Source organism: uncultured Clostridium sp., assembly GCF_947072515.1.
Lineage (GTDB): Bacteria > Bacillota > Clostridia > Clostridiales > Clostridiaceae > Clostridium.
This window is the reverse complement of the sequence record NZ_CAMTIG010000001.1, coordinates 57672-115342: the sequence shown is the minus strand read 5'-3', so window position 1 is coordinate 115342 and position 57671 is coordinate 57672. Positions and strand designations below refer to the sequence as shown.

The window sequence follows — 57671 nt, the reverse complement described above, 5'->3', positions numbered from 1 at the left end:
TAAGTTGTAGTGAAGAGGAAGTAATTAAAGGAATTGAAAAATTAAAAGAAGATATTAAGAATTTAAATAAAGAAAATAAAAATCTTTTAGAAGAAAACAACAATTATAGAGTAAAAGAAATAGTTGAAGAATGTCATAGCATTAAAGATATTAAAGTTTTTAAAAAAATATATATAAATGAAGATGTTAAAAAAATAAGTAAGCTTATTGAAAAAATATCATCATTAGAAAAAACAGTATCATTAGTAGCGGTATCAAATGGAGAAAGAGTGAATATGATATTTGCATCATCTAAAGATAATGATATAGATATGGGAGCCTTACTTAAAGATTCAATAACTCTTATTGATGGAAGAGGCGGCGGAAGTAAGTTTTTAGCACAAGGTGGAGGAAAAGATAATAATAATATTCAAAATGCATTAGATTATGCAGAAAGAAAGTTAAAAGAATCTATATAAAAAGAAGGAGCTCTAAAACAGCTCCTTTTTAAATGTCTTTAATCTCTATCATTTTTCTATTTTTAAAATATACAGGTGTTAGCGATAGTTCTTTACAAAGGGCTAAAGCAATATTAAAGTTAGTAGAAATAGCATCTTTAGTATGAGCATCAGATCCTAAAGTTACATATTTACCACCACATTCTGCATAAAATTTATAAATTTCAAAAGTGGAAGGATAAACTTCTTTTAAGTTTAATCTTCTTGTATTTATTTCAAGGGCTTGATTTCTTTTAATTAAAATTGAAAAGATTTTTTTTAGATATTTTCCATGTTCTATAATAGAAAAATTATTATCACTAAAATTACAATATCTACAAGGGTAATCTATATGACCTAAAGAATCGAAGTTAGAAAACTCTTGAATATATTTTATAGCTTCTTCAAAGTATGTGTTAAAATATTCATCTCTAGATAGTCCTTTAGTTGAATAAGTTAAATAGATATCCTCATCTTTTACTGAATGAACAGAACCAATTATAAAATCAAATGGGTAATTAGAACTGATTTTTTGGTTTTCTAATAAAATACTAGAGCTTAAACCGATTTCTACACCAAGTAAAAGAGAATCATTTCGATAAGGTGAATATAGGGTGAAAAATTTATCTAAATCTACTCTAAATTCATTTTTTTTATAATAATTTAAATCAAGATGATCAGTTAAAATAACGCCTATATTAAGAGCATCTTTTGTTTGAATGATAGAAGAAATTTTCATTTCGCTATCAGAAGAAAGTTCAGTATGCATGTGAGTATCAAAAATCATAAGTTGTCTCCTTCAAATAAAAATTGTTTTTTATATTATAGCATAGTATTATATGAATATAATTATATAAGTAGATAGTTTAAAAGATACTGGAGGAACATTATGAAAGAACTTTTTAAGGTTAAAGATTTAAAATTTTATGAAGAGGATTTTATAGATGATATAGAAGAATATGAAGATATTATTGCTATAATCCAAGATTTTCAAGAAGGATTAGATTATGAAAAAATAGAAACAGCAGATGATAATGAATGTTGTAATAAGAGTAGAGGTAATTATTATATTCAAATTCATGGGTATATAAATGGAGAAGATGAATTTATAACAAATGAAGAAAAAGAAAAATATAAGAATGTTTTAGCAAATGATAAATTAGATTTATTTGTAATTAGAGTATTTAAATGTGTAGATTGTGGTAAATGGTTAATAGATATATTAGAGTAAATTAAAAAAGAATATATAAGTATTAGATAGGGATTGTTTTTAACAATCCCTTAATTTTTTATCTTTTTTAACTAGAGAAAGATACACATAAGTGAATGAAATTAAAAATAAAAAATAACTTTACAGAAAAATATAGTATGAGTATAATTATTAAAAAAATATTAATAATATTGATTTTTTGGAAACTATTGAAGTATTATAGATGTAGAGGTTGTGTGTAAAAATGAAAAAAGATGTAAAAAAGGGGAATTTTAAAAGGAAAACTATAGAAAAAACAAAAAAACTTAACTTGAAGAAAATTAATGGTTTAGCTTTTTGGCAAAAAAATAAGAAAATTATAATACCTACTGCATTAGTTTTATGTTTAATTTTAGGATATTTAATAGGAATGCCTAAAGATAATAAAAATGAAGTTATAAATAAATTGAAAGTAGGATTAGAAAATAGTAATATAAAAACTTTAAATAGTATTATTAAAGTAAATGGAAAAGAAGCTAGAGGAAATGAATTAGAACCATTAACTAAATATTTTAGTGGTAGAAGTGATAAAGTTTTAGAGTTTGTAAATTTAGTAGAGAATAATGGAGCAACTAAGATAATGGAAATCAGAAGTGAAAAAAATATTTTTGGAAAAAGATATTACATTGATTTGAAAACTTTTGATTTATTAGTTAATGCAAATTTAAAAGATGTACAAATAACCTTAAATAATAAAAAAATTGAAGCAGGAAAAACGATAGAGAATATAATTCCAGGTCAATATAACTTAGAAGCTTCTGTAAATAGTAAGTATGGAATTATAAAAGAAACAGGAGAAATAATTGTTTTAAATAACACTAATATAAATTTAGATTTAAAGGGAGAAAAAGTAACTGTAAATTCAGAGTTTGAAGATGCAGAAGTACTAGTAAATGGAGTTTCATCTAAAAAGAAAGTAAAAGACTTTAAGGATATAGGACCAATGCCTATGGATGGAAGTATAAGCTTAAGTTTAGAAAAGGAATTTCCATGGGGAAAGATACAGGGAGAGAAAGTTATAGTAAAAGATTCATCTATTATAAATTTAAAGATTAATATGGCTAACGATAAATTATGGACAGAAGTTGATTCATCATTAAATAATTTTTATGAGAGTGTTTTTAATGCTTTGAATAATGAAAATGGAGAAGAAATTAAGGAGTCAACTGAAGAAGCAAAAAATAAGATATATTCAATCTTAGAGAAAAAGTATTTATTTTTAAAAAATACTTATAAATTAGAGTCGTTAACAATAGATAAAGAAAAAAGTAATTTTAGTTATAAAGATGGAAAATATATAGGAACTGTAGTTTGTGATGTAGATTATACAATAAGTAAAGATATATTTGGCATAATAGGGGTTTCGAATGACAAAGAAAATAAAAAGTTTTTTACTAATGTAGTTTACCAAAATGGAAAGTGGATAGTTAATAATGTAGAGAACTTTTCATTATAAGAAAATCATAGGGGGAAGTATAAAATGATAAAAAAGAAAATAGGAGCATTAATATTAGCGGGGTGTCTCGCCACACCATTTTTAGGGGAAGTAGTTGCATTTGCAGATACAAATAAAGAAAATCAGATAGAACAAAATAAAAATAAAATAAATGAGCTAGAAAAAGATAAGGAAAAAATAGACGGAGAGAAAGAACAAGAGTTAGAAAAGCTTTCAGAAATAATGAAAGAAATTGAAAGTAAAACTAAGAATTTAGATAAATATCAAAGTGAAGTAGATAAATATCAAAAAGAGATTGATAAAATAAATGGTGAAATTTCAGCACTAGAAAACAAGATAACTGATCTTGGGAATAAAATAGCTCAAACAGAAGAAAAAATAACTAATAATGAAGAAGAAAAAAAAGTAAGAGAAGAAATTTTAGGACAGAGGTTAAGTAACTATTATAAAATAGATATGAATGCGCAGTTCTTACATATGTTGTTTTCAAGTAATTCTGTAGGAGAATTTTTTTCTACATTATTTAATATTGAAAAAATTATAAAAACAGATCAGACATTAATTACAGAAATAAAAGAATTAACTGTACAATTAGGAGAAGAAAAAAAATCTTTAGAAGCAAATAGAAAAGAAATTGAAGAAAGTAAAGTTGATGTCGAAAAGAGTAGAGAGGAACAGCAAAGTTTACAAGACAAAGCATTAGTAGAACGAGACAAATGGCAAAAAGAAGTTGGAAATTTAGAAAGTATTGAAAATGAAAAGAGAGAAGTATTATCAAAGTTAGAAAATCAAAAAGATAGTATAGATAGTAAGATTGGAGATTTAATGGACTTTAATGCAGATCTTCAAAAACAAATTGATACTATATTTGATACAAATATAAATAAAAACAGTAATAATTCAAATAACAATAGCAATTCAAGTAGTAATAACAACTCGAGTAATAATGGAAGCACAGGACAGCAGTCATCAGGCGGATATGTAAGACCAAGTTCATATAGCATTTCAAGTCAATATGGACCAAGAGTTCATCCTGTAACAGGAAATCCAAATGGATTCCATACAGGAACAGACTTTGCAGCACCACAAGGAGCAACAACGGTAGCAGCTAAAAGTGGGACAGTTGTTTATTCAGGCTGGATGAGTGGATATGGTAATACAATTGTTATTGATCATGGTAGTGGAGTTCAAACACTTTATGCTCACTCAACTAAATTATTAGTTTCTAATGGACAACAAGTATCTACGGGACAAGCAATAGCATTAGTAGGTTCAACAGGAATGAGTACAGGTCCTCATCTTCATTTTGAAGTAAGAATAAATGGAAGACATACGAATCCAATGAATTATATAAGCTAAAATATAGAAAATTAAATAATAAAAATAAAGAGAGAAACTGGAGAATAGAAACCAGTTTCTTCTTTATAATATCTAAAAATATAACTATGGTAAATTAAATTACTTGAATTATAAGTAAAAAATGTGGTAATTTTAATTTGCAAATAAATAAATGCAAAAATAAATTCAAATTATAAATAATACTATTGACTAAAGTTGTTTTTAGAAATTATACTTAATTACTAAGATGTTATAAAATATGGTAAACTAAAGGAGAAATGAAATTATGATACATTTAGATAAAAAGACACTTTTAAAAGATTCAGAAGAATACGAAGCTTATACAGAAAATGAAGCTAAGTTAACAGATAAAGAAAAAAGAGAATTGGGGATAGAGGTATGTTCAGGATGTTGTAAAAATAAATAGAGAAAATTATAGGAGGAATAAGTTTGGGTAAGCCGAGTATATTTAGTAAAGATTATGAAAAAAAGATGAAACGTAGAAGATTAAAGATAATAGGCATAATTTGTGCAATATTAATTATTTTTCTAGGAATATTTTATCAAGTTAAGCTAAAAGACATGGATTTTAACCAAATAGTATATAATCTTCAAGCTTGGGTTAATAGTGGAAATACAACAGGAGGAAATGAAACCAAATCAGAACCTGAAACAAATAATCAGGAAGTAGAGAAAGAAAAACCTGCTGAAAAGGTAAGTGAGAGTAAGGAAGAGAAAGTTTCATTTAATCTATTAAATAATGAAAAAGTAGATTTTCAAGTAAATGACGATAATGGAAATAAAAATTTTAAATCTATAATAGGTGATACTTATCAATATGATGTTTCACCAAATGGAAAGGAAGCTGTTATAGTTGATAAAAATCAAAATATGTTTCTATTAAATGTAGATGGAAATGTAAAAAATATAACTAAAGAGCAGTATGTTTCTAAAAGAGGAGAAAAATATCCAAAGGATGTCATGATACAAAAGGAAAAAGATACAGGAAAAGATTATATTTGGGGAATGAATCCAAAATTTATAGATGATAATACTATAGTTTATAAAAGTAATTTACCGTATTTTGGAACAGCAGCACAAAATCAATATTTATGGATATTAAATTTAAATACAAATACTTCATTTGCAGTTTTTAAATCAGCTTCACCGAATGTGGAGATTTTGGAAATAAATAAAGAAAAAAATGGAATAAATGTAAAAGTTGGAAATGAAGAATATATTCTTAATAATGAGGGAATGCTTTCTAAAGAATAAATAAGATTTAAAGTAAGAATTAAAGTTTGATAACAAGCATTAAACTATGGTATAATAGCCTAGTTAATAAATGTGAAAAAGAACTATTTTAGGAGGAATAATGAAATGGAAGCTAAAATGGAAAAAATAGAAGCTAACGTTGTAAAATTTGAAGTGAGAGTAGAGGCAGAAAAATTTACTGCTGCTTTAAATAAAGCATTCAACAAAAACAAAAATAAATTTAACATACCAGGATTTAGAAAAGGAAAAGTTTCACTAGCTATGGTTAAAAAATTCTACGGATTAGAAGTTTTATTTGATGACGCTGTAAATGTTGTAATCAATGAAACATATCCAACTGTACTAGATGAAAATAACATAAGACCTGTAGATTTCCCATCAATCGATGTATTAGAAGTTGGTGAAGGAAAAGATTTAGTATATACTGCTACTGTAACTGTATATCCAGAAATTACTTTAGGAGAATACAAAGGGTTAGATGTTAAAAAACCTTCATATGAAGTATCAGAAGAAGAAATAGATAATCAAATTAAAGCTATGCAAGAAAAAAGTGCTAGAGTTGTAGAAAAAACTGAAGGAACTGTAGTAACTGGTGATGTAGCTGTAATCGACTTTAAAGGATTTATCGGAGATGAAGCTTTTGAAGGTGGAGAAGGAACAGATTATCCATTAGAAATAGGTTCAGGTTCATTCATAGGGAACTTTGAAGAACAATTAGTTGGAATGGCAAAAGGTGATAGCAAAGATGTAGTTGTTACTTTCCCAGAAAACTATGGAAAAGAAGATTTAAATGGAAAAGAAGCTAAATTTGAAGTAACTGTTAAAGAAATTAAAGTTAAAGAATTACCAGAAGTAGATGATGAGTTTGCTTCAGAAGTATCAGAATTTGATAGCTTAGAAGCTTTAAAAGCTGATATGAGAGAAAAATTAGCTACAGCTAATGAAGAAAAAGCAAACAGAGAATTCGAAGATGCTTTAGTTTCAGCTGTTATAGAAAACTCAACAATGGAAATTCCATCAGTAATGGTTGAAAAAGAAATTGATTCAATGGTAGCAGATTTAGAAAATAGATTAAAATATCAAGGATTAACTCTTGAACAATATATGGAATTCACTGGAAATGATGAAGCTAAAATGAGATCATACATGAAAGAAAATGCTGAAAAGAAAGTTAAAGGTGAATTAGTAATAAATGCTATTGCTAAAGCAGAAGACCTTAAAATTTCTGATGAAGAAGTTAATGAAAAAGCTTTAGAATTAGCAAAAATGTATACTGGTGAAGATAAAGCTGAAGAGATGGCTAAAATGTTAGCTACAACTCAAAGAGCTATGATAGAAAAAGAAATGATAGTTGTAAAAGCTATAAAATTATTAGAAGACAACTGTAAATAATAATAAAAAATAAAATATGTAACAGAATTAATTGCCAGAGAATGATATTTTCTGGCAATTATTTAAAATAAAATTAGCAAAATAAAAGACTATAGATTAAGATATAGCAAATTTGTTAATAATAATAAAAGTTACATTTTAAGGAGGGGAAAACGTATGAGTTTAGTGCCAATGGTCGTAGAACAAACAAATAGAGGCGAAAGAAGCTATGATATTTTTTCAAGATTATTAAAAGATAGAATAATAATGATAAATGGAGAAATAAATGATATTACTTCAAATTTAGTAGTTGCACAATTACTATTTTTAGAAAGTGAAGATCCAGATAAGGATATATATATATATATAAATAGTCCAGGAGGTTCAATAACTTCAGGGATGGCTATATATGATACAATGAATTATATAAAATCAGATGTATCTACTATATGTATAGGAATGGCAGCATCAATGGGAGCATTCTTGCTTTCAGCAGGTCAAAAGGGAAAAAGATTTGCACTTCCAAATGCAGAAATAATGATACACCAGCCTTTAGGAGGATTCCAAGGGCAGGCAACTGATATAGATATTCATGCTAAAAGAATAATAAGAATAAAAGAAAAATTAAATAAAATTTTAAGCGAAAATACAGGGAAACCTTTAGAACAAATAAATGTCGATGTTGAAAGAGACTATTTCTTAGAAGCTGATGAAGCAATGGAATATGGTCTAATAGACAAAGTAATTCAAAAAAACGAAATTGAAAAATAGTATGCTTTAGTGAGGTGGAAATATGGCTAAGTATGAAGATAAAAAACAGCTAAAGTGTTCTTTTTGTGGTAAAAGTCAAGAGCAAGTTAAGAGGCTAATAGCTGGACCAGGAGTATATATTTGTGATGAATGTATAGATTTATGTTCAGAGATAATAAAAGAAGAAATTATTGAAGATAAGCCAGAAGTTGTATTAGATAAGTTACCAAAACCAGCAGAAATCAAAAACCATTTAGATGATTATGTTGTGGGACAAAATACAGCTAAAAAATCCTTATCTGTAGCAGTTTATAATCACTATAAAAGAATAAATTCAAAGCAAGGAATTGAAGGAGAAGTAGAACTTCAAAAAAGTAACGTTTTACTACTAGGACCAACAGGTTCAGGAAAAACTCTTTTAGCTCAAACATTAGCAAAAATACTTAATGTACCTTTTGCAATGGCAGATGCTACAACATTAACAGAAGCTGGATATGTTGGAGAAGATGTAGAGAATATTCTTTTAAAACTTATACAAAATGCTGATTATGATATAGAAAAAGCAGAGAGAGGAATTATCTACATAGATGAGATTGATAAAATTACAAGAAAATCAGAAAATCCATCTATAACTAGAGATGTTTCAGGTGAAGGAGTTCAACAAGCATTATTAAAAATACTTGAAGGAACAGTAGCATCTGTACCACCACAAGGTGGAAGAAAACATCCACATCAAGAACTTCTTCAAATTAATACTACAAATATATTATTTATTTGTGGTGGAGCTTTCGATGGAATTGATAAGATTATCGAAAAAAGAACAGAAAAAAGTGGAATTGGATTTGGAGCTAGTGTTCAATCTAAAAAAGAAAAAGACTTAGGTGTTTTACTACAAGATATAATGCCTGGAGATCTTTTAAAATTTGGATTAATTCCAGAGTTTGTAGGAAGACTTCCTATAATAGTAACTCTTGAAAATTTAGATGAAGAAGCTTTAGTTAAGATTCTATCAGAACCAAAAAATGCTTTAGTAAAACAATACAAAAAGCTATTTGAATTAGATAATGTAAACTTAACTTTTAGAGAAGATTCTTTAAGAGCTATAGCAGAAGAAGCTATTAAGAGAAAAACAGGAGCTAGAGGATTAAGAGCTATCATTGAAGAAGTAATGATGGATATTATGTTTAATGCACCTTCTGATGAGTCTATTACAGAAGTTATCATAAATGATAAATGTATAACTAGTAAGATGGAACCAGAAATAGTTAGAGATAATAATAATCTTTTAGAAACTGCTAAAATAGAAGAATAATAGTAAGCCTATCTTTGAAAAAAAAGATAGGCTTTTTGCTTAAAAAGAACTAATACTATAAACGTTGAAAAATACTATACTTATGATATACTAAGTTAGTATAGTATAAAATATAGAATGGAGGAAGGATAAAATGGAGAATAATAAAGTGCTTCCTTTAATTCCTCTTAGAGGATTAACTATTTTTCCTAATATGGTTATTCATTTTGAGGTTGGTAGAGAAAAATCAAAAGAAGCTGTCGAGATAGCTATGAAGAATGATGGAGAAATTTTCTTAGCACCTCAAAAAAATATAGAAACTGATGAACCAAAAAGAAGTGATATAAGCAAAATAGGAACAGTAGCTAGTATAAAGCAAATCGTAAAATTACCAAATGATATTTTTAAGGTTCTTGTTGAAGGAAAAGAAAAAGGGAAAATATCAAAATTTAAAAATAAGAAAAATTATTTAGAAGTTGAAATAGAGCGAATTAAAGATGAAGAATCAGATGATGTTGAAATTGATGCAATTTTAAGAAACTTAAAGAAATCATTTTTAACATATATGAATACTATAGGTGATAATAATCCTGATATGGTAAAAGGAATAGAGTTAGATAACAATCCAGCGAGACTTACTGATATTATTTCAGGAATTGCTGTAAGTAAAGAAGAAGATAGAGTTAAACTTCTTCAAACTTTAGATCTTAAAAAGAGAATGAATCTTTTATCAGTATTATTAGAAGAAGAAATTGCAATTTTAAAAGTACAAAAAAAGATTGCACAAAAGGTAAAAAGTAAAATTGATAAAAGTCAAAAAGAATACTTTTTAAGAGAACAGATTAAAGCTATACAAGAAGAGCTTGGAGATGACGAAGAAGAAGAGCACATAAAGCTTGAGCAAGAAATTAATTCTAGAGAATTACCTGCTGAAGTAAAAGAAAAAGCGTTACAAGAAGTAAAAAGATTAAAAACATTAGGTGCAAGTAGCTCGGAAAGTAATGTAATTACAACATATATAGAATGGCTTTTAAATATTCCTTGGGAAGAAAAGACTGAAGAAAGTATAGATATACCAAAATCAGAGGAAATAATAAATAGAGATCATTTTGGATTAGAGGATGTAAAAGATAGAATAATTGAGTTCTTAGCTGTTAAAAAGATTAGTGGAGACATGAAAGGACCAATTCTTTGTTTAGTAGGACCTCCAGGAGTAGGAAAAACATCCATAGTTAAATCAATTGCAGAATCAATGAATAGAAACTATTCAAGAATAGCACTAGGTGGAATGAGAGATGAATCTGAAATCAGAGGACACAGAAAAACTTATGTAGGAGCAATGCCAGGAAGAATAGCATATGCTTTGAAGAGTGCAAAATCTATGAATCCTGTAATTCTTTTAGATGAAATAGATAAAATAAGTTCAAGCTATAAAGGAGAGCCTTCAGATGCACTTTTAGAAGTTCTAGACTCAGAGCAAAATAATACATTTAGAGATAATTATTTAGAAGTTCCAATGGACTTATCTAAAGTATTATTTGTGGCAACAGCAAATAGTTTAGATACAATTCCAAGACCTCTTTTAGATAGAATGGAAATAATAGAAGTGTCAGGTTATACTTATGAAGAGAAGTTTAATATTGCAAAAAAATATTTACTTCCTAAAAATTTAAAAGATCATAATGTTGATTCAAAAACTATAAAAATATCAGATAAAGCATTAAGATTACTTATAGATGGATATACTAGAGAATCTGGTGTTAGAGGATTAAATAGAGTTATTGGGTCGTTAGTTAGAAAATCATTAACACAAATGATAAAAGAGGATAAAAAATCTATTTCAATAAGTGATAAAAAGGCTGAGGAATTACTAGGGAAAAGAATTTTCTCACCGGATGAAATGGATAAAGAAAATAAAATTGGTGTAGTAACTGGAATGGCATGGACGGCTTATGGTGGTGATACATTACCAGTAGAAGCAATGGTGATGGATGGAACAGGAAAACTTCAACTAACAGGAAAGCTTGGAGAAGTTATGCAAGAATCTGCAAAAGCTGCATTTACATATGTTAGAGCTAATGCGAAAGAATATGGAATAAATGGAGATTTTTATAAGAATAAAGATATTCATATTCATGTTCCAGAAGGTGCAGTTCCAAAAGATGGACCATCAGCAGGAGTAACTATGATAACGGCTTTAATATCAGCATTGTCTAAGAAGAAAGTAAGACATAATGTCGCAATGACTGGTGAAATAACCTTAACAGGAAGAGTACTTCCAATTGGAGGATTAAAAGAAAAAGCCTTAGCTGCATCAAGGTTTGGAATAGATACTATAATAATTCCTAAAGATAATGAGAAAGATATAGAAAAGATACCTCTTTCAATTAGAGAAAAATTAAAAATAGTAACTGCAAACCATATTGATACAGTATTAAAAAATGCAATAATTGGAGTGAATAAATAATGAGAATAAAACAATCTGAATTTATAATATCAGCTGTTAAGAAACCACAATATCCAATAGATGAAAGAGTAGAAATTGCTTTTGTTGGACGTTCTAATGTTGGTAAAAGTTCAATAATAAATGCCCTTACTAATAGAAAAAAATTAGCAAAAGTAAGTCAAACGCCTGGTAAAACTAAACTTATAAATTTCTTTTTAATAAATAATGATTTTTATCTTGTTGATTTACCTGGATATGGATATGCAAAAGTATCTAAGGCAGAAAAAGAAAGTTGGGGACAGACGATTGAAGACTATTTAGCTGGAAGAGAAGAGCTAAAGAGGGTTGTTCTTTTAGTTGATTCAAGACATAAGCCAACAGGAGATGATATAATGATGCATGAATGGATATTGCATTATGGATATGATGTTGTTGTTGTAGCTACAAAGAGTGATAAACTTTCTAATAATGAACTTAGAAAAAGTGAAAAGATTATAAGAGAAACTTTAAAGTTAGAAAAAGAAGATAAATTATACTTTTTCTCATCATTAAATAAAAAAGGAAAAGAAGTACTTATAGACAATCTTTTCCTAGAATATGCAACGGACTTAGATTAATAGAAAAGAAAGACTGAAAAATAAAAATTTTTTCAGTCTTTTTTTTATTTTTGTGTCAAAAATTAATATAGGTCATACAATATAGTATAAACAAAGAAAAACAAGAAAATAAAAAAATAAAGGAGGAATTTGTTTATGGAAATTAATGATATCTTAAATGGATTTGATGGATCAAGCTGTGATGATAATAAATCTTCATCATGTGGAAGCAAACATCATCATAACAATTGTAACAATAATAATGGAATTTGGTTAATTCTAATATTATTACTAGCTTGTGGAAATAACAGAGGTGGATGTGGAAATAATAATTGTGGAAGTTGCTGTAATTGTTGTTGCTGTGATCCTCCAAAGTTTAAGAAAACAACTCAAACATTTTATACACCAGTAGATCCTTGTATGATGAATAACTACGGTGGAAATAGTTGTGGTGGAAATGGAATGTGGTTAATTCTAATATTATTATTAGCTTGTGGTGGAAATGGATTTGGAAACTGTGGTTCAAGCTGTTAATAAAAATATAAACTATTTAATTTAAAAATAAAGGAGGAAATTAGTATGTCAAAAAGTAGAAAAAGCTGCGGATGCGGATGTGGATGTAATAGTACAGTTGTAATGCCATATAATGGATATGGAAACGGATGTGGAAATGGAGAAAATGGAATGTTATGGATTATAATTCTATTAGCTTTCTGTGGTGGTGGAAATGGATTTGGAAACTGTGGAAATGGATGCGACGATGGTTGTGGCGATAATAATGGTATGTGGTTAATTCTAATATTATTATTAGCTTGTGGCGGATGTGGAAATGGATTTGGTGGAAATGGATTCATGATCTAATCTTAGTTTAGGTAAGCTAAATTAATCTAAACAAATTAATCAATTTTATAAAAATTGGTAGTTGTTGGAGGGCTATTTATAGCCCTCCAAAAAAATGCGCAAAAATAATAGCAAAAAACAATTTGGTACATATAATATAAAGAATAAATATAAATGGGAGAGGTTTATGGGAAGTAAGAAGAAACACAGAAATAGAAATGATGAAATGTTTTACAATGAGAATATGAATAATAATCCATTCGGAATAGATCCCAATGCACTCATGTCTATGCTTGGTAATATTGATCAAAATAAATTAAATAATATTATGAGTAGTTTAAATCAAAATGGCATAAATATGGATAATTTGAACTTTGATAGTAACAATAATGATGGAAATAGAAATAACAATTTTTCTGAAAATAATGAGTTTGATGAAAATAACAATCAAATGAATAATAATCAAATGAATAATATGTTTAATGGGATGGGGAATATAAATCCATTAGTATTATTGAATAATTTAATGAATCAGCAACAAGGTAATAATGTAGAAGAAAATAATATGAATGAAAAAAGCTTTAAAGATATGGATAATAAAATTAAAAATAATACTAATGAGGAAAATAATACTAGAAAAAGAAGAGATATAAATCCTGATGATCCAAACATAGAAATGCTGTTAGCTCTTAAAAAAATCGTAAATGATGAAGAGAGATCAAATTTTATAGATAAGACGATTTACTTATATTTAAATGGGGCATATGAAGGTGTGAAAAAAAATGAATAAAAAAATTTTTTTGGTTAATAATAATAATGTAAAAGAGATATATCTTTTATAACTATACTATTAAGTATAGTTAACCCCCCCATCCCCCTTTTAGGCCGCAAATGCGGCCTTTTTATTTTTGAGAGAAAAATCTCATTTCAGAGATTTTAAGTGTATTATAGTAATCTTTTATTAATTTTACCTCTACATCAAATGGAGAGATTGAACTGTCTTTTTTATTTTGTTTTGTAAAAGAAAGAATATAAGTGCATTCTATTATATTTCCTTTATCGTCTAAAGTTGAATCAAAAAAGAAACTATCTTTAAATATATATTTAAAGGTATCCTTATCCAACTTCCAAAGTTGAGATAAATCATTAGAAGCGATGTTATCTGTAAAGACTTCAGGGTGACTATCTATTTCTACTTCAAGATTAATGTAATCAATTAATGAAATTATAGCGTCAAGCCCAGGAACTATAGTATTATGTCTAGTTGAATCAATAATCTCATTGTTAATTAGCATATGAGATTTAAGATTTTCTTTTTTCTCAGAATAATTTAAAGTTATAAACTGTGGAGTTTTAACCATATTAGAATCAATAACACCACAAATATTATTGTTATCACTTAAAGTAAGTTTGAATTTTTGATCATAAGAAAAAACATAGTTTATTGTTGAGTTATTTTTAATTCCTTGTACAAGAATTTCAGGTTTATTATCTCTAGAAATATTTATAAATCTAATTTTAAATATATTTCCTTTATCAGAAGAACACATTTCTTCATCAGGTAATAATGAACTTAGTAAAATAGTTGAATCTGTAGTAGTGATTTTTATATCGTATAGATTATCTTTATTCAAAATCTCTATAGTTTCCTTTTCTCCATCACCAGTAATATCAATTAAATGTTTTTTATTTAAATCTACATTTGTATAAATTAGACTATTTTCTTTTTCTTTATAAAAAAACAAAATAAGTAGAGTAAAAGAGAAAATTAATACTAATAATATAATTAGAGATTTTAGATTTTTAAATTTAGAAAATATCATTTATATCCCTCCTCAATTAAGTATATGTAGGTGAATAAAATAAATGATTATCTAGTTAGGAGAAAAATAAAATGTACAGATTAAAAATTAAATTTAATTACATATGTTTAATTATGGTATTTATTTGTGTAGTAGTCAGTTGTGGTAAAAAGGAGAATTCAGGAAAAGAAATTGAGGTATATTTTAATGAAAAAACTGTACAAAAAATAGATGTTATAAAGCGAGTTGTAAAAACCTATGAGGATGTATCTGGCAAAAAAATAAAATTAATTGGGGTTTCTGATGAAAATGAAATAAAGAAGAATATAAAGGAAAAGTCAGAAGCAAAATTAGTTGTTTTAGATGGGTATTCATTTTATGATTTTATAGAAAATGATTTACTAAGGGATTTAACATATCTATATAAAGAAAAGCGAACAAGAGAGAAATTTTCTATAATAACTAATGTGTATCCTAGACAAAATGGACGATATTGGGGAATATCATTAATGCCTTTTTCTTTAGATTTAATTTTAAATGTAGATTATTTAGAAAAACTTGGAGTAAGAATTGAGAAAGATAATATGGCTGAAGCAATAATGCAATTAAAGGAAAAGGGTATAAAGATAGCTACATGGATTGAAAGTGAATATTCAAAAGAATTATTGCTAAGTGCATTAGTAGCAAATGATACTGTAATTTATGATCTGAGTGAAAGAGAGATTACAGGAGCTATAGAAAAGAAAATTACAAGTATTAAAGATGGGCAAAGAATATTTGATGAGATGCATAAGTACTATCAAATGGGAAGCTTTAGAGAAGAAAATTTTGTTGAAGGCGATGAAAATATTTTAAAGCAATTTAATGAGGGGAAAATTCCAGCAATATTAACAACTACACTAGCAGCAAATAAGCTAAGTTCAGAAATAAAAACAACATTAATAAATAGATTACCAATAGAAAATAAATATATAAATGCACCTGTTGGAATAGATATAATATTTACATCTACAATAGGAACAAATACTGGGAAGGTAGATGATTTTTTAAGGTTTTTAGTGCAACGTGGAATAGAAAGCTTGAATGATTATAATGGTGTAACAGGTAATAAATATATAGATAGTGGAAGAGTAGGAATACAAGGGAAAATGGCTAGTTCAATAAATGCTGCAGATCAAATAAATAAATTATATTTTAATATAATTTCAAATAAAAATATTTGGATTATAAATGAGGAACTTGTGAATATTATGAATGGTCATTATGACGGACATGAATGGGAAAGAGTATTAAAAAAAGCAACGCTTACATAGCGTTGCTTTTAATTTCTGCAGTCTTTACATACACCATAGAAATATAATTGATTTGAAAGAACTTCATAATCAGATAATTGTTTTGCCTGATCATTTATATTCTTGAAAGCTTCATTTGATAAATCTTCAACTTTACCACATTTTATACATTGAATATGAGGATGAGTATCACATTTACCATCGTATCTAAAGTTTCCTTCACCAACATTTATTTCTTTAACTAATCCAACTTCGGCTAAAGTTTTTAATGCTTTATATACTGTAGCTAAACTCATAGTTGGATATTCAGGTTGTATTGCCTTATAAATAACTTCTGCAGAAGGATGCTCACAAGTACTCATCAAATACTTATATACAGCAAGTCTTTGAGGAGTAAGTTTTAATTTTTTCTCTTTAAAAATTGTTGAGATGTTTTCCATATCTTTTCGCTCCTTATCTAATATGATATAATTATATAGTCTTTTTAAAGAAAAATCAATAGTTATTTACTAATTATGATGTTTAATTAATAAAAGTTATTAGATAAAAGTACAATAAATTCCTTTTAAAGTGGGAAATTATAAAAAATAAAATTAAATATTGATATTGCAAGATAAATATGTTAAAATATAAACAAAGTTGTTAAAAAAATAACAATTCCATGTTTATTTATTTTTAGTTTATTTTTAGGTTGAGAACAGTTTACTGTTCTTTTTTTTTTGAAATATATGTGAAGAATTAATTAAAAGGAAACAAATTGGAAAAAGTTAGTTGAAACAAAATTGTTAAAATGGTAAAATCAAAGTGTAGCAAACAGGATAAACTAGGAGGAAAATAACATGGCAAAGTATAAAGTTGGAGATAAATTAATAATAGTGAATGATCCTACTAAGGAAAAAGAAAGATTAAAAGATCTTACAAAATTAGATTTAGAGGATGATTTCGCTCAAATTTCTTGGGGTATAAGAATAGTTAAAGTTGAGTATGATAAACCAAATGTAACTTTAACTTATAGAAATATAAAGGGTGAGTTAAATAAAGTTTTTGCTGAATGCAAAGATATTGAAAACTTTGATCAAGAGAAAGTTTTAGAAAAAGCTTTATTAAAAGCATTCCAAAATGAAATTATTGATATTTCAGTAGGGAAAAATACAGGACTTTTTAAATAATAGAACAGATTACCGTATGCAAAATAGCATACGGTAATTCTTTTATTATTCAAATTTTATAAGGGGAGGAATAAAATGGATAATTTTTTAGCAAGACAAGGAATATATGATAAAGAAAAAAAAGTAATAGGATATGAACTACTTTATAGAACATCAAATAATAATAAATATGACTATACTATAGAAGCTTGTAAAGCTACTATGCAAACTATAAAAATATTTAAGGCAATGGGAAGTAAAAAACTTACTGAAGATAAAAGAGCATTTATAAATTTCCCAGAAGGTTCAATTATTGCTAAAGAATATGAAGGCTTAAAAAGGGAAGCAGTTGTAATTGAGATATTAGAAGATGTAAGGCCGACAGATAAAGTTTTGAGTAGATTAGGGGAATTAAAAAAAGAAGGATATATTTTAGCATTAGATGATGTTAGCCATGAGATTGAATATGAGAAATTCTTGAATTTTATAGATATCTATAAAATTGACTTTATAAAGACATCTAAAGAAGAAAGAATGGAGATATTAGGAAAAATAAAGATGATAAATGGGAAGGCGAAGTTTTTAGCAGAGAAAATTGAAAATATTGAAGAATATAATGAAGGAATTGAAGAAGGATATGAATATTTTCAGGGGTATTATTTAAGCAAACCATTTATAATAAGTTAAAATAATTGAAAATATATAAAAAAATAAATAAATTTTGGAAAAAAGGGTTTATTTTCAAAATTTATTATTGTATAATGATGGTAAATAAATGGATTCGTTTACAAGGTGGGGGAAGAGATATGAGAAATTGTCCGTTTTGGTCTAATATAGAAACAAATGAGAAATGTTTTGAAGAATGTGTTATGCACAAAAAAATAAATCTTGGGGAAGAATGTGTATTTGTAGATTACTTAGATAATAATGAAGGGTTGACACATTTATCTTTAGAAAGATTATTAGAGCAAGTAGCAATAGAAGTAGAATAAAGAGGGGGCATTATACTAATGGTATAGTGCTTTTTTTTATGTGTAAAAATATATTTTATTTTAGATGACAAATGAAGAGTATTGTAGATTTTTATAATAATTATTAAAATAGAGTAGTTATTTATAAAGAAGTATGTCTATAATTATTAATGAGAAGGTGATAAATTGAACTTAGATAGTAATCAAGAGTTAGCTGTGAAAGGAATGGAAAAAAATATATTGGTAGTTGCAGCACCGGGATCAGGTAAAACTACTGTTATCATAAATAAAATAAATTTTTTAACTGAACAGTTAAAAGTGCTAAATAAAAATATTATTGTTATAACTTTTACAAAAGCAGCAGCTTTAAATATGAAAAAAAGATATATAAATAGATTTAAAACAAAGGGAGCACCTTTTTTTGGAACTTTTCATGGGCTGTTTTATAAAATGCTTTTAAGAGAGGGTGTTAAAATAAATATAGTTGAAGAATATAAAACAAATAGAATTATACAAGCTATTTTAAAGAAATATTCTGATGAAGTAAATGATGATAAGATAAAAGAAATAAAAAATAATATTTCCATATTTAAAACGAGTAGAGAAGATATAAATAGTTTTAATCCTTCAGTAACTAAGAATATATTTATAGAATGTTTAGAGGCATACGAGATATTTAAAAAGGAAAATAATTTATTAGATTTTGATGATTTAGCAATAAAAGCATTAGAACTATTAGAGAATAATAGGGAGCTTTTAAGTGGATATAGAGGATTGTTTAAATATATATTAGTAGATGAGTTTCAAGATTGTGATAAATTACAAATTGAATTTTTAAAACTTATGAATGAGGGAGAAGAAAATAAACTATTCACTGTAGGAGATGAAGATCAGTGTATTTATTCATTTAGAGGATCAAAGCCAGAATATATGGTTATATTTGATAGGATTTTTAAGGGTGGAAAGAAATATTTTTTGGAAACTAATTATAGAAGCAATAAAAATATTGTTCATGGAGCTAGAGAATTAATATCTCATAACAAGAGTAGAAATATAAAGAATATGAATTCATTTAAAGAAAAAGATGGAGAAATTCAGTGCCTATTTCCAGCAGATGAAAAGGAACAAGGAGATATTGTAGTAAGAAAAATAAAGGAAAATGTTTGGAATAAAGATTATAGGTTTGATCAAAATATAATTCTTTATAGAACTAATGCAGAAGTCATGAGTTTTATTGATGCATTAACGAGAAGTCGTATTCCTTTTAATATATTAGATAAAGAATTTAATTTTTATGATCACTTTATTTGTAAAGATATTATAGCTTATTTAACATTAGCATTAGATATAAGAAGTAAGGAAAATTTTCTTAGAGTGATAAATAAACCATTTAGATATGTGAGTAAGGCTAATATAGAATATATAAAAAATTATAAAGGTGATTTAAATCCCTTTGATGCATTGATAAATAAAACAGATATACATGCATTTCAAAAAAGCAAGTTAGAAGATTTAAAAAAAGATATAAATTATCTTTCAAAAATTTCACTAGGAAGTGCAATTCAATTTATTATAAGTGATTTGGATTATATAGACTATTTACAGGAATATGCTAAAAAGTTTGGGCAGAGTATAGATGATTTAGAAGAGATATTAGAAGAACTTAAAATACTAGCAAGTGATTTTAATAATATTTTAGGATTTTTTAGTCATATAGAAGAAGTAAAGGAAGAAATAAAAAATTCTAAAGATGATAAAGATGAAGATAGAGTACTTTTAAGTACTATACATAGAGTAAAGGGAATGGAATTTGAAAATGTGTTTTTAGTAAATTGTATAGAAGAATCAATGCCACATAGTTCTGCAAAGGAAGAAGGGATAGAGGAAGAAAGAAGAATATTCTATGTTGGAATGACAAGAGCTATAGAAAATTTAACTATTTTATCACCTAGAACTAGAGGTGGGAAAATGAGAGAAACTTCAAGATTTTTAAAAGAAACAAATTTTCAAATAAAAGAAATGGAGAATAAAGGTTTTAAAGTAGGAGCGAGAGTTATTCATAAAGGAAGAGGAGAAAAAGGGATAATAAGAAAGTTAGATGGGGATAGAATAACAATTCTTCTTATGGATAGCGGAGAAAAAACCTTTAAATTAAGTATTCTTCTAGAGAAAAATTTATTAAGCTTAGAAAATTAGAAAATATTAAGAAAAGAAGCGAACTAAGTTTGGTTGAAGAGGAAAAGAATATAATATATAATTTTAGTAAGACTTATATTCAAAAATGAATATAAGTCTTATTTTATAATTAATGAAATATAAGGAGAGTTAAAATGATAGATTTTTTTAAAGAAGCAAATAAATTTAAAGAAGAACTTATAGATATAAGAAGAGATTTTCATATGCATCCAGAATTAGGATTTGAAGTATTCAGAACTTTAGGGAAAATAAAGGAGTTTTTAGATAGGGAAGGAATTGAATATAAAGAATGTGGGATAAGTGGACTTTGTGGAATAATAAAAGGCGAGTTAGATGATAATGGTAAGGTAATAGGAATAAGGGCGGATATGGATGCATTACCAATAGAAGAAAAAAAGGTATGTGAATATTCTTCTAAAGAAAAAGGGAAAATGCATGCTTGTGGACATGATGCACATGCAACTATTCTTTTAGGGGTAGCTAAAGTTTTAAATAAAAACAAAGATAAATTTGGTGGTACTATAAAGTTAATTTTTGAACCAGCAGAGGAAACAACAGGTGGAGCTCCACACATGATAAAAGATGGAATATTAGAAAATCCAAGGGTAGACAAAGTAATTGGACTTCATGTAGAAGAAAAATTAGAAGTAGGAAAAATAATGATAAAAAATGGTATGGTAAATGCAGCATCAAATCCATATAAAATAAAAGTAAAAGGACATGGAGGACATGGGGCAAGACCGAGTACTACAGTAGATCCTATAGTAATTGGAGCAAATATAGTTACAACATTACAAACTATAGTTAGTAGAGAAATATCAGCTTTAAATCCTTGTGTTATAACAGTTGGAAGTTTTCATGCTGGAACTGCACAAAATATAATTCCAGAAGAGGCACAAATTGAAGGCATTATAAGAACAACTACACCTGAAGATAGAAAGTTTGTAACAGAAAGAGTTGTAGAAGTTGCAGAAGGAATTGCTAAAACAGGGAGAGGAGAAGCTGCAGTTTTAATAGAAGAGAGTTATCCTTGTCTTATAAATGAAGATTCATGTGTTTCATTAATAAGAAATGCAAGTAGTGAAATAATTGGCGAAAATAATGTTTTAGAACAACCTAATCCAAGTATGGGAGTAGAGAGTTTTGCATATTTTGCAATGGAGAGAGATTCAGCATTCTACTTCTTAGGAACAGGTAGTAAAAAGAATGATAGTTTTAGACCAGCACATAGTGGCATGTTTGACATAGATGAAGATGCGCTTCCAATTGGAGTAGCTATTCAAAGCAAAGCGGCATTTAACTATTTGACAAGAGCGTAAATAAAGATTAATCTATTTAAATGAAGAAATTTCACGAAAGAAGTAAAAATAGGAGTTGATTAAAAAGGTGAGAATCGAAATAGGATCAAATGAAGCAGGACAAAGATTAGATAAATTTTTAAGAAAATTATTAAAAGATGTACCATTAAGTGCTATCTTTAAGGCACTTAGAAAAGGGGATATTAGAGTAAACGGAAAAAAGCAAAAAGAGAAATACGCATTAGAACTTAATGATGTAGTAGAAATAAAATACATACAAAGTAAAAAAGCAACAGAAACTAAAGAAAACTTCATAAAGGTAGATCCAAAAAGTATGAAAATATCTTATGAAGATGAAAATATGGTAATTGTAGAAAAATGGCCTGGAGTGCTAGTTCATCCAGATAGCAATAAAAAAATACCAACTCTTACTGATTATGTACTATCTTACTTAAATGAAAAGGGAGCTTATCTTCCAGAAAAGGAGATAACATTTACACCAGCTCCATGTAATAGACTTGATAGAAACACATCAGGAATGGTTATATTCGGAAAAAACTTTGAAGGTTTAAAAGAATTAAATGAAATAATAAGAGAAGGTAAAGTGAAAAAATACTATAATACTATAGTAAAAGGAAAAATAAAAGATGGTCTTTATAAAGGATATATATTAAAAAATGAAGAAGTAAATATATCTAAAATATTTGATAAAAAAGTGCCAGATTCAAAAGAAATAAGTATGGAAGTAAAAACAGTTCAAACAAATGGAGCTTTTTCATTCCTAGAAATAGATTTAATAACAGGAAGAAGTCATCAAATAAGAGCTCATTTATCTCATTTAGGATGTCCAATAATAGGAGATGAAAAATATGGAGATAAAAAATTAAATTCCTTTTTTAGAAGTAAATTTGGTTTAGAATTTCAATTCCTTTATGCATATAAATTAAATTTCAAGAAAATTGATGGAAAGTTAGATTATTTAACAGATAAAATTGTAGTAGAAACATTACCACCAATCTTCAAGAAAATTAAAAAGGATGTATTTAAGTTTAATATTTAGCTAGGAGTATAGAAATGAAAGAACAATCATCTGTTACAAAGGGGTTTATGATTCTCTCTATAGCGGGAATAGTATCTAAGATACTATCAGCATTTTATGTTCCTTTCTTAACAGCAATAATTGGAAAAGAAGGACTTGGAATATACAATAAAGGATACGATGTATTCATGTTTGTATATGCTGTAACTACTATGGGATGTCAACCGGCAGTTGCGAAAGTTATATCAGAATTAAGAGCAACAGGTCATGAAAGAGATGCAGAAAAAGCATTGAAGATTTCGAGGAAGACATTTGGATTATATGGAGGAATAGGGTCAATTCTTTTAATGGTATTAGCATATCCATTAGCAAAATATACAAGCAATGGACCAGCCGTTTTTGCAATATTATTTTTAGCACCAAGTGTATTCTTTACTGCAGTATTAGCAGCTTATAGAGGATATTTTCAAGGAAGAAATATGATGCATGGCATAGCCATATCACAAGTGCTAGAACAGATATTAAACGTAGTCTTAAGTTTAGGATGCGCTTATTTATTTATGAAATTATTTTCAGGGAAATGGCAAGTATCATTAGGTGCTGCTGGAGGAACCATAGGAACATCTGTGGGAGCTTTAATAGCAGTAATATACCTTTTAAATATATATAGAAAGAAAAAGCTAAAGAAAACAAAAGAAATAACTGAAATTGGGTTAAAAAGTATTTCGGAAAGTGCAATTAAAAGAAAAATATTTGCATATGCATTACCAATTACATTAATAGCAGGAATTCAAAACTTTGGTGGAATGATAGATATGTTTAATGTAAATGATAGGCTCTTACATGCAGGATTTAATATTGCACAGGCAAATACACTGTATGGACTTTTTGGAATGTATAGGACACTGTTAGGATTACCTTTAATAGTTATAACAGCTTTAACCACAATTATATTGCCAAGTATAGCTAAGAATTATGCATTGAAAAATAGAAAAGCTATCATAAGACAAATTAATTTTGGATTTAAGATAACATTTGCAATAACAATTCCAGCAGCTGTAGGATTAAGTTTTCTAAGTAATGAAATATATATGATATTATATAGATCAGATGTAGGTGCAGAGTTAATGATTGTAGGTTCATTTATACTTATATTTATGTCACTTGCACAAGTACAATCATCTATATTACAAGGGATGAGTAAGTTTAGACCTTTAATAATAGCATTTGCAATAGGTGTTGTTTTTAAAGTTTTAGGAAATTATATTTTTGTAGGAATTCCAAGTATTAATATATTTGGAGTATTAATAGGAAATTTCTTTTATTTTGCAGTACCAAGTTTAATATGTTATCAAACTATAAGAAGTACTGTGAAATATAAAATTCCAATTTTAAAACCATGCTTAAAACCTATAATAGGAGCAATTGGAATGGGGATATTCTTATACGTTGGAAGAATACCATTTGCAAGTATAGCTCATGGGATGAGTTCAAGATGGTTAATTTGGACATTTACATTAATATATACCGTTATACTAATAGGAATTGGATCTTTAATATATGGGATAATTATGATTTTTATAGGCGGTTTAAGAAAATCGGATATAGAATCTATATCACCTAGACTATATAGAAAGATTCCAGGAGTTTTAAGAAGTAAGATGAGATAGAAGAAGTCACAAAAGTGACTTCTTTTTTTGTAGGAAAATATATAAATTTATCTTTTTTAAAAGTCTTTAGAAAATGGATTTCTAATAAAGTTTTAGAAAGTGAAAATTTTTCTAGATAGTTTAAAGGTTTTAGATTTATTATTTTAACAGTTAGAAAAATATGTGGTTAAGAATAATAATTGAAGTAAAATTTGCCTTTAAATAAAAAAAATGTATAAAATAAAGGGTTTTTACGTTAAATGAAAAAGTAACTTCCATTTTTATGTAATCAATTGGTATTGCAAGGATAAGTTCAGTTTTTTTTATAAAAAAAGTAATAAAATAATTAAAAATAGGCTATTATTTTAATAAGATTATTAAGATTTAGAGGTTTTTAGATATGCTTAATAAGCCTACGAAATTTTTTTGAAAAACTAAATTCCGTTTGCTTCCTTTTTTGCAAAAGTAAATTCCGGTGATATTTACTTTAATTTTGATAATTTATTTTTTTAAAAGTGATGGCTTTAGATAAACTTCATCTGCTGGAATATGTTTTAGAGAGAGCTTATCTAGCAGAGATTTATCTAATGTTAACTGGGCTAGTTTAAATGGTGTGTTTCCATTCAAACTAGCCCTTGCTACGCTGTTAATATTATTCATCATAAACGTAATATCTTCTTGTGATAGCTCTTCAAATGACACACCTTTAGGTAACAGATATCTTATGAATTCATGATTTTTTTCAACGTACGGTTTCTGATAAGAAGCCATAGGATTACAATAAAATATCTTTGTTCGTTGATTGCCTGTATCATCAAACTCTAAAGATTTAGGAAATTTAAATTCTGATCCATTATCGGTTAGAATTACTGGAAGGCTATTAGTAAACACTTCTTTACCTAAAAGTAAATATAGGGTATCAATAGCTTCTTTAACACACTTTTGACTACAATGATTAATGAGAAAAGCTAGCATTAGTGAGCAATTCCTAAAGATGAAAGTTAAAAGGACTTTTCCACTTCGTGTGCCGTAAACTGTATCCATCTCGACTACTGGTATATTCGGATTGTCTTCAATAAATTTAGTGAAATCTTCAAATGTTCTTCCAATTCTATAGCCTGGATTTTTTATTATTGTAGATATTTTTTTCTTTCTAGGTTTATACTTTACTTTTCTAGGTAAATCAATATTTCTAGCGGTAAAGACATTCTTATGAAAATAATTATAAAGTGTCCTTTCAGAACAAGTAATTTCTTCTTTATGATGTATAGAAATATGGTATAATGACTGTCCTTTTAAAACAAGTGGAGATATTAATTCATCCATCTTCTTTATTTGATTATGAGTAACATTTATGCCTTCTCTTGATGATTTTAGAGTATCAAGATACTTTTCATTTGCAAGCTTAGCCTTATAATAACGTTTCTCTTCGTTACACGTAGTAACGGTATCACAAGCATTACAAACATATGGATAACGATTAAGGTGAGTGCATTTCTTAGTTGTATATTCATTACATTTTCTATAACAATTTATAAAAATACATTTTTTACAAAGTTTATTACAGGCATCTTTACATAAATGCTTTTTAGAGCATTCTTTTCGGTTTTTGCATGGAAGTAAATCTTTTTCCTTTTTTACACTTTCTTTAATAAACTTATTTCTTTTAATTTCTTTAGAAATTGTAGTAGGATCTTTTTTTAGAGTTTTAGCAATTTCTTTTAAAGCATAATTTTGATCTAAACTATATTCTATTAAAATTCGATCCTCCATCGTAAGATGTTTTCCCTTTTTTACATTTAAATTTGACATAACTATTCCTCCAATATATTAAAAATAAATATTATTGATAATTATGTCCTATACTTTGCAAAAGTAAGTTCCGCTTAATAAAAAAAACGGAAGTTACTATTTCAATTTACATAAAGGGTTTTTAGCAGATTGACAAGAATATAAATAAAGACTAATCTATAAAAATAAGGAAAATTATGAAAATTATACAGGGACTTAATATAAAAAATAGAAGTTTTGTTAAGTTTAATAGTTATTTTAGGAGTAAATTATGAAAGAAGGATCATCAGTTACGAAAGGGTTTATGATACTTTCTATAGCAGGAATAGTGTCAAAATTATTATCAGCATTATATGTACCATTGCTTACACGAATTATTGGCGATGTAGGAATGGGGATATATGGTAAGGGATATGATGTATTTATGTTCGTATATGCAGTAACTACAATGGGATGTCAGCCAGCGGTAGCAAAAGTAATTTCAGAGTTAAAAGCTTTAGGAAATGAAGATGATGCAGAAAGAACATTGAAAATATCAAAGAGAATATTTGGAGTGGCAGGAGGAATAGGAAGTATATTACTTATGATATTAGCTTATCCAATAGCTAAACGAATAAATATAGAATCAGCAACATTTGCAATAATGTTTCTTGGACCAAGTGTGTTTTTAACAGCTATTTTGGCAGCATATAGAGGATATTTTCAAGGAAAAAATATGATGCATGGAATTGCAATATCTCAAGTTGTAGAACAGATTTTAAATGTATTAGTAAGTCTTCTTTGTGCATATTTATTTATGAATATCAGTTTACCTTTAGGTGCAGCAGGTGGAACGATAGGAACTACAGTTGGTGCAGTAGTAGCAGTAATATATTTAATTTATCTATATGAGAAAAAAATTAAAAGAAAGAAAAGAAAAATAAGAAAAGAAGTGGTAGCTGAAGGAAAAGGAAGAAGAATAAGTAATGAAGGAATAAAAAGAAAAATATATGCATATGCATTACCTATAACTCTTATAGCAGGAATTCAAAATTTTGGTGGAATGGTGGACATGTTTAATGTTAATAGTAGACTTTTGCATGCAGGATTTAGTTTAGATAATGCAAATGCTTTATATGGATTATTTATTCAATATAGAACTTTGCTTGGACTACCATTGATAATAATAACATCACTTACAGTAATAATATTACCTAATATAGCTAAGGAGTTTGCACTTAAGAATAGAAAAGCTATAATAAAACAAATTAATTTTGGGTTTAAGTTAACATTTATGATAACTATACCTGCAGCTGTAGGTATGAGTTTTCTAAGCAGTGAAATATATAGATTACTTTTTGGAACGGTAAAGGGCTCATATATTATGATGATGGGTTCATTTATTCTTATTTTTATGTCACTAGCACAAGTACAATCATCTATATTACAGGGAATGAGTAAGTTTAGACCATTAATTATGGCATTTACAATAGGGGTTATATTTAAAGTTTTAGGGAACTATATTTTTGTTGGAATTCCTAAAATAAATATTATAGGAGTTTTAATTGGAAACTTTTTTTATTTTGCAATACCAACAGCTATATGTTATAAAATCATAAGAAGAACTGTGAGGTATAAAATACCGATATTAAAACCGTGTATAAAGCCAATAATTGGAGCTATAGGAATGGGGATATTCTTATATTTTGGAAGAATACCACTTGTAAGTTTATCTAACGGTATAAGCTCAAAATGGCTTGTATGGGGATTTATTTTAATATATACAATTATATTGGTTATAATTGGATCTGTAATATATGGAGTTATTATGATTTTTATAGGAGGTATAAGAAAAGCTGATATAGAAGCTATCTCTCCTAAAATTTATAGAAAGATTCCAGGAAGTTTAAAAAGAAAAATACGATAGAATATTTAAAGAGAAAGAAAGCATTGCAGTGAAAATTTTAGTGCAAACTAAAATATATTGACTGCAATGCTTTTTTTATAAAATTAATTTGTTCCTAATTTGGAGGACAAAGCAAATGTAGCAAAAATTAAAAAGACTAAAGAAAGTGTTTTAATAGTTGTAAGTGGCAATAAAAAATAACGAATTAAAAGATTAAATAATAAGTAAATTAAAATTGCTACAAGAATGAATATTATTATATTAATAACTGAAAGATTTAAGTTTAAACATCTATTTATTTCATAAAGATTTAAAAGCAAGCAAAGAGCTGAACTAAAAAATAAAGTAATACTAAATCCATAAATATTTATAGATGGAATAGATGTAAAAATAAATAAAGAAATCAATTCAAAAACTGCTATAACAATTGAGTTTCTTAAAATTATGCCTTGCTTACTAAGACCGTTTAAAATTCCAAACATAGTAGTGGAACAAAAGAAAAGTGGAGCTGATAAAGAAGCCATTTTAATAAAATTGCCTAAATCATCTCTAGCATAAAAAATTTCTCCAAGTTTTCCGGGAACTAAATTACATATAACAGTAGTAGCAAGTCCAAGAATAAAAGCAAGCTTTAAGACTTTACGAATTCTAACTATAGCATCGTAGCTACGTCCTTGATTTAAAGTTTGAGATAAATCAGGAATTATTAATGTATTTATAGTTCCGACAACAATTAATGGAATACCTATAAGCGTCATTGCCATACCAGTATATTTACCAATAAGAGCTAAAGCTTGGTTATAATCAAATCCTGCATGAATTAATCGCTGTGGAACAATCCAAGTTGACACAGTAGAAAAAATTCCATTTAAAAATCCATTTAGACACAGAGGAAATGAAATTATAAGTACGTTAAATAGAAGCTGAAGTCTTCCCTCAGTTTTTACCTTAGGTCGATAAGGGATATTCTTAGTGCATTTTTTATAATATAAATATAAAAAGATTAGACTCTGTAATTCACCAATAGCTAATGATACATAAGCAAGAGTAACTAATAAAGTTAAGTTATTTGTTTTAAAAGTATATAGAAGTAAAAATATAGTTACAAGTCTCATAGCTTTTTCAAATATATCTATTAGTGCTGGAACTTTTATTTGCGAAGTTCCTAAAAAATAACCTTTTAAAATATTTGAAAGAGAAATGAATATCATAGCAGGGCAAGCGACCCTAATAGCGTTTATGGTTCTGATATCATGTATTCCGAATTTAGCTATTATAGGGGCAAAGAAAAATACAAAAAGACCAATGCAGATGGCCCAAATAATATTAAAAATTGAAACAGTCTTTATAGTTTTATTTAAATTTCCATATTCATTTGAGTAATGATAAACTGCAGAAATTTTTGAAATTGCTGCTACAATTCCAGAGGTCATAAGACATATAAATAAATGATATACAGGCATAACAAGATTATATAATCCCATACCTTCTGCTCCTAATATTTTTGATAGGTATATAGAAAAAATAAATCCTAAAATTCCTGTTGCTATATTAGAAGATGTAAGTAAGAAAGAATTTTTAAAAAAATTATCCTTTTCCAAAATAAAATCACCCCTTTTAATCACTGTAAATAATATTCAAAAAAAATAAGAAATATACTGTAAAATAAAACTTTATTTTAAATAATTAGAATTAAGTATATTTAGGAATATTTAAGGTAGAGGGTTAAATATAAATTAAAGAGGAATGGTAAGGGGGGAATTAATGAAGAAATTTTTGAAATATTCTTTAGCAAGTGTACTTATAGTAGCCTTTGCTTTAGGAATTTATATTTATACTAGTGGATATAGAATAGAAGTACAGGAAAAAGGAATAAAGAGTGATATATTTTTAAAGGGATTTGAAAATGCAGTTGCTTTAGAAACTGATAATGAAGGGAATTATTTTATATGTTATGAGAATGAAATAATAAAAATAAATAAAGAAAATATGACAGAAAAAATATATACTAATAACGGATTACAAATTGAAGATGTAGTTTATTTAGAAAATAATTTATTTTTATTATCAAAAGAAGACCTATTAAAAATAAATTTGAAGGATGGAAGTATTGATAGAATTATAAAAGATATTCCATTTGGAAATGAAAGAATTAAGAGAAAGCTTTTAGCCAATGAAAATAAAATATATTTATCAATAGGTTCATTCACTAATACAGGAATTATGGAAAAAAGTGACCAATTTACAAAGAAATTATGGGATAAAAGTCCTATAGATTTAGAATTAACAGGAGAAAATTATGGAGATGGAAATACTGGTGCATTTAAAAAGTATGGTGAAAAAAGTTTAGAGGATGAAAAAATTAAAGGTGAAAGTTTAGGAAATAGTGCTGTTTATGAAATAGATACAGAAAAGAAAGAAGGGATATTATATGCAAGTGGAATAAAAAATGTACTTGCATGGGATGTGAATAGCTTAAATGAAATAGTTGGAGTTATAGAAGGATTAGAACCAAATGGAACTAGAGGCGTATTAAGAGATACAGATCATATTTATAAAATAACGAAGGGTACATGGTATGGCTGGCCAGATTATAGTGGAGGAGATAAAATAAGTTCTCCTAAATTTTCAGATAGTGAAGGAATCAAACAAATAATAAAAAAACCTTTAGAAGAAGTTGTAAAAGGACCATACTATGAACATAATAATTTGAGTTCTATAGATTGTTTAGCTATAGATAAAAAAGGAGTTATTTTAGAAGAAGATACTATATTATTTTTTGATAGTAAAGAAAATAAGGTGTTTTCTTTAGATAGTAAAAAGAAAGTAAGTGAGTTTTTAAAGCTAGATAAAAATAGTGAGATAAAAGATATAATATTTTTAGATACAGAATGTCTTTTGTTAGATAGTCAATCAGGGTATATTTATAAATTAGAAAAAGATAGACTGAATTTTATTGGGAATATTCCTAAGAGTATAATTATAATTTTAGTTGTGACGGGATTAGCTATTTTATTGATTAGTGTAAAAAAGATTTTAAATAAAAAAGAAAATAAATAGATATTTAAAAATAAAGCTATTTTAGAGATAGTTTTATTTTTTTTTGTTATGAAATAAGATAGAAGATAATCTCTTTTAAAATATGTAAAAAAATGGTAGTATTATTTGGAGAGGTGATTAGTTATGAAAAAAACTTTAATGGTAAATTTAAGTGGATTTAAGATTGAGGGAGATATAATAGACTTTTCATTAGAAGAATTTTCACTTTTAGATTGTAATTCTAATGAAGAACAGAATGAGAAATGTAGTGAAATAGCGTTAACGAATGAAGAGGAGTTGTATGATTCAGGAATAATATTTTTTAATCTTAATAAAATATGGAATCCTATTAAGAGAGAAGATATTTTAAATGATATGATGGGGAAAATAAAAAAAGATGGATATATATATATATGGGATTTAAATAAAAGTTTTGGAGAAGTTGTGGATGTGGAACTAAAGGTATTATGTCCAGATGGAAAGTTTAAAAATGTGAACTTGAAGACAAATAATATATTTTCATCCTTAAGTATAGAAGAAATAGAAAAAAGCCTTGAAAAAAACTGTATAATAGAGGAGACTAAGGTTTGGGAAGATATGTTTTATATAAAGGCCCAAAAAAATAACTAAAGAGAGGAATTTTTTATGAAAATATTATTTACAGCAGTTAACTCAAAATTTATTCACAGTAATTTAGCAGTGAGATATTTAAAAGCATTCACAAAAGATATGGATTATGAGGGAAAGATAAGAGAGTTTTCAATAAATGATAGAGAAGAAAAAATACTAGAAGAAATTATAAAAGAAAGACCTAATGTAGTAGCATTTTCTACATATATATGGAATGTTGAAATGATTGGAAGACTTGCAGAACTTATAAAGACTGTAGATTCTAATATAGAGATTTTATATGGAGGTCCAGAAGTTTCATATGACAGTACAGTATTTTTAAAAGAACATATTGGAGAATATGTAATAGTTGGTGAAGGTGAAAAAACTTTAAGGGAGTTTATAGAATATAAACTAGGAAAGACATCGCTAGAATCTATAAGAGGTCTTGTATATAGAGAAGATGAGGAAATAAAGTTTAATGGAAACAGACCACTTATGTCATTAGAAGAGGTTGTTTTCCCATATGAAGAAAATGAAGATTTAAGTAATAAAATTGTTTATTATGAGGCTTCAAGAGGATGTCCTTTTAATTGTAAGTATTGCCTTTCATCAACAGTTCATGGAGTAAGATTTCAAAATATAGATAGAGTTTTAAAGGAACTTAAATATTTTGTTGATAAAAAAGTTAGATTAGTCAAGTTTGTTGATAGAACATTTAACTGTAATCATAAGTTTGCTATGCAAATTTGGGATTTCTTAATAAAGCAAGATACAGAAACAGGCTTTCATTTTGAAATATCAGCAGATATATTAAAGAAAGAAGAGATAGAACTTTTAAGAAATGCACCTGAGAATAGATTCCAATTTGAAGTAGGAGTTCAAACAACAAATGATGAAGTGCTTCATAATATAAATCGATTTGTTAATTTTAGTGATATAAAAGAAAAGGTTGTAGAATTATTATCTTTAAGAAATATAAAACAACATTTAGATCTTATAGCAGGACTTCCAGGTGAAGATTTTCAATCTTTTAAAAATTCATTTAATGATGTGCATTCAATTAGACCAGAGGAGATTCAGTTAGGGTTTTTAAAATTGCTTAAAGGTTCTTCTATGAGAGAAGAAAGTGAAAAATGGGAAATGAAATTTTCAAAATATCCACCTTATGAGATTTTAAGTACAAAAAATATAGATTATTTTAGTCTTTTAGAACTTAAAAAAGTAGAACATATGGTAGATAAATATTATAATAGTGGAAAATTTAATTTAACTTTAGAATATTTTTATCCAAAATATAAAACGCCATTTGAATTTTTCTATGATTTAGGCAAATTTTATGAAAGTAAAGGGTATTTTGATAGAAGCATAGGGAATAATGAATACTATAAACTATTTTTAGAGTTTACAGAAGAAAAGTTAAATGAAGATTCTTCAATACTTAAAGAAATAATAAGATATGAATATCTGCTTAATAATAAGAAGAGAGGTATTCCAGAATTCTTAAAGGGAGATATAAGTAAAGAGGAAGAAAAAGAAATAAAAGAAGGATTAAAAGATGAATATTCATTCAAGGAATATTTTGTAGAAAAGTTCATAATTGATATAGAATATTATTTAAAAACAGGAGAAATTTTGAAGAAAAATAGGATTGCGTTGCTAAATAATAATAAAAAGTTTATATTTTTGTAATTTAATTATAAAATCACCATTGAAAAATGGTGATTTTATCCTATATTAATAAAAAGTTATAAAAATTAAGAATTTTATTGAAATTATTCGTAAAAAGTGTATAATATAATTAAAAAGTAATTAATACTATATAAAGCATTAATTCATATATGTTTAATTACTAGTAAAGGTGGTGATATTTTGGCATTAGAGGCAATTAAAGAGGTTAAGAAAGCAGAAGAGAAAGCAGATGGGTTACTTAAAGAAGCAAATTTAAATGCTAAAGAAACTCTGCAAGGAGCTGAAAAAGAAGCTTTAGATGAATACAACAAGGTGTTGAGAGAAGCTAAAGAAGAATGTGATAGGATTATGGAAGATGCAATCTCGAAAGGGAATAAAGAAGCAGAGCCAATCATAATTAAAGGTGAGGCAGAGGCAAAAGAAATTTTAAATGTATCCGGAAATAAAAAAGAGGATGCGATTAAATTAGTGATTGAGAGGATAGTGAAGACAAATGGCAATAGTTAAGATGAATAAATTCACTTTACTAACCTTTAAATCCAAAAAAGATTCACTACTAGAAAAACTTCAAAATTTTTCAGAAGTAGAATTTATAGATTTACAAAATGAAGACTACTTAGAATTAAATGAAGAGTTGAAAGAGCTTTCTAAGGATACTGTGGATGAAGAGTTTAGTAATTGTGAAGAAAAATTATCCAAAGCAAAGTTTGCTCTTGACTTCTTAAGAGGTTATGTACCTGCAAAATCAGGATTAAAAGCAATGAGAGAAGGAAAAAAATCTATAAGTGTAGAAGAACTTCAAAAAGCTGTGGAAACTAGCAATTGGGAAAAAGTTCGTGATAAGCTTAAAGATAGAGAAATTAAACTTCTAGAACTAGATAATGAAATAACAAGGCTAGAAACTGAAATAGATATGTTAAAGCCATGGGAAAAGTTCGATGCATCTTTTACTCAAGTAAAAGAATTGAAAACACCAGCTTTTATAGGCAGTGTATCTAAAAATTATAAAGAAGTCTTAATAAAAGAATTATCAAATTGCTACCTTGAAATAATAGGAGAAGATAATCAAGATATTTTCTTTTTTACTCTAACTAATAGTGAAGATAAAGAAAAAATAGATGAAATATTAAGAGGATTTGGGCTTAGTAATTTTAAAATGGATATTGATGAAGTTCCAATAAATAAAATTCATACAAATCTAGATAGAATTGAAAAAATAAAATCAGAAAAGTTTTTTATAAAAGAAGAATTAGCAGCACTAGAAGCTGAAGCTAATGTATTAGAGTTAGTATATGAATACTATCATAATATTCAAACTAGAAAACTTGCTAAAAATAACTTTTTAAAAACAAATAATACAGTAGTAATTCAAGGATGGACACCTGTTGAAAAAAATAATGAATTAGATAAGATAGCAACAGAAGTTCTTGGTGAAAATTATTACTTAACTTATGAAGGTGTAAAAGAAGAAGAAATACCTAATGTGCCAATAAAACTAAAAAATAACTCAGTAAATAAATCATTTGAAAACATTACAGAAATGTATAGTTTACCAAGATACAATGATATAGATCCAACACCACTTTTAGCACCATTTTTCTTATTATTCTTTGGAATGATGGTAGCAGATATTGGATACGGGTTAGTAGTACTTATAGGTTCAATAATAGCATTAAAGTGCTTTAAATTAGGAGAAACACAAAAGCAATTTGCAAAATTCTTTTTCTGGTTAAGTTTCCCAACAATTGCATTTGGAGCAATATATGGGGCATTCTTTGGAGATTTAATTCCGTTACCAGCACTTATAAATACGAAGACAGATGTTACAACTATATTAGTTATGTCAATAGTATTTGGGGTAATTCAAATATTCTTTGGATTAGGAATTAAAGCTTATGTGTTAATAAGAGCAGGAAAACCATTTGATGCATTTTGTGATGTAGGATCATGGGTTATTACTCTTGTATCAATAGGAGTTTTCGCTTTTGGAAAAATGACAGGACATGAGATGGTTGGTACTATCGGAATGTGGTGTATGATAATTGGTATGGTACTTATAGTACTTACTCAAGGAAGACATATGAAATCTAAAGGTGGGCAGATAGGACAAGGTTTATATGCATTATATGGGATAACAGGATATATTGGAGACTTAGTTTCTTATACAAGACTTATGGCATTAGGTCTAGCTGGAGGTTCAATAGCTGGAGCATTAAATCTTATTATAGGAATGTTCCCAGGAATTGCATTAGTAATTTTTGGACCAATAGTATTTATCTTAGGACACGTATTTAATTTAGGATTATCTTTATTAGGTGCTTATGTTCATACATGTAGACTTGAATATGTAGAATATTTTGGAAAGTTCTATGATGGTGGAGGAAGACCTTTTAAGCCATTCAAAACTTTAGATAAGTTTATAAATATCAAAAAAGAAATTTAGTTTTTATTAATAGGAGGATTTAAAAAATGGAAAATACATGGATTAGCTTTTTTATAGAAAATGGTGGGATTATATTTGCAGCTCTAGGAGTAGCATTAGCAGTAGGATTATCAGGAATAGGTTCAGCTAAAGGGGTTGGACTAGTAGGGGAAGCCGCTTCAGGGCTTATGACAGAAGAACCAGAAAAGTTTGGTAAGGCGTTAGTTCTTCAATTATTACCAGGTACTCAAGGTTTATACGGATTCGTTATTGGGTTATTAGTTTACTTAAAAATCGGAGCAGGTATGGATTTCAAAACAGGATTATTCTTATTCTTCGCTTGTTTACCAATTGCAATTGCTGGTTTATTCTCAGGAATAGCTCAAGGTAAAGTTGCAGCAGCAGGTATCCAAATATTAGCTAAGAAACCAGAGCAAACAACAAAAGGAATTATCTTTGCAGCAATGGTTGAAACTTATGCATTATTAGGATTCGTTGTATCAATATTATTAGTATTCAGCGTTAAATAGTTAGGGATGTGAAAATATGTCAAATGTTAATAATCTAACTTCTAAAATCCTTAAGGATGCGGAAGACAGAAAGAACAGCATATTAGCCGATGCAGAAAAAGAAAAAGACAAAATAATTCTTAAGAAAAGAGAAGAGGCTAATAAGCTAAAAATTTCAATGATAGAAAAAATGAAAATGGAATCTGCAACTAGAAAAGAAAGAATTCTTTCTAGTGCAGAGTTAAAAGTTAGAAATGAAAAATTGCTTTCAAAAGGTAAGGTTATTGACGATGTATTCAATATGAGCATAGATAACTTGTGCCAAATGAAAACTGATGAATTTAAGGCATTCATAAAAAATGCTTTAAAGAAAATGAGTATAGAAGGCGATGAAAAAATAATATTAAATGAAATTGGAAGAAAAGCTATTGATGAAGCTTTTATAAATGAAATAAATAGAGAATATAATGTGAATATTACATTATGTGAAACAATAGGAAACTTCAAAGGTGGATTCATCTTAGAGAAAAATGGAATAGAAATAAATTATACATTTGAATCACTAGTTGGATCGGTAAGAGATGAGATGGAATTTGAAGTAGCAAGTATATTATTTAGTTAAGGAGGATTAATATGGATTCAATGATGTTTACTCAAGTTATACCAAGACTTAGAGTGTTAGAAACAAGACTCCTTGATAAATCGAAGATTGATAGAATGATAGATGGGGATTCAGGAAATGAAGCTTTAAAAGTTCTACAAGAATCAGAATATGGAAATGTAATGACTGGCATTAAAAGAGCCGAGGATTATGAAGAAATTTTAAGTAATGAACTTAAAAGAGTGTATGCACTAGTATATAGTGCATCACCTTCAAAATCATTAATAGATATAATGAGTTTAAAATATGACTATCATAATATAAAAGTTATTTTAAAAGGAATGTTCCTAAAAAAAGATTTTAGTAATATGCTAATACCAGTTGGGAAAATGGAATTATCAAAACTTAAATATATGATAGAAAATAATAGCTTAAGAGATTTACCAAAAAGAATGAAAGAGGGAGTTATAGCTGCAAGCGAAGACTTTGAAGTTAATAAAGATCCTCAAAGAACAGATATTATTTTAGATAAATATATGTTCATAGAACTTAATGATATAAGAAAAGAGTTAAATCACAAATTTATAGATAAATATATAAGAGTATTAATAGATTCTACAAATTTAAAAACTCTTTTAAGAGTTAAGAAACAAAATAAAGGTAGAGATTTCTTAGAAGAAGTTATTATAGAAGGTGGGTCAATAGATAAGGATGTATTAAAGGCACTTCTTACAGATTCAGTTGAAAATATAGCAACTAAGTTAGGGCATACTGATTATGCAGAGATGCTAAGAGAAGGAATTGAAGAATTCACAAAAACAAATTCAGCAAGTCTTTTAGAAAAATTAGTTGATAATTATATAATGAAGCTTATGAAAGAAGCAAAGTTTATACCTTTTGGGCCAGAACCAGTGCTTGCTTATGTCTATGCAAAGGAGACTGAAATAAAGGTTGTTAGAATAATAATGGTTGGAAAGTTAAATAATATTGCAACTGAAGTAATAAGAGAAAGGCTGCGTGATATTTATGTCTAAGAAAATTGGTGTAGTTGGAGATAAAGATTCAGTTTTAGCATTTAAAGCTTTAGGGATAGATGTATTTCCAGTAGTTGAAGCTGAAGAAGCTAGAAAAACTATAGATAAATTAGCAATGACAGATTACGCAATAATTTTTGTAACTGAACAAGTTGCACAGAATATAGAAGAGACTATTGAAAGATACAATAAAGTAACTCTTCCAGCTGTAATATTAATTCCAAGTAATCAAGGATCATTAAATATAGGAATGCAAAGAATTAGCGACAATGTTGAAAAAGCAGTTGGGGTTAATATCTTATAGGAAGGTAGGTCGGTAAGATGAAAATTGGAAAGATAATTAAAGTTTCAGGACCATTAGTAGTTGCTGAAGGTATGGATGAAGCTAATATATATGACGTATGTAAAGTAGGAGAAAAAGGTCTTATCGGTGAAATCATCGAAATGAGAGGAGATAAGGCTTCAATACAGGTTTATGAAGAAACATCAGGAATAGGACCTGGGGATCCAGTTGAAACAACTGGAGAGCCATTAAGTGTTGAGCTTGGACCAGGACTTATTGAATCAATGTTCGATGGAATTCAAAGACCACTAGATGCATTTATGGAGGCTGCACAGTCACCATTCTTAAAAAAAGGTGTATCAGTAAAGTCATTAAGAAGAGATAGATTATGGGATTTCAAACCAACTGTTAAAGAAGGGGATGAAATTGAAGCAGGAGATATAATTGGAACAGTTCAAGAAACTCCAGTTGTAGTTCATAAAGTAATGGTACCATTTGGAATAAAAGGTACAGTTAAAGAAATAAAAGCTGGGAAATTTAATGTTGAAGAAATAGTTTGTGTAGTTTCTACTGAAAAGGGAGACAAAGAACTTTCAATGATGCAAAAATGGCCAGTAAGAAAAGGTAGAGCTTATAAGAGTAAAATGAATCCAGTAGCTCCAATGGTTACAGGACAAAGAGTTATAGATACTTTCTTCCCAGTTGCAAAAGGAGGAGCTGCAGCAGTTCCAGGACCTTTCGGAGCAGGTAAAACAGTAGTACAACACCAAGTTGCTAAATGGGGAGATACTGAAATAGTTGTTTACGTTGGATGTGGAGAGCGTGGAAATGAAATGACAGACGTTCTTAATGAATTCCCAGAATTAAAAGACCCTAAAACAGGGGAAAGCTTAATGAAGAGAACAGTTCTTATTGCTAATACATCTAACATGCCAGTTGCTGCCAGAGAAGCATCAATATATACTGGTATAACGATAGCAGAATATTTTAGAGATATGGGATATTCAGTTTCAATTATGGCTGACTCAACATCAAGATGGGCAGAAGCTTTAAGAGAAATGTCAGGAAGACTTGAAGAAATGCCAGGGGATGAAGGATATCCAGCATACCTAGGTTCAAGACTTGCAGATTATTATGAAAGAGCTGGTAAAGTAGTTTGTCTAGGTAAAGATGGAAGAGAAGGAGCAGTTACAGCAATCGGTGCAGTATCACCTCCAGGAGGAGATATTTCAGAACCAGTAACTCAATCAACTTTAAGAATAGTTAAAGTTTTCTGGGGACTAGATGCTAACTTAGCTTATCAAAGACACTTCCCATCAATAAATTGGTTAAATTCATATTCGTTATATGCAGATAGTATTGACCAATGGATGAATGAAGAAGTTGCAAGTGATTGGTCAGAGCTTAGAACAAAAGCAATGTCATTATTACAAGAAGAATCAAGCTTACAAGAAATCGTAAGACTTGTTGGTATAGATGCACTTTCAGAGGGCGATAGATTAAAACTTGAAGTAGCTAAATCATTAAGAGAAGACTACTTACAACAAAATGCTTTCCATGAAATTGACACATATGCATCATTAAATAAACAACACAAAATGTTAAAGTTAATACTTCAATTCCAAACTGAAGCAGAGAGAGCTTTAAAAGTAGGAGTTTATTTAGATAGAGTTTTAAAAATGGATGAAGTAAGAGATAAGATTGCAAGATCTAAATACGTTGCAGAAGAAAACATTGATCAAATTGATGAAATAGGAACTTTATTAACAACAGAAATGGATAAATTAATCAGCGAGGGAGGGGTTCTAGATGCTTAAAGAATATAGAACAGTAACAGAAGTTGTAGGACCATTAATGGCTGTAGATGGCGTTGAAGGAGTTAAATACGACGAACTAGTTGAAATAGAATTACAAAATGGAGAAATGAGAAGAGGTAAAGTACTAGAAGTTAATGGAACAAAGGCTATGGTACAGATCTTTGAAGGTTCTTCAGGAATTAACTTAAAAGGAACTAAAGCAAAATTCTTAGGAAGACCTCTTGAGTTAGGTGTTTCAGAAGATATGCTTGGAAGAGTCTTTGATGGGATGGGTAGACCAAATGATGATGGACCAAAAATAATTCCAGAAAAAAGACTTGATATAAATGGTGAAGCTATAAATCCTGTGGCTAGAGATTATCCATCAGAATTTATACAAACAGGAATTTCTGCAATAGATGGATTAAATACTCTAGTAAGAGGACAAAAATTACCAGTGTTCTCAGCAGCAGGACTTCCACATGCACAACTTGCAGCTCAAATTGCAAGACAAGCAAAAGTTTTAAATTCAGATTCTAAGTTTGCTGTTGTATTTGGTGCAATTGGTATAACTTTCGAAGAAGCTCAATTCTTCGTAGATGAGTTTAAGAAAACTGGAGCAATAGATAGATCAGTTCTATTTATGAATTTAGCTTCAGATCCAGCAATTGAAAGAATAGCAACTCCAAGAATGGCATTAACAACTGCAGAATTCCTTGCTTATGAAAAAGGAATGCACGTACTTGTTATCTTAACTGATATTACTAACTATGCAGAAGCATTAAGAGAAGTATCAGCTGCAAGAAAAGAAGTTCCAGGAAGAAGAGGATATCCAGGATACCTTTATACTGACCTTTCAACATTATATGAAAGAGCAGGAAGACTTAGAGGTAGAGAAGGATCAATCACTCAAATTCCAATACTTACAATGCCTGAGGAAGATAAAACACATCCAATTCCAGATTTAACTGGATATATTACAGAAGGACAAATAATTCTTTCAAGAGAATTATATAAGAAGGGGATTATGCCTCCAATAGATGTATTACCTTCACTTTCAAGACTTAAAGATAAAGGTATTGGAAAAGGTAAAACAAGAGAAGATCATGCTGATACAATGAACCAATTATTCTCAGCTTATGCACAAGGTAAACAAGCAAAAGAATTATCAGCAATCTTAGGTGAATCTGCATTATCAGATACAGATAAAGCATTTGCTAAATTTGCAGAAGCTTTTGAAAATAATTATGTATCACAAGGATTTACAGCTAACAGAACGATTGAAGAAACTTTATCAACAGGATGGGATTTACTTAAGCTTCTTCCAAAAACTGAGCTTAAGAGAATCAGAGATGAGTATTTAGAAAAATATATGCCAAGAGAGGAAGAATAATCTATGGCAAGATTAAATGTTAATCCTACAAGAATGGAGCTTTCTAAGTTAAAGAAAAGATTAACTACAGCAACTAGAGGGCACAAACTTCTAAAGGATAAGCAGGATGAGTTAATGAGACAATTCATCAATCTAGTTAAATATAACAATACTATAAGAGGCGAAGTTGAAAAAGAACTTCAAGGATCTTTAAAAGATTTCGTTATGGCTAGAGCTGTTATGAGTTCAGAGTTTCTAGAGGAAGCAATTGCTTATCCAAAAGAGAATATAACAGTAGATGTTGGGCAAAAGAACATAATGAGTGTAAATGTACCTGTTATGAACTTTAAAAGACAGCTAGAAGGTGATGAAGGAAGCATATTTCCTTATGGATTTGCAAACACTTCATCAGAACTAGATGATGCCTTAACAAAACTGTATGGAATAGTTCCAAAACTTTTAGAATTAGCAGAAGTAGAAAAATCATGTCAACTTATGGCTGATGAAATAGAAAAAACAAGAAGAAGAGTTAATGCTCTTGAATATATGACAATTCCTCAACTTCAAGAAACTATTAAGTATATTAGAATGAAACTTGATGAAAATGAAAGAAGTGCTTTAACAAGACTTATGAAAGTTAAAAGTATGATAGAGCAAAGAGGATAGGAAAAAGAAACTGGGCTACCGGTTTCTTTTTTAATACAGAAAAAATATAAGTTGTATATAAGCTGAAAAAGTGATAAAATTTACAAATTAGGAATAAATACAAAATAAGATTTAAATATTAAATAAAAAGAAGTTAATTAACGGTAATATTACAAGTAAATTAAAATTAGGATAAATAATTGCTAAGGAGAGATAATAATAGTATAATCAAGGGTAGTAGTTAATAATCTATATACAAAACATAAATTGCTAAGGAGAATATTATGGATTATTTAATAGAATTTATAAGTGCATTAGTTGTGTCGGTTATAGCTATGCCTATTCTTATAAAAATATCATATAAAATTAAGTTTACTGATAAACCAACAGAAAGAAAAAAACATAAAAAAATAACACCTCTTTGTGGTGGGCTTGGAATGTATATAGGTTTTTTTGCAGTTTACTTTTTTACGGGTGAAATAGATCATAAAAAAATATGCATATTTATAGGATCTACTTTAATTCTTTTAATAGGAATTGTAGATGATTATTATAAATCAAAGGGAAAAGAATTTAAAATAGCACCAAGATTTATAATCCAAATACTTGCAGCAATTATAGTATATAACGCAGGAGTTGCATTTAGAGGATTTACTAATCCATTTAGTGGTGAATATATTGTTTTAAATCACACACTACAGTTTATCTTAAGTATTACATGGATTTTTGGTGTGACAACGGTAATAAACTGGTCAGATGGAATGGATGGACTTGCAGGTGGAATATCACTAGTATCATCAGCTACATTTTTTATAGCAGCAATTATTTTAGGGCAAGTTGATTCAGCAAATGTATCAGCAGTTATGGCAGGTGTTTTAGTAGGATTCTTAGTGTTTAATGTACACCCTGCAAAGGTTTTTATGGGAGATTCTGGGGCAAATTTTTTAGGATTTATATTAAGTATAATTGCTTTAGATGGAGCATTTAAACAGGCTACTGTTTTAAGTATACTTATACCAATATTAGCATTGGCTGTACCTATATTTGATAATATTTTTGTTATTATTAAAAGATATAGTGAAGGAAAGGCCGTATATGAAGCTGATAGAAGTCAAATACACTTTAGATTAGAGGCTAAAGGGTTTACACCTAGACAAACAGTTAGTTGTATAGTAGGAATAAGCATAATGTGCAGTATAATCTCAATATTATTATTATTTTATAATCATTTTTAAAGAGAAATATAAAATATTCTAATGTGAGAATAAAATGAAATTTAAATTGTAAAGAACTCCCTTTTTAGGGGGTTCTTATTATTTAAAATAGAAATCAATGAAAAGAATATTTATTGAATAAATTAATTTACAAATAAAGGAAAATAATATATAATTGTGAAAAAGACTTATCAAGAGAGATGGAGGGACTGGCCCTATGAAATCCGGCAACCTACTGTGTGTGGTGCTAAATCCAGTTAGATAAGGAGACATTTAAGAGAATGAGAGTATCTTAAGGTAGTATCCTTAAGATATTTTTTTATTTTTAAGAAGATAAATTTATCAATAAATAGGATAAGGTAAAGGGAAAAGGGTTATTTAAAGAAAGTAAATAGGTAATTAAATTATCGATTACTTATTACAGAATATAATGGATAGGAGGGGAACTATGTATATAAGAGAGTTATTTGAGAAAAAGAAATTAGTATTTTCATTTGAAGTATTTCCACCTAAAAATACTTCGCCTGTAAAAAGCATTTATACTGCATTAAATGAATTAAAGGAATTAAATCCAGATTTTATAAGTGTAACATATGGTGCTGGAGGTAGTTGTACTGATAATAAAACTGCTGAAATATCATCACTTATAAAAAATGTATATGGGATTGAATCTATAGCACATTTAACATGTATAGGACAAAACAAAGAGAATATAGATTTTATAAAAGAGAGATTAAAACTTGAGGGAATAGAGAATATATTAGCACTTAGAGGAGATAATAATGGAAAATTGGAAGTAAAAGATTTTCAATATGCAAGTAATCTTATGGAGCATTTAAAAGATGAATTTAACATTATTGGGGCTTGTTATCCAGAAGGTCATATAGAAAATAAAGGAATAGATTTAGAAATAGATAATATGCTTTTAAAAGAGGAGTGTGGATGTACAAGCTTTATAAGCCAATTATTTTTTTCAAATGAAGAGTATTATGATTTCTTAGAAAAAGTAAGAAATAGAGGAGTTAAAGCACCTATTCAAGCAGGTATAATGCCTGTAATAAATAAAAAGCAAATTGAGAGAATAGGAAATCTTTGTGGAGCGAAAATACCTAGAAAATTTAAAAAGATAATGGAAAAATATGAATATAATAAAGATGCATTAAGAGAAGCGGGAATAGCTTATGCAGTAGAACAAATAATTGACTTATCATCAAGTAATGTAGAAGGGATTCATTTATATACTATGAATAATCCCTATGTAGCAAAAAAAATAAAAGAAAATATAAAAACTGTAATAGAGGCAGTGAATGGAAAGGAGATTGTGTATGAATAAGGTAGAGAGTTTTGAATTAGACCATAGAAAGGTGAAAGCGCCTTATGTTAGACGATGCTGTATTTTAACTGGTGAAAAAGGAGACAAAGTAACAAAGTTTGATCTTAGATTTTTACAGCCGAATAAAGAAAGCTTTGGAACAGCAGCAATGCACGGAATAGAACATTTGTTAGCTCATTTTTTAAGAGAATCTCTAGAGGGGATTATTGATTTTTCACCAATGGGGTGCAGAACAGGATTCTATTTGAGCATTTGGGGAGATAGAAATCCACAAGAAATTAAGATAGCATTAGAAACTGGATTAAGAAAAATAATAGAAGCAAAAGAAATACCTGCAAACAATGATATACAATGTGGAAATTATAAAGATTTATCTCTTTTTGGAGCAAAAGAATATGCAGAGGAAGCTTTAAGAAAAGGATTTTCATTAAATGTGTATGGATAATTTAGAGATTTCTATAGATGAAGTTTTAAGATACTTAGGATATAAAGGACAGGAATTAGATCAAAGGCTTTTAGATGATATAAATAAAATAAGAAAAGAATCTAAAGCCTTTCTAAGGCCTAAAAAAATATATAATTTTTACAATATAGAAAAAAGTGGAAAAGAAATAAAATTGCTGAATACAATCGTAAGCTTTAAAGGAGAAGATATATATAATCTTTTAAAAAAATCACATAAGATAATCTTAATAGCGGTTACTCTTGGAAATGATATAGAAAGATTAATAAGAAAATATGAAAAAATAAGTATGAGAGATGCTTTGATTTTAGATGCTTGTGCAACTACAGCAATTGAAGAATATATTGATAAGTTAGAATTAAAATTAAAGAAAGAATATTTAAGAGAAAAAGAAAATTTTACTTTAAGGTATAGTCCAGGATATGGAGATTTATCTTTAGGTAGTCAAAGAGATATAATAAATATATTGGATTGTGAAAGAAGAATTGGATTAAATCTTTCAGAAAGTTTAATTTTATTTCCAAGAAAATCAGTTACTGCTATATTAGGAATAATTGAAGATGAAAAAGAAAAAAAATCTTGCTTAAAATGTAGTAATTATAGTAACTGTATTTATAGAAAAGAAGGTGATATATGTGGATGTTAATAATTTATTAGATGAAATTATAGTTTTTGATGGAGCAATGGGAACTATGCTACAAAAAAATGGACTAAAACTTGGAGAATTTCCAGAAAAGCTTAATATTGAGAATAAAGAGCTTATTATTAATATACATAAAGAGTATATTAAGGCAGGAGCAGATATTATTACAACAAACACTTTTGGTGCAAATAGATTAAAATTAAAAAATCAGAAATATTCAGTTGAAGATATAATTAGAAAAGGGATAGAAAATGCAAAAGAAGGAAGTAAAAATACAAAAGTAAAGATAGCTTTAGATATAGGGCCAATAGGTGAACTTTTAAAGCCTATGGGAACTTTAGATTTTGAAGAGGCTATAGAAATATTTAAAGAGCAAATAAAAGTTGGAGTGGAAGCAGGAGTAGATTTGATTTTAATTGAAACAATGACAGATTTGTATGAGATGAAAGCAGCAGTTTTAGCAGCAAAAGAAGAATCGAATTTACCTGTATTTGCAACTATGACATTTGAAAAGGATGGAAGAACTTTTACAGGTTGTACACCTGAAAGTATGTGTTTAACATTAGAAGGATTAGGTGTTGATGTATTAGGAGTAAATTGTTCTTTAGGACCTAAAGAATTAAAAAGTATTATAAAGAGTATAGTGAAAACTACTAATTTACCTATAATGATTCAGCCCAACGCTGGATTACCTCAGATGATTGATGGAGAAACTAAATTCTTAATTACTTCAGATGAATTTTCAAATATAATAAGTGAATATGTAGATTTAGGAGTATCGGTTATAGGTGGATGTTGCGGAACTACTCCAGAGTTTATTGAAAAATTAAAAAAGATAAAAGAAAGTAAAAAAAGAGTTATTAGAGAAGAATTAAATATTTATGGAATTTGTTCATCATCCAAAGCGGTATTAATAGAAAATGGACCGAAAGTAATAGGTGAAAGAATAAATCCTACAGGAAAGAAAAAATTTAAAGAAGCATTAATAAATAGAGATTTAGATTATGTTATAAATCAAGCTTTAGAGCAAATTGATGCTGGAGCAGAAATATTAGATGTTAATGTAGGACTTCCTGAAATAAATGAAAAGGAAATGATGGAGGAGGTTATATTAGAACTTCAAAGTATAATAGATACACCTCTTCAAATTGATTCTAACAAAAAGGAAGTATTAGAAAGAGGGTTAAGAATTTATAATGGAAAACCTATAGTAAATTCTGTAAGTGGTGAAGATAAAGCTTTAAATGAAATATTACCCTTAGTAAAAAAGTATGGAGCTGCAGTAGTGGGACTTACGTTGGATGAAAAGGGAATACAATCTAAGGCTGAGGATAGAGTGAAAATAGCAGAAAAAATAATAAATAAAGCAATTGAGTATGGAATAAAAAAGGAAGATGTATATATAGATTGTTTGGCACTTACAGCATCGGCACAACAAGAAGAAGTTATGGAAACAATAAAAGGAATACGAATGATAAAAGAAAAGTTTGGAGTAAAAACTTTGTTAGGAGTATCTAATATTTCTTTTGGATTACCAAATAGAAGCATTATAAATGAAACATTCTTGGCTATAGCATTAGGAGCAGGATTAGATTTACCTATAATGAACCCAAATACAGCAGGAATGATGGGAATTGTAGATTCATTTAAAGTTCTAAATAATAATGATAAAAAATCGGAAAATTATATAAGTAAATATGGTACTTTAAAAATAGAAAAAAAGATAAAAGAAAAAAAGGAAGATGTAGGAGATTTAGAAGAGGCTATTTTAAAGGGGTTTAAAAGAAAAACTAAGGATTTAACATATACTTTATTAAAAGAAAAAACGGAATTAGAAATAATAAATGAATATTTAATTCCTACATTAGATAAAGTAGGAGTTAAATATGAAAGAGGGATAATTTTTTTACCACAACTTATTCAAGCAGCTGAAACAGTAAAAGTTTCATTTGAAATAATAAAAGAAAGAATAACTACAAAAGAAAAAGTAGATGTTAATAAGGGAACTATAGTTTTAGCAACCGTAAAAGGTGATATTCATGATATAGGTAAAAATATAGTGAAAGTTATTTTAGAGAATTATGGATATAAAATAATTGATTTAGGAAAAGATGTGGATATAGAGAAAATTGTTACAGTGGCACTTAAGGAAGAGGTTAAGTTAGTTGGATTAAGTGCATTGATGACAACAACTGTTAAGTCTATGGAAGAAACAATAAGAAGGCTTAAAGAAGAAGGATATAAAGGAAATATCATGGTAGGGGGAGCTGTCCTTACAAGAGAGTATGCAATGGAAATAGGAGCAACATTTTATGCAAAAGATGCTAAAGAATCAGTAAATATTGCAAGAGATGTTTTTAAATAAGTTTAAATTAAAAAGGTGCGATTTATCGCACCTTATTTTAATCCTTTATTTCGATCAGTAACACCATTTTCATCTTGTAGCTTAAAACGACTGATAGTTTGAAGTGACATATCTGCCATATGGTTAAGTGAAAGAGCAGATTTATGAACTGTTTCACTAGAATGAATAAGACTTTCAGTAGAAGTAACTATAGTATCAGCAAAAGATAAAATTTTAGTTTTGACACTTTTTCTTTTATCAAAATGGAAATTAACCATAAATTCACGTCCTTTATATACAAGTTCTAAATATAATTTTATATCAAATAATAGGTTTGAACAACAAAAAGAGTTAAAAAAGAATAATAAATGAAAAAAAGTAAAAATATATAAAATATTTTTTATTTATGAAACTTTTTAAAGGAGAAGCTTGTCTAAAAAGTATAAGAGGAAAAGAGAGGGAGATTTATGAGAAAAAAATTAAAAGTAAAGGTGAAACATTTAATAATAATTCCAATATTAGTTTTTATAATTTTACCAAATATATTATATTTTACAGGAAGAGTTCTTTTTGTATGGAATAAGCCTATAGGAAGAAGTGAAATAACAACAAGAGTTTATTCTTATGGTGTTTTAAATCTTTATACAAAATGGCCTAAAATTTTAAGTCCCTTTGAAGGAATGGCATATTATTCTATGGGAGCTACAAAATATAATCATAAGGGAAAATATATTACTAATGGGAAAAGAGGTATAAGTGGATTTATACCAGCAGAATTTGGTGATTATGAAGATGGATTAAAATTATATAAAAAAGGACTAGAGACTAGTAAAGGTACAAGTTTTTCTATAAATACAATGGCTATTTTTAATATGTATATGAATAGAGGAAATATAGAAGAGGCTGAAAAAATATTGGAGAATAGTTTAAAAAGAAAGAATTTAAAAGAAAATGCAGCAGGAAAAATATTGAGGGTTCAATTAGCTATTATAGAGAATGATATAGAAAAAGCAAAAAACTATTATAGTGAAGTTAAGGAAATAGTTTCTATACCAGATATAGAGAGGATACTGTATGAAGCTAAAGAAGAAGATTATTATTATAGAAATGAACAAAAGATGATAGGAGAAAAAATAGAAGTTTTCAATGAAAAAAGATTGTTAAGCGCTTTGGGAAGTAGTATAAATGTATTGCAAATAGAGCCGATATATGAAGTGAGAGAAAATAAAGATGGAAGTCAAACACAAGTTTTTCTTAAAGGAGATAGTAAAGTTAGTGGAAGAATAACGTTAGATGGAGTTGGAATGGGAAATATTCCAGTTATAGTTGGAAATGTTTTATATTCAGGATACTATTTTCAAGATGGATTTAGTCAGGTTTGGGGACAAGTGGTTTATACAGATAAAGATGGATATTATGAAGCAAAAAATATTCCTAGTATAGATAAGTTAAATGTTTCACCAGTAATAGATGTTCAGCTAGGAAAAGAATATGTTGAGGAAGAAAAAGATATAGAAAAAATAGAAAAAGGAAAAGAATATAAATTAGATTTAAACTTTAGGAAGAGAATGAATATAAATATAGATAAAAATCTTAAATTAGATGGAGATAGTTTTGAAATAAATTTTGATAAGGTAGAGGGAGCAGATTATTATTCTATAGAATTAATGTTTATAGAAAATAGTGCAGGGTATACAGAATTTTTTGAGACGAAAGAAAATAAAGTTAAAATACCACTTTTAGAGGGAAGTCTTACACCATTTAGAGCACCTATAGAGAGAAAAAGAATGATAAATGAAGAGTGTGAGGAGACTGGAAAAGAGAAAAAGACATTACAAACAGTGATGGAATTAAATTATAGTGGAAGATTTAAAGAAAATACCATTAAGGCTATTGCTGTGAGAGGGATTAAAAAAATTGGAGATAATGAATATACATTAAATTCACAAAGAATAGAAACAAATATAAGAAGTAAAAGCTATAAAGTAACACAAGGAGCAAAATTATTAGATGAAGAAAAATATGAGGAAGGTGAAAAATGGTTTAAAGAAAAAATAGATGAGGAAGGTTATAAAAAAGAATATATTTATCCTCTAATTTGGCTAGCAGTAAGATATGAATATCTTGATCAAAATAAAAAAGAGTTTTATACAGAAGAGCGATTATTAAAGACAAAGAAAATGGAAAAAATCTTATTAAAGGAACTATATAAAATAAACGAAAATAAAGATGAGATAGCTTATTTTAAAAATGAGTTTGAACAGTTTTATACCTATGGGTATGAGAAAGAAAATTTAGGAGATTAAAATATGGAAGCTATGGGGGGACGAGCTGCCTTCAAGGAAATAAAAAAGGATAAAGAAAAAGCTTTTAACTGTATTGTAGAGGAATTTAGTGAGAGAATATATAATTTGGCTAGATTATATACAAAAGATTATGTTTTAAGTGAAGATATAACACAGGAAGTTCTAGTGAAAATATATAGATATTTAGATAATTTTAAGGGAGAAAGCTCAATTTATACATGGATATATAGAATAACAATAAATACATGTAAGAATATTGTAAAAAAAGAAGAAAAATATAAGAAGATAGAAAATGTGGATTTTATAAAAGAAGAGGGATATGAAGAAGAAATAGTAGAAAGGTTAGATAAAGAAAATCTTATAAATGCTTTAGAAAATATAAAAAATGAATATAAAACAGTAATATATTTATATTATTATGAAGAACTTAAAATAAGTGAAATAAGTGAAATATTAGATAAAAGAGAAGGAACAGTAAAGACTTGGCTTAAGAGAGGTAAAACTGCTTTGGAAAAGGAGCTTTTAAAAGATGGAAGAAAATAAGGTAGAGAATAAGTTAAAAGAATCCTTTAAAAGAGAATTTAATAAAAAAAATTTGAATAAGGATTTTTATAAAAAATTAGAATTGAAAATTGAAGAAGAAAAAATATATGAGAAGACATTAAAGGGTAAAATAAAAATATTATTAGAGAGAGAAATTCAGATAGATATAAGAGGAGTAATAGCAGCAGCGGTATTTATGATAATATTACCTTCAATATTTTCATTGAAAGAAATAAATAAAGAGTATAGAGATAAATTAGTGATAAATAATACCTTATTTATTAATAAAGAAGTGGAAAAATAAAAAAACTAGCCTAAGGTAAAATCTTTAAATAAAAAGATTGCTAAGGGCTAGTTTTTATTTACAGTAAAATACTAATAGTAAATTAAGCTTGTAAATTTCTAAGTTTTCTTTTTAGTTTTGCCACGATTCTAGGGCTTGAACCTTTATTTTCTAATAAAGAAATTCTAGCTTGTAATTTTAAAATAGTTAATTCATTTGACATATATATTCACCTCAATAAAAAAATTAAAAGTTTAACTAAATACTTTACAATATTATATTAAGGAAAGAAAAGAATTATGATTAAATCAGAAGTATAAATTTAATAAAAAGAAAAAATATATGGTATTATAAATATTAGTTAAGAAAGTAAGGAGTGAATGATTGTGAGTGAAAAACATGGAGCAAATCTTTTTGATTTAGAAATGACTCTTGGATTAAAAAAAGAGGATATACTAGATTTTAGTTCAAATATAAATCCTTTTGGAGCTTCACAGAAAGCAAAAGAAATGGTTAAAGAAAGAATTGATGATGTTTCGATTTATCCAGATCCAGATTATCATATATTAAGAGAATCTATTTCTGAATATGCAGATTGTAATAAAGATAACATAGTTCTAGGTGGGGGAGCTACAGAATTAATAGTTTCATTTATAGATACTATTAATCCTAAGAAAGCATTAATATTATATCCTTCATATTCAGAATATGAGAAAGATTTAAAAAAAATAGACTGTAAAATTGAAAAATATTTTGCGAAAAAAGAAAATGATTTTAAAGTTTCTGTAGAGGGGTTTAAAGAAAAGATAAAAGAAGGAAAATATGATTTAGTTATAATATGTAATCCTAATAACCCAACAGGATTTTGTTTTAAAAGAAGTGAAATAGAAGAAATAATATCAGATGCTAAAGATACATTTTTTATGGTAGATGAAACATACATAGAATTTACAGATAAAGAGATTTTTAGTTCTACAAGTTTAGTAGATAACTATAATAATTTATATGTGATAAGAGGAACATCTAAGTTCTTTAGTACACCTGGAATAAGACTTGGATATGGTCTTATAGGGAATGAAGAAGTTAGGGAATCTATAAAAACTAGTCTACCATTATGGAATATAAATATATTAGCAACTATTATGGGAGAAGTCATGTTTAAAGATAAAGAGTTTATAGATAGAACTCTTGTACATGTAAAAAAGGAAATAGAAAATTTAACACAAAGCTTAAAGACTATAGATTATATAAATGTTTATGAAACAAAAGGAAACTTCATACTTTGTGAAATAAGTAGTGGAAAAGAAGCAAGTGTTTTATATGATAGCTTGTCTAGAGAAGGTATGATAATAAGAGACTGTAGCAGTTTTGAAGGTCTAGATAAAAATTTCTTTAGAGTATGTATTTTAAAAACTAAAGATAATGAAAAGCTAATAAATAAAATGAAGCAAGTATCGTTATAAAATAAAAATAGAACTATATACAAATTAAGTATATAGTTCTATTTTATTAATGAATAAAGCCGTGAACTAAGTTATATTCTTTTTCTTCATTGAGCTGTTCAATAGCTTCTTTTATATCTTTAATAAGTTGTTCACCACGATTAATTCCCATATCAGCACGAACTACAATTCTTTGGATTTTTATATCTTCAACATCTTTTGGTAAAGGATAAGCAGGAATTTGCCATCCTTTCATTGCAATTCTATCTGCTAAATCGTAAAGAGTCCAATTTAAGTTTAAATTTTCCTTTAATCTATAACAAACAATAGGAATATTTTTACCATCATTATAAATCGTGAATAACCCTAATTTATCTAATTCAGTAGCTAAATACATAGCAACATTTCTAGTTTTTTCATGAATTAATTTTAATCCATTAAAGCCATAACGAACAAAAATATAATATTGACCTATAATTTGACTTGCACTTCTTGAAAAGTTAATTGCGATAGTAGGAAGCATTCCACCTAAATAACTAACTTCAAAAATCATTTTTTGAGGTAGATACTTTTTATCACGCCAAATTACCCAACCTATACCAGGGTAAACTAATCCGTATTTATGACCTGATGTATTTATAGAAATAACATTTTTTAATCTAAAATCCCAAATTAAATCTTTATCAACAAAAGGTGTAAATAAACCACCTGATGCTCCATCAACATGAATATAAACTGGAAGCTTCGCAGTTGAATTATATATTTCAAGTCTTCTATCTAGTTCAAAAATATTATCATACTTTCCTGTATACGTTATCCCTAAAATTCCAACAATACCTATAGTGTATTCATCAATAGCGTTGATAGCTTGATCTATATTAAGGCTTAGATTATCTTTTTCTAAAGGTATAATCTTTAGATCAACATCGTGATATACAGAGAATTTTTTCCAACAAACTTGATAAGCAGATGAAATAATTAAGTTAGGTTTCTTTTTACGAGTATCAATACCTAAAGCGGTTGCTTTTTCTTCCCAACTAAATTTCATAGCCATACCTGCAAGCATACATGCTTCTGAGGAACCAACAGTTGATGTTCCTATATAATTAGAGTTTTCCTCTGCATTCCATAAATCAGCAATTATATTTATGCATCTATTTTCTATTTCTGTTGTTTGAGGATATTCAGATTTATCGATTGCATTTTTTTCAAGTGTCTCAGACATTAATTTAATAGCATTGTCTTCCATATGAGTTTGACAAAAAGTAGCTAGATTCATTCTTGCATTACCTTCATCCATAAGTTCATCATTAATTAAACTATATGCAATGTCTGAATCAATCCAGTCTTGATTAATTTTTTTATCTGGTAGTTGAATGTCTATATCAGTGAAATTCATAAAAATTTCCTCCTTTATAAAAAAATAGATTGTGTTATAAATTCATGATAGCATGTATTTTTTCGTGATAGATAGATTAATATTATATTTAACTAAAATGAAACATAATATTAATAAGAAAAAATAGAAGAAATTTTGCCTATCTTAATTGCAAACTAAGGGATAAAAGGCTATTATTAAAGATATTATTTTAAAAGATTGTAAAGAGGTGAGGGAATGGAAAATAAATCTTTAATTGAAGAGAGAAAAATCCTAAAAGAAAAAAGAAAGCTTATAAATAATGAGCTAAAAAGAAAAGAAAATTATGTGAATGATGTATCAAATAAATATATAAGTTTAAGCAAAGAGTTAAAGGGTAAGTACAATATGGAAAAAGATGCTACTGGAAAAGCTCTTAATCTAGCTAAAAAAGATATAGCTAAATATGAAGAGGCATATAGTATCCCTTACTTTGGAAGAGTAGATTTTAGAGAGAGAAAATCTATAGTCGTAGAAAAAATTTATATTGGAAAGCATGGAATAAGTGATAGTGAAGATGGAGATGAAATAGTTGTTGACTGGAGAGCACCAGTTGCAGATCTTTATTATAGTGGAACAGGTGGAGAGGCAAGTTATAAAGCACCAGCTGGAATAATTGATGGAGAGCTTTCAGTAAAAAGAAAATTTTTATTTGATGAAGAATGCGAGTTGGAGAGAGTTTTTGATGAGGGCTTAAATGAACTTATGATAAATGGTGAAGAAGGGCAAGGACTAGTTGATGAGTTTTTAAAAATAAACTTAGAAGAAAGTAGAGGGAAAAAACTTAAAGAAGTTGTTGCAACTATTCAAAAGGAACAAAATGATATTATAAGGTGGCCAAGAAACTTACCTATTATAGTGCAAGGATCAGCAGGGTCAGGAAAGACTACAATAGCACTTCATAGATTAGCATATTTAATATATAGGTATAAAGAAAGCATGAGTGGACAAGATATATTGGTTTTAGCACCAAATAAATTATTTTTAGATTATATTTCAGATATATTACCTAATTTAGGAGCTCATGAAGTAACACAAAATACATTTGAAGATTTAGTAAAAAAGAAAGCAAAGCTTAAAGGAAAAATTTATAATAAAGATGAAAAATTAAAAAGACTTCTAGAAGCAGAGGAAGATGAAAAAAAACTTATAGTAAATTCTGCGAAAATAAGAGGATCATTAGCTTTTAAAACTATGATAGATAGGTATATAACATTAATTGAAAGTAGAGCCTTTGATATAGATGATATAAAAATAGAAGGTGAGACATTATTTACAAGTAAAGAAATATTAAGGTTATATTTAAAAGATTTAAAATCATATCCAATAAACAAACGTAAAGACGAAATAAAAAGATATTTAAGTTTAAAGTTAAAAGAAAAAACAGAAATTTTAATTTTAAATTTTGATAGAAAATGGGAAGTAAATATACGTAGAATAAAGGACGAGAATGAGAATTCAGAAGAGCGAAGAAAACTTTTAGTAGAAAGCTATGATGAGAGAGATAGAATAAAAAATAGTATTAAAAAGAACTCAAAGTCATGTTTAAATGAGTATTTTAAAGCATGGAGAGGAATAGATTCAAGTCAAGTTCTAGAAAACTTTATGCTTGACGAAGAGATGTTTAAGTTAGCTACAGATAATAAAATTCCAGAAGTTTTAGAAAACTTTATGAGAAGTGAATTTATAAAGAGAAAAGAAGATGGATTGATAGATGAAGATGATTTAGCAGCACTTTTATATATTCGTGTATTATTAGAAGGAATAGATGAAGAAGAAAAGTTTAAGCATATAGTTGTAGATGAGGCTCAAGATTATAGTCCATTTCAAGTATACCTTGTCAATGAATTAGCAAAAGGAAATTCGTTAACTTTGGTTGGAGATATTGGTCAAGGAATATATTATTATAAAGGATTAAAAAATTGGGAAGTAATAACTGATGGATTATTTAAGGGAAATGCAACATATATAAGTTTAAGCCAAAGTTATCGTTCTACAGTAGAAATAATAGATTTTGCTAAAAAAGCATTGGCAGCACAAAATTTAGGACTTAAAGATGCAAAACCAGTTTTAAGACATGGGAAAAAACCAGAGATTATTAAATGTTCTGAAGATAAGGAAATTGGTAAAGAAATAGATAAAATAATAGAGATAGTAAAAGCAGCAGGGAAAAATGTTGTTGCAGTAATAACTAAGGATGGAAAAGAAGCAGAAAAGGTAGAAAAGATTTTAAAGAAAAGTAGTGAAAATAAATTCCAAAGAATTAAAGGAAAAGAAAAGGAAACAGGAGAAGATTTTATTATTATTCCATCATATTTAACTAAAGGATTAGAGTTTGACTGTAGTATTATTTATAATCCTAGTAAGGAAAATTATAAAAATGATATATTAAGTCAAAGGCTATTATATGTGGCTTTAACAAGAGCTCTTCATAGTGAATATGTAGTGGAAAGAGAAAGCTTAACAGAACTTATTTAATAGATATAAAAAATGAAATAGCTAAAAGATTTTTAGTAATAATATTATTAAAAATCTTTTAGCTATAATAAAATAAATTAAAATACATAAATTATAATTATAAAGATAAAAGTTTAAATTGAATTTAAAAAGAGAAGACTTTATAATTATGTATAGCAAAGCAAAGGAGGATAAATTATGGAGATTAAAGATATAATGTCTTTTAGAGATGAAAATGGTAATAAAGTTGATTTTGAAGTTGTTGCTAAAATATTTTTAGAAGAGAAAAATAAAGATTATTTATTATTAACTTCAGTAGAAGATAATACAGATGATGAAATGTATATGTTTAGAATTGATGAAATTGATGGAAATGAAGAGTTGAATTTAGTTGAAGATGATGCTGAATTCTTAGAAGTAAAAAAAGAGTATAAAAAGCTTTTATATTAGGAGGGATAAAGATGGATATAGTAAATATAACAGAAATGCTTATTGAAAATGGAGTATCAGAAATAACAGAATTAGTGGTAGAAAAAGAAAAATGTGTTTTAGAATTTTTTTATGACTTTGATAAAGAGGAAGTAGAGGGTGCTAAAGCCTATGCAAATGAAGAAAGTGATTTAGATGAAGGCAGCGATGAGTGGAGAACAGACTACTATATACCATACCTTTTAGATATAGCAAAGGATAATGTTGATAGTATTGTCGAAGATATTTGTGAAGAATTTGAACTTTCAGGAAAAGCAAATGAAGTAGAAATAGATGCTAACACATTAGATTATATGAAGTTTAGAGTAGCATTTTGTATAGATGAATATGAAGGTGACTTAGAAGCGTTGTTAAACGATTACTTGTAGGAAAATACTATTTTTTACATTTGAATAAATAGTTGAAATATAAAAATAATGTGCTATAATAAAATCATAAACATTCCTGAGATGTTCGCCAAGCTTATAATATTCAACCTACATGATATATTCGGGATTTGCAACAAATTTAAATATGCTAGGCTTCGAAGCGAAAGCTTCATAGTTTATGCAGAAGAAAGCAGAGTTTAAATTGAGT

54 protein-coding genes, 1 other RNA gene and 1 riboswitch (2 of these 56 cut by a window edge) are annotated in these 57671 nt (G+C 27.6%); of the genes, 48 read left to right on the top strand and 7 right to left on the bottom strand.

All coding sequences use genetic code 11. The features are described 5' to 3' along the window. A protein-coding gene (locus Q0W06_RS00560) for a DHHA1 domain-containing protein (RefSeq protein ID WP_297629869.1) crosses the window boundary here: on the top strand, positions 1-458 show its 3' end. It extends 739 nt beyond the left edge of the window; only the last 458 of its 1197 coding nucleotides appear in the window; the start codon falls outside the window, past its left edge; it ends in the stop codon at positions 456-458. 28 nt (positions 459-486) lie between these two features. Here the strand turns inward: Q0W06_RS00560 and Q0W06_RS00555 are convergent, their stop codons facing one another. Continuing rightward, on the bottom strand, positions 487-1263 hold the full coding sequence (locus Q0W06_RS00555; protein ID WP_297629866.1) for a histidinol-phosphatase HisJ family protein: 777 nt from the start codon (positions 1261-1263) through the stop codon (positions 487-489). Between the two features lie 102 nt (positions 1264-1365). Here Q0W06_RS00555 and Q0W06_RS00550 point away from each other — a divergent pair, with 102 nt between their 5' ends. The 13 genes from Q0W06_RS00550 (at position 1366) to Q0W06_RS00490 (ending at position 13878) form a co-directional block, all read left to right on the top strand. Beyond that, positions 1366-1707 (top strand): hypothetical protein, encoded by a 342-nt coding sequence (locus tag Q0W06_RS00550; protein ID WP_297629864.1) that lies wholly within the window; start codon positions 1366-1368, stop codon positions 1705-1707. Between the two features lie 223 nt (positions 1708-1930). Beyond that, positions 1931-3181, top strand: coding sequence for a hypothetical protein (locus Q0W06_RS00545; protein ID WP_297629861.1), 1251 nt, complete (start codon positions 1931-1933; stop codon positions 3179-3181). A 24-nt stretch (positions 3182-3205) separates the two neighbouring features. Continuing rightward, the gene (locus Q0W06_RS00540) at positions 3206-4540 is read left to right on the top strand and encodes a M23 family metallopeptidase (protein WP_297629858.1); all 1335 of its coding nucleotides are present in this window, start codon (positions 3206-3208) and stop codon (positions 4538-4540) included. Positions 4541-4805: 265 nt separating this feature from the next. After that, positions 4806-4946: a hypothetical protein gene (locus Q0W06_RS00535; RefSeq protein ID WP_297629855.1), complete on the top strand. Its 141-nt coding sequence runs from the start codon at positions 4806-4808 to the stop codon at positions 4944-4946. A 23-nt stretch (positions 4947-4969) separates the two neighbouring features. After that, the gene (locus Q0W06_RS00530) at positions 4970-5794 is read left to right on the top strand and encodes a hypothetical protein (protein WP_297629852.1); all 825 of its coding nucleotides are present in this window, start codon (positions 4970-4972) and stop codon (positions 5792-5794) included. A 105-nt stretch (positions 5795-5899) separates the two neighbouring features. Then, positions 5900-7186 (top strand): trigger factor, encoded by a 1287-nt coding sequence (tig, locus tag Q0W06_RS00525; RefSeq protein WP_297629849.1) that lies wholly within the window; start codon positions 5900-5902, stop codon positions 7184-7186. Between the two features lie 156 nt (positions 7187-7342). Continuing rightward, the gene (gene clpP / locus Q0W06_RS00520; protein ID WP_297629847.1) at positions 7343-7936 is read left to right on the top strand and encodes an ATP-dependent Clp endopeptidase proteolytic subunit ClpP; all 594 of its coding nucleotides are present in this window, start codon (positions 7343-7345) and stop codon (positions 7934-7936) included. A 22-nt stretch (positions 7937-7958) separates the two neighbouring features. After that, entirely contained in the window at positions 7959-9227 is a 1269-nt protein-coding gene (gene clpX, locus Q0W06_RS00515; protein WP_297629844.1) for an ATP-dependent Clp protease ATP-binding subunit ClpX, read from the top strand. A 133-nt stretch (positions 9228-9360) separates the two neighbouring features. Then, the gene (gene lon / locus Q0W06_RS00510) at positions 9361-11673 is read left to right on the top strand and encodes an endopeptidase La (RefSeq protein WP_297629842.1); all 2313 of its coding nucleotides are present in this window, start codon (positions 9361-9363) and stop codon (positions 11671-11673) included. Further along, a complete protein-coding gene (gene yihA / locus Q0W06_RS00505; RefSeq protein ID WP_297629840.1) occupies positions 11673-12269 on the top strand; it encodes a ribosome biogenesis GTP-binding protein YihA/YsxC in 597 nt (198 codons plus the stop codon). Before lon ends, yihA begins: the two co-directional genes overlap by 1 nt. 135 nt (positions 12270-12404) lie before the next feature. Next, entirely contained in the window at positions 12405-12782 is a 378-nt protein-coding gene (locus tag Q0W06_RS00500; RefSeq protein ID WP_297629837.1) for a hypothetical protein, read from the top strand. Positions 12783-12827: 45 nt separating this feature from the next. Beyond that, complete coding sequence (locus Q0W06_RS00495) at positions 12828-13109, top strand: chorion class high-cysteine HCB protein 13 (RefSeq protein WP_366516740.1); 282 nt, start codon at positions 12828-12830, stop codon at positions 13107-13109. A gap of 166 nt (positions 13110-13275) precedes the next feature. Continuing rightward, on the top strand, positions 13276-13878 hold the full coding sequence (locus Q0W06_RS00490; RefSeq protein WP_297629835.1) for a hypothetical protein: 603 nt from the start codon (positions 13276-13278) through the stop codon (positions 13876-13878). A gap of 112 nt (positions 13879-13990) precedes the next feature. On the opposite strand, the gene Q0W06_RS00485 is transcribed toward Q0W06_RS00490, so the two are convergent. Then, on the bottom strand, positions 13991-14911 hold the full coding sequence (locus tag Q0W06_RS00485; RefSeq protein WP_297629832.1) for a hypothetical protein: 921 nt from the start codon (positions 14909-14911) through the stop codon (positions 13991-13993). Between the two features lie 71 nt (positions 14912-14982). Here Q0W06_RS00485 and Q0W06_RS00480 point away from each other — a divergent pair, with 71 nt between their 5' ends. Beyond that, positions 14983-16203 carry a hypothetical protein gene (locus Q0W06_RS00480; RefSeq protein ID WP_297629829.1) on the top strand — a complete coding sequence of 407 codons (1221 nt, stop codon included), beginning with the start codon at positions 14983-14985 and terminating at the stop codon, positions 16201-16203. Positions 16204-16211: 8 nt separating this feature from the next. Here Q0W06_RS00480 and Q0W06_RS00475 read toward each other — a convergent pair whose 3' ends face one another. After that, complete coding sequence (locus tag Q0W06_RS00475) at positions 16212-16622, bottom strand: transcriptional repressor (protein WP_297629826.1); 411 nt, start codon at positions 16620-16622, stop codon at positions 16212-16214. Between the two features lie 399 nt (positions 16623-17021). Here Q0W06_RS00475 and Q0W06_RS00470 point away from each other — a divergent pair, with 399 nt between their 5' ends. From Q0W06_RS00470 to Q0W06_RS00440, 7 genes are all read left to right on the top strand, one after another. Continuing rightward, on the top strand, positions 17022-17351 hold the full coding sequence (locus tag Q0W06_RS00470; RefSeq protein ID WP_297629823.1) for a hypothetical protein: 330 nt from the start codon (positions 17022-17024) through the stop codon (positions 17349-17351). A gap of 75 nt (positions 17352-17426) precedes the next feature. Beyond that, positions 17427-18017 (top strand): EAL domain-containing protein, encoded by a 591-nt coding sequence (locus Q0W06_RS00465; protein WP_297629820.1) that lies wholly within the window; start codon positions 17427-17429, stop codon positions 18015-18017. Positions 18018-18136: 119 nt separating this feature from the next. Beyond that, positions 18137-18322: a hypothetical protein gene (locus Q0W06_RS00460; RefSeq protein ID WP_297629817.1), complete on the top strand. Its 186-nt coding sequence runs from the start codon at positions 18137-18139 to the stop codon at positions 18320-18322. Positions 18323-18487: 165 nt separating this feature from the next. Further along, positions 18488-20497 carry an ATP-dependent helicase gene (locus Q0W06_RS00455; RefSeq protein ID WP_297629815.1) on the top strand — a complete coding sequence of 670 codons (2010 nt, stop codon included), beginning with the start codon at positions 18488-18490 and terminating at the stop codon, positions 20495-20497. Between the two features lie 134 nt (positions 20498-20631). Then, entirely contained in the window at positions 20632-21816 is a 1185-nt protein-coding gene (locus Q0W06_RS00450) for a M20 family metallopeptidase (RefSeq protein WP_297629813.1), read from the top strand. 67 nt (positions 21817-21883) lie between these two features. Further along, the gene (locus Q0W06_RS00445) at positions 21884-22855 is read left to right on the top strand and encodes an RluA family pseudouridine synthase (protein WP_297629810.1); all 972 of its coding nucleotides are present in this window, start codon (positions 21884-21886) and stop codon (positions 22853-22855) included. Between the two features lie 14 nt (positions 22856-22869). Then, the gene (locus tag Q0W06_RS00440; protein ID WP_297629807.1) at positions 22870-24504 is read left to right on the top strand and encodes a polysaccharide biosynthesis protein; all 1635 of its coding nucleotides are present in this window, start codon (positions 22870-22872) and stop codon (positions 24502-24504) included. A gap of 480 nt (positions 24505-24984) precedes the next feature. Here the strand turns inward: Q0W06_RS00440 and Q0W06_RS00435 are convergent, their stop codons facing one another. Continuing rightward, complete coding sequence (locus Q0W06_RS00435; RefSeq protein ID WP_297629805.1) at positions 24985-26295, bottom strand: IS30 family transposase; 1311 nt, start codon at positions 26293-26295, stop codon at positions 24985-24987. Between the two features lie 250 nt (positions 26296-26545). Between Q0W06_RS00435 and Q0W06_RS00430 the strand changes: the two genes are divergently transcribed. After that, a complete protein-coding gene (locus Q0W06_RS00430) occupies positions 26546-28180 on the top strand; it encodes a polysaccharide biosynthesis protein (protein WP_297629802.1) in 1635 nt (544 codons plus the stop codon). Positions 28181-28263: 83 nt separating this feature from the next. Here Q0W06_RS00430 and spoVB read toward each other — a convergent pair whose 3' ends face one another. Next, positions 28264-29760 carry a stage V sporulation protein B gene (spoVB, locus tag Q0W06_RS00425; RefSeq protein ID WP_297629799.1) on the bottom strand — a complete coding sequence of 499 codons (1497 nt, stop codon included), beginning with the start codon at positions 29758-29760 and terminating at the stop codon, positions 28264-28266. A 163-nt stretch (positions 29761-29923) separates the two neighbouring features. Here spoVB and Q0W06_RS00420 point away from each other — a divergent pair, with 163 nt between their 5' ends. The 17 genes from Q0W06_RS00420 (at position 29924) to Q0W06_RS00340 (ending at position 48179) form a co-directional block, all read left to right on the top strand. Next, a complete protein-coding gene (locus tag Q0W06_RS00420; protein ID WP_297629797.1) occupies positions 29924-31219 on the top strand; it encodes a hypothetical protein in 1296 nt (431 codons plus the stop codon). Between the two features lie 123 nt (positions 31220-31342). After that, on the top strand, positions 31343-31828 hold the full coding sequence (locus Q0W06_RS00415) for a hypothetical protein (RefSeq protein WP_297629794.1): 486 nt from the start codon (positions 31343-31345) through the stop codon (positions 31826-31828). A 15-nt stretch (positions 31829-31843) separates the two neighbouring features. Further along, complete coding sequence (locus Q0W06_RS00410) at positions 31844-33499, top strand: B12-binding domain-containing radical SAM protein (protein ID WP_297629791.1); 1656 nt, start codon at positions 31844-31846, stop codon at positions 33497-33499. 180 nt (positions 33500-33679) lie between these two features. Then, positions 33680-34006, top strand: a complete 327-nt coding sequence (locus Q0W06_RS00405; protein WP_297629789.1) for an ATPase — start codon at positions 33680-33682, stop codon at positions 34004-34006. After that, a complete protein-coding gene (locus Q0W06_RS00400; RefSeq protein WP_297629786.1) occupies positions 33993-35942 on the top strand; it encodes a V-type ATP synthase subunit I in 1950 nt (649 codons plus the stop codon). Before Q0W06_RS00405 ends, Q0W06_RS00400 begins: the two co-directional genes overlap by 14 nt. A gap of 26 nt (positions 35943-35968) precedes the next feature. Further along, positions 35969-36451: a V-type ATP synthase subunit K gene (locus tag Q0W06_RS00395; protein ID WP_297629783.1), complete on the top strand. Its 483-nt coding sequence runs from the start codon at positions 35969-35971 to the stop codon at positions 36449-36451. A 16-nt stretch (positions 36452-36467) separates the two neighbouring features. Beyond that, positions 36468-37052, top strand: coding sequence for a V-type ATP synthase subunit E (locus tag Q0W06_RS00390; protein WP_297629780.1), 585 nt, complete (start codon positions 36468-36470; stop codon positions 37050-37052). A gap of 11 nt (positions 37053-37063) precedes the next feature. Then, entirely contained in the window at positions 37064-38065 is a 1002-nt protein-coding gene (locus tag Q0W06_RS00385) for a V-type ATP synthase subunit C (protein WP_297629778.1), read from the top strand. Next, positions 38058-38369, top strand: coding sequence for a V-type ATP synthase subunit F (locus Q0W06_RS00380; protein ID WP_297629775.1), 312 nt, complete (start codon positions 38058-38060; stop codon positions 38367-38369). The genes Q0W06_RS00385 and Q0W06_RS00380 overlap by 8 nt, the downstream gene beginning before the upstream one ends. Before the next feature lie 17 nt (positions 38370-38386). Further along, positions 38387-40165: a V-type ATP synthase subunit A gene (locus Q0W06_RS00375; protein ID WP_297629772.1), complete on the top strand. Its 1779-nt coding sequence runs from the start codon at positions 38387-38389 to the stop codon at positions 40163-40165. Next, positions 40158-41537, top strand: coding sequence for a V-type ATP synthase subunit B (locus Q0W06_RS00370; protein ID WP_297629769.1), 1380 nt, complete (start codon positions 40158-40160; stop codon positions 41535-41537). The genes Q0W06_RS00375 and Q0W06_RS00370 overlap by 8 nt, the downstream gene beginning before the upstream one ends. Positions 41538-41540: 3 nt before the next feature. Next, positions 41541-42182 carry a V-type ATP synthase subunit D gene (locus Q0W06_RS00365; protein WP_297629767.1) on the top strand — a complete coding sequence of 214 codons (642 nt, stop codon included), beginning with the start codon at positions 41541-41543 and terminating at the stop codon, positions 42180-42182. Between the two features lie 263 nt (positions 42183-42445). Next, positions 42446-43396: an MraY family glycosyltransferase gene (locus tag Q0W06_RS00360; RefSeq protein ID WP_297629765.1), complete on the top strand. Its 951-nt coding sequence runs from the start codon at positions 42446-42448 to the stop codon at positions 43394-43396. A gap of 164 nt (positions 43397-43560) precedes the next feature. Further along, positions 43561-43663: riboswitch (SAM riboswitch) on the top strand. A gap of 160 nt (positions 43664-43823) precedes the next feature. Further along, entirely contained in the window at positions 43824-44708 is an 885-nt protein-coding gene (locus Q0W06_RS00355) for a methylenetetrahydrofolate reductase (RefSeq protein ID WP_297629762.1), read from the top strand. After that, entirely contained in the window at positions 44701-45153 is a 453-nt protein-coding gene (locus tag Q0W06_RS00350; RefSeq protein ID WP_297629759.1) for an S-ribosylhomocysteine lyase, read from the top strand. The genes Q0W06_RS00355 and Q0W06_RS00350 overlap by 8 nt, the downstream gene beginning before the upstream one ends. Beyond that, positions 45140-45817: a vitamin B12 dependent-methionine synthase activation domain-containing protein gene (locus tag Q0W06_RS00345; RefSeq protein ID WP_297629756.1), complete on the top strand. Its 678-nt coding sequence runs from the start codon at positions 45140-45142 to the stop codon at positions 45815-45817. The genes Q0W06_RS00350 and Q0W06_RS00345 overlap by 14 nt, the downstream gene beginning before the upstream one ends. Then, on the top strand, positions 45807-48179 hold the full coding sequence (locus Q0W06_RS00340; protein WP_297629753.1) for a homocysteine S-methyltransferase family protein: 2373 nt from the start codon (positions 45807-45809) through the stop codon (positions 48177-48179). The genes Q0W06_RS00345 and Q0W06_RS00340 overlap by 11 nt, the downstream gene beginning before the upstream one ends. Positions 48180-48211: 32 nt before the next feature. Here the strand turns inward: Q0W06_RS00340 and Q0W06_RS00335 are convergent, their stop codons facing one another. Continuing rightward, positions 48212-48436: a hypothetical protein gene (locus Q0W06_RS00335; protein WP_297629750.1), complete on the bottom strand. Its 225-nt coding sequence runs from the start codon at positions 48434-48436 to the stop codon at positions 48212-48214. Positions 48437-48625: 189 nt separating this feature from the next. On the opposite strand from Q0W06_RS00335, the gene Q0W06_RS00330 reads away from it, so the two are divergent. From Q0W06_RS00330 to Q0W06_RS00315, 4 genes are all read left to right on the top strand, one after another. Then, complete coding sequence (locus tag Q0W06_RS00330) at positions 48626-50464, top strand: hypothetical protein (protein WP_297629746.1); 1839 nt, start codon at positions 48626-48628, stop codon at positions 50462-50464. 3 nt (positions 50465-50467) lie between these two features. Continuing rightward, a complete protein-coding gene (locus Q0W06_RS00325; RefSeq protein WP_297629744.1) occupies positions 50468-51007 on the top strand; it encodes an RNA polymerase sigma factor in 540 nt (179 codons plus the stop codon). Further along, entirely contained in the window at positions 50994-51311 is a 318-nt protein-coding gene (locus Q0W06_RS00320) for a hypothetical protein (protein ID WP_297629741.1), read from the top strand. The genes Q0W06_RS00325 and Q0W06_RS00320 overlap by 14 nt, the downstream gene beginning before the upstream one ends. Before the next feature lie 365 nt (positions 51312-51676). Continuing rightward, a complete protein-coding gene (locus tag Q0W06_RS00315) occupies positions 51677-52753 on the top strand; it encodes a histidinol-phosphate transaminase (RefSeq protein ID WP_297629739.1) in 1077 nt (358 codons plus the stop codon). A 46-nt stretch (positions 52754-52799) separates the two neighbouring features. On the opposite strand, the gene Q0W06_RS00310 is transcribed toward Q0W06_RS00315, so the two are convergent. After that, positions 52800-54131: a glutamate decarboxylase gene (locus Q0W06_RS00310; RefSeq protein ID WP_297629736.1), complete on the bottom strand. Its 1332-nt coding sequence runs from the start codon at positions 54129-54131 to the stop codon at positions 52800-52802. A gap of 216 nt (positions 54132-54347) precedes the next feature. Here Q0W06_RS00310 and helD point away from each other — a divergent pair, with 216 nt between their 5' ends. The 4 genes from helD to ssrS form a co-directional block, all read left to right on the top strand. Further along, on the top strand, positions 54348-56627 hold the full coding sequence (helD, locus tag Q0W06_RS00305; RefSeq protein ID WP_297629734.1) for an RNA polymerase recycling motor HelD: 2280 nt from the start codon (positions 54348-54350) through the stop codon (positions 56625-56627). A 177-nt stretch (positions 56628-56804) separates the two neighbouring features. Next, on the top strand, positions 56805-57056 hold the full coding sequence (locus Q0W06_RS00300) for a DUF1292 domain-containing protein (RefSeq protein ID WP_297629731.1): 252 nt from the start codon (positions 56805-56807) through the stop codon (positions 57054-57056). A gap of 11 nt (positions 57057-57067) precedes the next feature. Beyond that, positions 57068-57463 (top strand): hypothetical protein, encoded by a 396-nt coding sequence (locus Q0W06_RS00295; protein WP_297629729.1) that lies wholly within the window; start codon positions 57068-57070, stop codon positions 57461-57463. Positions 57464-57533: 70 nt separating this feature from the next. Continuing rightward, positions 57534-57671: non-coding RNA, 6S RNA (gene ssrS, locus Q0W06_RS00290), on the top strand; it runs 61 nt beyond the window's last position.

What these genes read in the sequence shown, in the direction of transcription:
- Q0W06_RS00555 (WP_297629866.1), bottom strand. Translation starts at nt 1,263, where the DNA reads ATGATTTTTGATACTCACATGCATACTGAACTTTCTTCTGATAGCGAA.
- Q0W06_RS00550 (WP_297629864.1), top strand. Translation starts at nt 1,366, where the DNA reads ATGAAAGAACTTTTTAAGGTTAAAGATTTAAAATTTTATGAAGAGGAT.
- Q0W06_RS00545 (WP_297629861.1), top strand. Translation starts at nt 1,931, where the DNA reads ATGAAAAAAGATGTAAAAAAGGGGAATTTTAAAAGGAAAACTATAGAA.
- Q0W06_RS00540 (WP_297629858.1), top strand. Translation starts at nt 3,206, where the DNA reads ATGATAAAAAAGAAAATAGGAGCATTAATATTAGCGGGGTGTCTCGCC.
- Q0W06_RS00535 (WP_297629855.1), top strand. Translation starts at nt 4,806, where the DNA reads ATGATACATTTAGATAAAAAGACACTTTTAAAAGATTCAGAAGAATAC.
- tig (WP_297629849.1), top strand. Translation starts at nt 5,900, where the DNA reads ATGGAAGCTAAAATGGAAAAAATAGAAGCTAACGTTGTAAAATTTGAA.
- clpP (WP_297629847.1), top strand. Translation starts at nt 7,343, where the DNA reads ATGAGTTTAGTGCCAATGGTCGTAGAACAAACAAATAGAGGCGAAAGA.
- clpX (WP_297629844.1), top strand. Translation starts at nt 7,959, where the DNA reads ATGGCTAAGTATGAAGATAAAAAACAGCTAAAGTGTTCTTTTTGTGGT.
- lon (WP_297629842.1), top strand. Translation starts at nt 9,361, where the DNA reads ATGGAGAATAATAAAGTGCTTCCTTTAATTCCTCTTAGAGGATTAACT.
- yihA (WP_297629840.1), top strand. Translation starts at nt 11,673, where the DNA reads ATGAGAATAAAACAATCTGAATTTATAATATCAGCTGTTAAGAAACCA.
- Q0W06_RS00500 (WP_297629837.1), top strand. Translation starts at nt 12,405, where the DNA reads ATGGAAATTAATGATATCTTAAATGGATTTGATGGATCAAGCTGTGAT.
- Q0W06_RS00495 (WP_366516740.1), top strand. Translation starts at nt 12,828, where the DNA reads ATGTCAAAAAGTAGAAAAAGCTGCGGATGCGGATGTGGATGTAATAGT.
- Q0W06_RS00490 (WP_297629835.1), top strand. Translation starts at nt 13,276, where the DNA reads ATGGGAAGTAAGAAGAAACACAGAAATAGAAATGATGAAATGTTTTAC.
- Q0W06_RS00485 (WP_297629832.1), bottom strand. Translation starts at nt 14,911, where the DNA reads ATGATATTTTCTAAATTTAAAAATCTAAAATCTCTAATTATATTATTA.
- Q0W06_RS00480 (WP_297629829.1), top strand. Translation starts at nt 14,983, where the DNA reads ATGTACAGATTAAAAATTAAATTTAATTACATATGTTTAATTATGGTA.
- Q0W06_RS00475 (WP_297629826.1), bottom strand. Translation starts at nt 16,622, where the DNA reads ATGGAAAACATCTCAACAATTTTTAAAGAGAAAAAATTAAAACTTACT.
- Q0W06_RS00470 (WP_297629823.1), top strand. Translation starts at nt 17,022, where the DNA reads ATGGCAAAGTATAAAGTTGGAGATAAATTAATAATAGTGAATGATCCT.
- Q0W06_RS00465 (WP_297629820.1), top strand. Translation starts at nt 17,427, where the DNA reads ATGGATAATTTTTTAGCAAGACAAGGAATATATGATAAAGAAAAAAAA.
- Q0W06_RS00460 (WP_297629817.1), top strand. Translation starts at nt 18,137, where the DNA reads ATGAGAAATTGTCCGTTTTGGTCTAATATAGAAACAAATGAGAAATGT.
- Q0W06_RS00450 (WP_297629813.1), top strand. Translation starts at nt 20,632, where the DNA reads ATGATAGATTTTTTTAAAGAAGCAAATAAATTTAAAGAAGAACTTATA.
- Q0W06_RS00440 (WP_297629807.1), top strand. Translation starts at nt 22,870, where the DNA reads ATGAAAGAACAATCATCTGTTACAAAGGGGTTTATGATTCTCTCTATA.
- Q0W06_RS00435 (WP_297629805.1), bottom strand. Translation starts at nt 26,295, where the DNA reads ATGTCAAATTTAAATGTAAAAAAGGGAAAACATCTTACGATGGAGGAT.
- Q0W06_RS00430 (WP_297629802.1), top strand. Translation starts at nt 26,546, where the DNA reads ATGAAAGAAGGATCATCAGTTACGAAAGGGTTTATGATACTTTCTATA.
- Q0W06_RS00420 (WP_297629797.1), top strand. Translation starts at nt 29,924, where the DNA reads ATGAAGAAATTTTTGAAATATTCTTTAGCAAGTGTACTTATAGTAGCC.
- Q0W06_RS00415 (WP_297629794.1), top strand. Translation starts at nt 31,343, where the DNA reads ATGAAAAAAACTTTAATGGTAAATTTAAGTGGATTTAAGATTGAGGGA.
- Q0W06_RS00410 (WP_297629791.1), top strand. Translation starts at nt 31,844, where the DNA reads ATGAAAATATTATTTACAGCAGTTAACTCAAAATTTATTCACAGTAAT.
- Q0W06_RS00400 (WP_297629786.1), top strand. Translation starts at nt 33,993, where the DNA reads ATGGCAATAGTTAAGATGAATAAATTCACTTTACTAACCTTTAAATCC.
- Q0W06_RS00395 (WP_297629783.1), top strand. Translation starts at nt 35,969, where the DNA reads ATGGAAAATACATGGATTAGCTTTTTTATAGAAAATGGTGGGATTATA.
- Q0W06_RS00390 (WP_297629780.1), top strand. Translation starts at nt 36,468, where the DNA reads ATGTCAAATGTTAATAATCTAACTTCTAAAATCCTTAAGGATGCGGAA.
- Q0W06_RS00385 (WP_297629778.1), top strand. Translation starts at nt 37,064, where the DNA reads ATGGATTCAATGATGTTTACTCAAGTTATACCAAGACTTAGAGTGTTA.
- Q0W06_RS00380 (WP_297629775.1), top strand. Translation starts at nt 38,058, where the DNA reads ATGTCTAAGAAAATTGGTGTAGTTGGAGATAAAGATTCAGTTTTAGCA.
- Q0W06_RS00375 (WP_297629772.1), top strand. Translation starts at nt 38,387, where the DNA reads ATGAAAATTGGAAAGATAATTAAAGTTTCAGGACCATTAGTAGTTGCT.
- Q0W06_RS00370 (WP_297629769.1), top strand. Translation starts at nt 40,158, where the DNA reads ATGCTTAAAGAATATAGAACAGTAACAGAAGTTGTAGGACCATTAATG.
- Q0W06_RS00365 (WP_297629767.1), top strand. Translation starts at nt 41,541, where the DNA reads ATGGCAAGATTAAATGTTAATCCTACAAGAATGGAGCTTTCTAAGTTA.
- Q0W06_RS00360 (WP_297629765.1), top strand. Translation starts at nt 42,446, where the DNA reads ATGGATTATTTAATAGAATTTATAAGTGCATTAGTTGTGTCGGTTATA.
- Q0W06_RS00355 (WP_297629762.1), top strand. Translation starts at nt 43,824, where the DNA reads ATGTATATAAGAGAGTTATTTGAGAAAAAGAAATTAGTATTTTCATTT.
- Q0W06_RS00350 (WP_297629759.1), top strand. Translation starts at nt 44,701, where the DNA reads ATGAATAAGGTAGAGAGTTTTGAATTAGACCATAGAAAGGTGAAAGCG.
- Q0W06_RS00345 (WP_297629756.1), top strand. Translation starts at nt 45,140, where the DNA reads ATGTGTATGGATAATTTAGAGATTTCTATAGATGAAGTTTTAAGATAC.
- Q0W06_RS00335 (WP_297629750.1), bottom strand. Translation starts at nt 48,436, where the DNA reads ATGGTTAATTTCCATTTTGATAAAAGAAAAAGTGTCAAAACTAAAATT.
- Q0W06_RS00330 (WP_297629746.1), top strand. Translation starts at nt 48,626, where the DNA reads ATGAGAAAAAAATTAAAAGTAAAGGTGAAACATTTAATAATAATTCCA.
- Q0W06_RS00325 (WP_297629744.1), top strand. Translation starts at nt 50,468, where the DNA reads ATGGAAGCTATGGGGGGACGAGCTGCCTTCAAGGAAATAAAAAAGGAT.
- Q0W06_RS00320 (WP_297629741.1), top strand. Translation starts at nt 50,994, where the DNA reads ATGGAAGAAAATAAGGTAGAGAATAAGTTAAAAGAATCCTTTAAAAGA.
- Q0W06_RS00310 (WP_297629736.1), bottom strand. Translation starts at nt 54,131, where the DNA reads ATGAATTTCACTGATATAGACATTCAACTACCAGATAAAAAAATTAAT.
- helD (WP_297629734.1), top strand. Translation starts at nt 54,348, where the DNA reads ATGGAAAATAAATCTTTAATTGAAGAGAGAAAAATCCTAAAAGAAAAA.
- Q0W06_RS00300 (WP_297629731.1), top strand. Translation starts at nt 56,805, where the DNA reads ATGGAGATTAAAGATATAATGTCTTTTAGAGATGAAAATGGTAATAAA.
- Q0W06_RS00295 (WP_297629729.1), top strand. Translation starts at nt 57,068, where the DNA reads ATGGATATAGTAAATATAACAGAAATGCTTATTGAAAATGGAGTATCA.